The sequence below is a fragment of the Nostoc sp. genome (assembly GCF_036917555.1).
Lineage (GTDB): Bacteria > Cyanobacteriota > Cyanobacteriia > Cyanobacteriales > Nostocaceae > Nostoc.
Window position 1 is genome coordinate 288358 of the sequence record NZ_JBALDD010000023.1, and the last position, 57671, is coordinate 346028.

General features: G+C 39.7%; 55 protein-coding genes and 2 pseudogenes (1 of these 57 running past the window's edge). 25 read left to right on the forward strand and 32 right to left on the reverse strand.

Annotated features, from left to right (window positions below):
* On the forward strand, positions 1-1920 hold the 3' portion of the coding sequence (locus V7K60_RS09880) for an NAD(P)/FAD-dependent oxidoreductase (RefSeq protein ID WP_334925028.1). 192 nt of this gene lie to the left of the window's left edge; only the last 1920 of its 2112 coding nucleotides appear in the window; the start codon falls outside the window, past its left edge; its stop codon occupies positions 1918-1920.
* A 45-nt stretch (positions 1921-1965) separates the two neighbouring features.
* Here the strand turns inward: V7K60_RS09880 and V7K60_RS09885 are convergent, their stop codons facing one another.
* The gene (locus V7K60_RS09885; RefSeq protein ID WP_334925030.1) at positions 1966-3510 is read right to left on the reverse strand and encodes a hypothetical protein; all 1545 of its coding nucleotides are present in this window, start codon (positions 3508-3510) and stop codon (positions 1966-1968) included.
* A 1024-nt stretch (positions 3511-4534) separates the two neighbouring features.
* On the opposite strand from V7K60_RS09885, the gene V7K60_RS09890 reads away from it, so the two are divergent.
* From V7K60_RS09890 to V7K60_RS09900, 3 genes are all read left to right on the forward strand, one after another.
* Complete coding sequence (locus V7K60_RS09890) at positions 4535-5986, forward strand: aminotransferase class V-fold PLP-dependent enzyme (protein ID WP_334925032.1); 1452 nt, start codon at positions 4535-4537, stop codon at positions 5984-5986.
* Between the two features lie 303 nt (positions 5987-6289).
* Positions 6290-7576: a sulfite oxidase gene (locus V7K60_RS09895; RefSeq protein ID WP_334925034.1), complete on the forward strand. Its 1287-nt coding sequence runs from the start codon at positions 6290-6292 to the stop codon at positions 7574-7576.
* A gap of 103 nt (positions 7577-7679) precedes the next feature.
* Positions 7680-8459: a sulfite exporter TauE/SafE family protein gene (locus tag V7K60_RS09900; protein ID WP_334925035.1), complete on the forward strand. Its 780-nt coding sequence runs from the start codon at positions 7680-7682 to the stop codon at positions 8457-8459.
* A gap of 218 nt (positions 8460-8677) precedes the next feature.
* On the opposite strand, the gene V7K60_RS09905 is transcribed toward V7K60_RS09900, so the two are convergent.
* The 9 genes from V7K60_RS09905 to V7K60_RS09945 all read right to left on the reverse strand — a co-directional run bounded on the left by V7K60_RS09905 (position 8678) and on the right by V7K60_RS09945 (position 18366).
* Positions 8678-10192, reverse strand: coding sequence for a GTPase (locus tag V7K60_RS09905; protein ID WP_334925526.1), 1515 nt, complete (start codon positions 10190-10192; stop codon positions 8678-8680).
* 6 nt (positions 10193-10198) lie between these two features.
* The gene (locus tag V7K60_RS09910) at positions 10199-10351 is read right to left on the reverse strand and encodes a hypothetical protein (RefSeq protein WP_334925037.1); all 153 of its coding nucleotides are present in this window, start codon (positions 10349-10351) and stop codon (positions 10199-10201) included.
* Positions 10352-10589: 238 nt separating this feature from the next.
* On the reverse strand, positions 10590-11747 hold the full coding sequence (locus tag V7K60_RS09915; RefSeq protein ID WP_334925039.1) for a hypothetical protein: 1158 nt from the start codon (positions 11745-11747) through the stop codon (positions 10590-10592).
* A 396-nt stretch (positions 11748-12143) separates the two neighbouring features.
* Positions 12144-13640, reverse strand: coding sequence for an Ig-like domain-containing protein (locus tag V7K60_RS09920; RefSeq protein WP_334925041.1), 1497 nt, complete (start codon positions 13638-13640; stop codon positions 12144-12146).
* Between the two features lie 59 nt (positions 13641-13699).
* A complete protein-coding gene (locus V7K60_RS09925; RefSeq protein WP_334925043.1) occupies positions 13700-14473 on the reverse strand; it encodes a TIGR03943 family putative permease subunit in 774 nt (257 codons plus the stop codon).
* Positions 14474-14543: 70 nt separating this feature from the next.
* On the reverse strand, positions 14544-15596 hold the full coding sequence (locus V7K60_RS09930) for a permease (RefSeq protein WP_334925528.1): 1053 nt from the start codon (positions 15594-15596) through the stop codon (positions 14544-14546).
* Between the two features lie 789 nt (positions 15597-16385).
* Positions 16386-17453 carry a WD40 repeat domain-containing protein gene (locus V7K60_RS09935; protein WP_334925045.1) on the reverse strand — a complete coding sequence of 356 codons (1068 nt, stop codon included), beginning with the start codon at positions 17451-17453 and terminating at the stop codon, positions 16386-16388.
* A gap of 77 nt (positions 17454-17530) precedes the next feature.
* On the reverse strand, positions 17531-17824 hold the full coding sequence (locus tag V7K60_RS09940) for a hypothetical protein (protein WP_334925047.1): 294 nt from the start codon (positions 17822-17824) through the stop codon (positions 17531-17533).
* A gap of 371 nt (positions 17825-18195) precedes the next feature.
* Entirely contained in the window at positions 18196-18366 is a 171-nt protein-coding gene (locus V7K60_RS09945) for a hypothetical protein (protein ID WP_292776333.1), read from the reverse strand.
* 481 nt (positions 18367-18847) lie between these two features.
* Between V7K60_RS09945 and ald the strand changes: the two genes are divergently transcribed.
* Positions 18848-19942, forward strand: coding sequence for an alanine dehydrogenase (ald, locus tag V7K60_RS09950; protein WP_334925049.1), 1095 nt, complete (start codon positions 18848-18850; stop codon positions 19940-19942).
* Between the two features lie 49 nt (positions 19943-19991).
* Here ald and V7K60_RS09955 read toward each other — a convergent pair whose 3' ends face one another.
* From V7K60_RS09955 to V7K60_RS09990, 8 genes are all read right to left on the reverse strand, one after another.
* Positions 19992-20171 carry a hypothetical protein gene (locus V7K60_RS09955; RefSeq protein WP_334925051.1) on the reverse strand — a complete coding sequence of 60 codons (180 nt, stop codon included), beginning with the start codon at positions 20169-20171 and terminating at the stop codon, positions 19992-19994.
* A gap of 110 nt (positions 20172-20281) precedes the next feature.
* Positions 20282-21184 (reverse strand): tetratricopeptide repeat protein, encoded by a 903-nt coding sequence (locus V7K60_RS09960; protein WP_334925053.1) that lies wholly within the window; start codon positions 21182-21184, stop codon positions 20282-20284.
* Positions 21185-21717: 533 nt separating this feature from the next.
* On the reverse strand, positions 21718-22350 hold the full coding sequence (locus V7K60_RS09965; protein ID WP_334925055.1) for a restriction endonuclease: 633 nt from the start codon (positions 22348-22350) through the stop codon (positions 21718-21720).
* Positions 22351-22532: 182 nt separating this feature from the next.
* A complete protein-coding gene (gene dusB / locus V7K60_RS09970; RefSeq protein ID WP_334925057.1) occupies positions 22533-23585 on the reverse strand; it encodes a tRNA dihydrouridine synthase DusB in 1053 nt (350 codons plus the stop codon).
* A 201-nt stretch (positions 23586-23786) separates the two neighbouring features.
* A complete protein-coding gene (locus tag V7K60_RS09975) occupies positions 23787-24518 on the reverse strand; it encodes an Rpn family recombination-promoting nuclease/putative transposase (protein ID WP_334925059.1) in 732 nt (243 codons plus the stop codon).
* Positions 24479-24811: a hypothetical protein gene (locus V7K60_RS09980; RefSeq protein ID WP_334925061.1), complete on the reverse strand. Its 333-nt coding sequence runs from the start codon at positions 24809-24811 to the stop codon at positions 24479-24481. Before V7K60_RS09980 ends, V7K60_RS09975 begins: the two co-directional genes overlap by 40 nt.
* 169 nt (positions 24812-24980) lie before the next feature.
* Positions 24981-25106, reverse strand: a complete 126-nt coding sequence (locus V7K60_RS09985) for a hypothetical protein (protein WP_334925062.1) — start codon at positions 25104-25106, stop codon at positions 24981-24983.
* Positions 25107-25109: 3 nt separating this feature from the next.
* Entirely contained in the window at positions 25110-25265 is a 156-nt protein-coding gene (locus V7K60_RS09990; RefSeq protein ID WP_334925064.1) for a hypothetical protein, read from the reverse strand.
* A 17-nt stretch (positions 25266-25282) separates the two neighbouring features.
* Here V7K60_RS09990 and V7K60_RS09995 point away from each other — a divergent pair, with 17 nt between their 5' ends.
* The 4 genes from V7K60_RS09995 (at position 25283) to V7K60_RS10010 (ending at position 26714) form a co-directional block, all read left to right on the forward strand.
* Positions 25283-25468: a hypothetical protein gene (locus tag V7K60_RS09995; protein WP_334925065.1), complete on the forward strand. Its 186-nt coding sequence runs from the start codon at positions 25283-25285 to the stop codon at positions 25466-25468.
* A 267-nt stretch (positions 25469-25735) separates the two neighbouring features.
* Entirely contained in the window at positions 25736-26071 is a 336-nt protein-coding gene (locus V7K60_RS10000; RefSeq protein ID WP_334925067.1) for a hypothetical protein, read from the forward strand.
* Entirely contained in the window at positions 26064-26327 is a 264-nt protein-coding gene (locus V7K60_RS10005; protein WP_334925068.1) for a hypothetical protein, read from the forward strand. The genes V7K60_RS10000 and V7K60_RS10005 overlap by 8 nt, the downstream gene beginning before the upstream one ends.
* 192 nt (positions 26328-26519) lie before the next feature.
* Positions 26520-26714, forward strand: coding sequence for a hypothetical protein (locus tag V7K60_RS10010; protein ID WP_334925553.1), 195 nt, complete (start codon positions 26520-26522; stop codon positions 26712-26714).
* Here the strand turns inward: V7K60_RS10010 and V7K60_RS10015 are convergent.
* Both V7K60_RS10015 and V7K60_RS10020 read right to left on the reverse strand, forming a co-directional pair.
* Positions 26667-26819, reverse strand: a pseudogene (locus tag V7K60_RS10015) (DUF2887 domain-containing protein); the annotation flags it as partial. The gene V7K60_RS10010 and the pseudogene V7K60_RS10015 overlap by 48 nt on opposite strands.
* A 121-nt stretch (positions 26820-26940) precedes the next feature.
* Entirely contained in the window at positions 26941-27798 is an 858-nt protein-coding gene (locus V7K60_RS10020; protein WP_334925070.1) for an acyl-CoA desaturase, read from the reverse strand.
* A gap of 309 nt (positions 27799-28107) precedes the next feature.
* On the opposite strand from V7K60_RS10020, the gene V7K60_RS10025 reads away from it, so the two are divergent.
* Positions 28108-29337, forward strand: coding sequence for a TetR family transcriptional regulator (locus V7K60_RS10025; RefSeq protein WP_334925072.1), 1230 nt, complete (start codon positions 28108-28110; stop codon positions 29335-29337).
* Between the two features lie 103 nt (positions 29338-29440).
* On the opposite strand, the gene V7K60_RS10030 is transcribed toward V7K60_RS10025, so the two are convergent.
* On the reverse strand, positions 29441-29812 hold the full coding sequence (locus tag V7K60_RS10030; protein ID WP_334925074.1) for a hypothetical protein: 372 nt from the start codon (positions 29810-29812) through the stop codon (positions 29441-29443).
* A gap of 123 nt (positions 29813-29935) precedes the next feature.
* On the opposite strand from V7K60_RS10030, the gene V7K60_RS10035 reads away from it, so the two are divergent.
* The 8 genes from V7K60_RS10035 to V7K60_RS10070 all read left to right on the forward strand — a co-directional run bounded on the left by V7K60_RS10035 (position 29936) and on the right by V7K60_RS10070 (position 39091).
* The gene (locus V7K60_RS10035; RefSeq protein ID WP_334925076.1) at positions 29936-30319 is read left to right on the forward strand and encodes a hypothetical protein; all 384 of its coding nucleotides are present in this window, start codon (positions 29936-29938) and stop codon (positions 30317-30319) included.
* An 878-nt stretch (positions 30320-31197) separates the two neighbouring features.
* Entirely contained in the window at positions 31198-31770 is a 573-nt protein-coding gene (locus tag V7K60_RS10040) for a hypothetical protein (protein WP_334925078.1), read from the forward strand.
* A gap of 158 nt (positions 31771-31928) precedes the next feature.
* Positions 31929-33416 carry an SUMF1/EgtB/PvdO family nonheme iron enzyme gene (locus V7K60_RS10045; protein ID WP_334925080.1) on the forward strand — a complete coding sequence of 496 codons (1488 nt, stop codon included), beginning with the start codon at positions 31929-31931 and terminating at the stop codon, positions 33414-33416.
* A gap of 36 nt (positions 33417-33452) precedes the next feature.
* Entirely contained in the window at positions 33453-35651 is a 2199-nt protein-coding gene (locus tag V7K60_RS10050) for a GTPase domain-containing protein (protein WP_334925082.1), read from the forward strand.
* Between the two features lie 49 nt (positions 35652-35700).
* A complete protein-coding gene (locus tag V7K60_RS10055) occupies positions 35701-36711 on the forward strand; it encodes a hypothetical protein (RefSeq protein ID WP_334925084.1) in 1011 nt (336 codons plus the stop codon).
* A 16-nt stretch (positions 36712-36727) separates the two neighbouring features.
* Positions 36728-37546 (forward strand): hypothetical protein, encoded by an 819-nt coding sequence (locus tag V7K60_RS10060; protein WP_334925086.1) that lies wholly within the window; start codon positions 36728-36730, stop codon positions 37544-37546.
* Between the two features lie 224 nt (positions 37547-37770).
* Positions 37771-38916: a peptidoglycan-binding domain-containing protein gene (locus tag V7K60_RS10065; RefSeq protein ID WP_334925088.1), complete on the forward strand. Its 1146-nt coding sequence runs from the start codon at positions 37771-37773 to the stop codon at positions 38914-38916.
* Positions 38917-38947: 31 nt separating this feature from the next.
* Positions 38948-39091, forward strand: coding sequence for a hypothetical protein (locus tag V7K60_RS10070; RefSeq protein ID WP_334925089.1), 144 nt, complete (start codon positions 38948-38950; stop codon positions 39089-39091).
* A gap of 194 nt (positions 39092-39285) precedes the next feature.
* Here V7K60_RS10070 and V7K60_RS10075 read toward each other — a convergent pair whose 3' ends face one another.
* From V7K60_RS10075 to V7K60_RS10085, 3 genes are all read right to left on the reverse strand, one after another.
* On the reverse strand, positions 39286-39699 hold the full coding sequence (locus V7K60_RS10075) for a type II toxin-antitoxin system VapC family toxin (protein ID WP_334925091.1): 414 nt from the start codon (positions 39697-39699) through the stop codon (positions 39286-39288).
* Positions 39699-39935: a DUF2281 domain-containing protein gene (locus V7K60_RS10080; RefSeq protein WP_334925093.1), complete on the reverse strand. Its 237-nt coding sequence runs from the start codon at positions 39933-39935 to the stop codon at positions 39699-39701. The genes V7K60_RS10075 and V7K60_RS10080 overlap by 1 nt, the downstream gene beginning before the upstream one ends.
* 288 nt (positions 39936-40223) lie before the next feature.
* The gene (locus V7K60_RS10085; RefSeq protein ID WP_334925095.1) at positions 40224-42089 is read right to left on the reverse strand and encodes a DUF1565 domain-containing protein; all 1866 of its coding nucleotides are present in this window, start codon (positions 42087-42089) and stop codon (positions 40224-40226) included.
* A gap of 522 nt (positions 42090-42611) precedes the next feature.
* Between V7K60_RS10085 and V7K60_RS10090 the strand changes: the two genes are divergently transcribed.
* Both V7K60_RS10090 and thiS read left to right on the forward strand, forming a co-directional pair.
* Positions 42612-43727: a thiamine phosphate synthase gene (locus tag V7K60_RS10090; RefSeq protein WP_334925097.1), complete on the forward strand. Its 1116-nt coding sequence runs from the start codon at positions 42612-42614 to the stop codon at positions 43725-43727.
* A gap of 76 nt (positions 43728-43803) precedes the next feature.
* Positions 43804-44016 carry a sulfur carrier protein ThiS gene (thiS, locus tag V7K60_RS10095; RefSeq protein WP_109011225.1) on the forward strand — a complete coding sequence of 71 codons (213 nt, stop codon included), beginning with the start codon at positions 43804-43806 and terminating at the stop codon, positions 44014-44016.
* On the opposite strand, the gene blaOXA is transcribed toward thiS, so the two are convergent.
* On the reverse strand, positions 44013-44864 hold the full coding sequence (blaOXA, locus tag V7K60_RS10100; protein WP_334925100.1) for a class D beta-lactamase: 852 nt from the start codon (positions 44862-44864) through the stop codon (positions 44013-44015). The genes thiS and blaOXA overlap by 4 nt on opposite strands.
* 473 nt (positions 44865-45337) lie before the next feature.
* Positions 45338-46570 carry a glycosyltransferase family 4 protein gene (locus V7K60_RS10105; RefSeq protein ID WP_334925102.1) on the reverse strand — a complete coding sequence of 411 codons (1233 nt, stop codon included), beginning with the start codon at positions 46568-46570 and terminating at the stop codon, positions 45338-45340.
* Positions 46571-47773: 1203 nt separating this feature from the next.
* Here V7K60_RS10105 and V7K60_RS10110 point away from each other — a divergent pair.
* Together V7K60_RS10110 and V7K60_RS10115 are read left to right on the forward strand one after the other, a co-directional pair.
* Positions 47774-48760 carry a DUF1517 domain-containing protein gene (locus V7K60_RS10110; protein ID WP_334925104.1) on the forward strand — a complete coding sequence of 329 codons (987 nt, stop codon included), beginning with the start codon at positions 47774-47776 and terminating at the stop codon, positions 48758-48760.
* 373 nt (positions 48761-49133) lie between these two features.
* Positions 49134-49514: a calcium-binding protein gene (locus V7K60_RS10115; RefSeq protein ID WP_334925107.1), complete on the forward strand. Its 381-nt coding sequence runs from the start codon at positions 49134-49136 to the stop codon at positions 49512-49514.
* Between the two features lie 3 nt (positions 49515-49517).
* Here the strand turns inward: V7K60_RS10115 and V7K60_RS10120 are convergent.
* The 3 genes and pseudogenes from V7K60_RS10120 to folB all read right to left on the reverse strand — a co-directional run bounded on the left by V7K60_RS10120 (position 49518) and on the right by folB (position 52739).
* Positions 49518-50078, reverse strand: a pseudogene (locus tag V7K60_RS10120) (sugar O-acetyltransferase).
* Positions 50079-50147: 69 nt separating this feature from the next.
* Positions 50148-51431 carry a GGDEF domain-containing response regulator gene (locus V7K60_RS10125; RefSeq protein ID WP_334925109.1) on the reverse strand — a complete coding sequence of 428 codons (1284 nt, stop codon included), beginning with the start codon at positions 51429-51431 and terminating at the stop codon, positions 50148-50150.
* A 939-nt stretch (positions 51432-52370) separates the two neighbouring features.
* The gene (gene folB, locus V7K60_RS10130) at positions 52371-52739 is read right to left on the reverse strand and encodes a dihydroneopterin aldolase (protein WP_334925111.1); all 369 of its coding nucleotides are present in this window, start codon (positions 52737-52739) and stop codon (positions 52371-52373) included.
* Between the two features lie 162 nt (positions 52740-52901).
* Between folB and menD the strand changes: the two genes are divergently transcribed.
* On the forward strand, positions 52902-54692 hold the full coding sequence (gene menD, locus V7K60_RS10135) for a 2-succinyl-5-enolpyruvyl-6-hydroxy-3-cyclohexene-1-carboxylic-acid synthase (protein WP_334925113.1): 1791 nt from the start codon (positions 52902-52904) through the stop codon (positions 54690-54692).
* Here menD and V7K60_RS10140 read toward each other — a convergent pair.
* On the reverse strand, positions 54664-54939 hold the full coding sequence (locus V7K60_RS10140; RefSeq protein ID WP_334925115.1) for a TRADD-N-associated membrane domain-containing protein: 276 nt from the start codon (positions 54937-54939) through the stop codon (positions 54664-54666). The genes menD and V7K60_RS10140 overlap by 29 nt on opposite strands.
* A gap of 185 nt (positions 54940-55124) precedes the next feature.
* Here V7K60_RS10140 and V7K60_RS10145 point away from each other — a divergent pair, with 185 nt between their 5' ends.
* Entirely contained in the window at positions 55125-55445 is a 321-nt protein-coding gene (locus tag V7K60_RS10145; RefSeq protein WP_334925117.1) for a helix-turn-helix transcriptional regulator, read from the forward strand.
* A complete protein-coding gene (locus V7K60_RS10150; protein WP_334925119.1) occupies positions 55445-56578 on the forward strand; it encodes a PIN domain-containing protein in 1134 nt (377 codons plus the stop codon). Before V7K60_RS10145 ends, V7K60_RS10150 begins: the two co-directional genes overlap by 1 nt.
* Positions 56579-56970: 392 nt before the next feature.
* On the opposite strand, the gene V7K60_RS10155 is transcribed toward V7K60_RS10150, so the two are convergent.
* Complete coding sequence (locus tag V7K60_RS10155) at positions 56971-57219, reverse strand: CopG family antitoxin (RefSeq protein ID WP_334925121.1); 249 nt, start codon at positions 57217-57219, stop codon at positions 56971-56973.
* Positions 57200-57502, reverse strand: a complete 303-nt coding sequence (locus tag V7K60_RS10160) for a BrnT family toxin (protein ID WP_334925123.1) — start codon at positions 57500-57502, stop codon at positions 57200-57202. Before V7K60_RS10160 ends, V7K60_RS10155 begins: the two co-directional genes overlap by 20 nt.
* Positions 57503-57671: the final 169 nt, after the last annotated feature.

Consider the following 57671-nt stretch of genomic DNA (forward strand, 5'->3'; position numbering starts at 1 on the left):
TTTGTCTGGCCGGTGCAACGAACTACCTATCTGAAAGTGTTTCGCTGGGCAGAACAACCTTTTCCCAGTGAAGGACAAATTCTGCAACGGTTGACTAAGGAAATCAGAAGCCGTTTTCCGCATCATTACCCAGAACCACCAGCAATTGATTTATCCCAGCAATCAATATTTGCCGCACTAGGCTCTACTTACCCCCTTACCGTCAAGTATTTTCAGAAAATGCCCAACGGTGAATATGACCTAACTCGTGCCTATTGGTGGGAAAAACGATGGCGCGAAGGGGTGCGGAATCCGCAGCAGCCGCGTCAAGTGGTGTTTTCGCAGGGGAGCAAGGGGGAAACAACTAATACCCCCATACCCCATGCCCAGTACGACATCATCTATATTGGTGGTGCACTAGGCGCAATCCATGCAGCACTGATGGCAAAACTCGGATATAAAGTCTTGCTGGTGGAACGAATGCCCTTTGGGCGGATGAACCGAGAATGGAATATTTCGCGCGACGAGATTCAAAGCTTAGTTAACTTGGGTTTAGTCACCCCCGCTGAGTTAGAAACCATCATTGCCAGGGAATACAAAGACGGATTCAATAAGTTTTTTGATGCTAATAATCCAGCCAAACTGCGATCGCCCGTCCTCCACACACCTACAGTCCTAAATTTAGGCTTGGATTCCGAAAAATGGCTCCAAATGTGTGGGCAAAAACTGCAAGCGGCAGGCGGTGAAATTTGGGATGAAACAGAGTTTATCCGTGCAGATATTGATATATCACAGGTAGTTTTGCAAGTCAAGCACTTGCCCAGTCAGATTGAGAAGCAAGTAAGTGGACGACTGCTAATAGATGCAATGGGAACCGCGTCCCCCATCGCTTGGCAATTAAATGGTGGTCGTGCCTTTGATAGTGTTTGTCCGACAGTGGGAGCGGCAATTGAGAGCGGATTTGAGCCAGGGGTATGGGATTCCCAATATGGGGACGTTCTTTACAGTCATGGGGATATTTCGCGGGGAAGGCAGTTGATTTGGGAATTGTTTCCCGCAGCAGATGATGAACTGACGATTTATTTATTTCATTACCACGAAGTCAATGCTGAAAATCCCGGTTCCTTACTGGAGATGTACGAAGACTTTTTCGCAATTTTGCCAGAGTATCGCAGGTGCGATATGGACAAATTGGTGTGGAAGAAGCCGACATTTGGGTATATACCAGGGCATTTTAGTGTGGGAAGTCGCGATCGCACAGTTGCCTTTGATCGATTGATTGCGATCGGTGATGCTGCATCACTCCAATCTCCCCTCGTCTTCACCGGTTTTGGTTCCTTAGTTCGCAACTTAGAGCGCTTAACAACGCTGTTGGATACTGCCCTCAAACATGACTTATTGAGTTTCCGCCACTTAAACCAAATTCGCGCCTATCAAAGCAACGTTTCCGTAACTTGGCTATTTTCCAAAGGCATGATGGTGCCCACAGGTAAATTTTTACCACCCCAGCGGATTAACTCCATGCTCAACACCTTTTTTGGACTGTTAGCAGACGAACCACTAGAGGTGGCAGATAACTTCATCAAAGATCGGTGTGATTGGTTAACCTTTAACCGCCTAGCACTGAAAGCAGCTAGGAAAAATCCTGCCTTGCTTTTATGGATTTGGGAACTTGCTGGCCCTAGAGATTTAGGGCGATGGCTTGGTAGTTATTTCAACTTCGGTCGTCATGCCCTAATTAGTGCTTTACTAAGTCCGTGGTTCTCGCGCTTCTTAAACCGGGTAGGTTTTTGGCTAGAACCCCGAAATCCAGGCTTGTGGTTGTGGCTATTGGCGATTAATTATGCGATCGCCACAGGCAAACCGCGATCGCGCAGTCAGGTAGCAAAAACTAACCCAGAAGCCATAATTCCGAAGTCAGAAGCAAGGATTCTGAATTAGGCTTGGGCATTGGGCATGGGGCATTAATCACTTGACTCCCAACTCCTAACTCTTGGGGCGAAAATTCGGCAGTTCTACAGATGCCAATGACTTACGCCCCTTGGGTGGACGCTGAGGATAAACTACTGGTGAAGGTGAATTGTCATCATTGGTGTTACCACCTAATGACTCTGAGGACAAATTACTTGCTGACAATTCCAACTGTGTCAATTGTGAAACTTCTGACCAGTAGTCTTCAGTTTCTCCAACAGGTGTTTCAGTGTCAGGTGGAGTAGAGGAAAGCAGTAAGTTATTGGCTGGTGAAAGCACAGAATCCGTCGTCCAAGAAGTAGAGGTAGTTGCAGGAGGATTAATTTCTGCTTGCAAATATTCCTCTTGTGGATTTTCTAGTTCCTCATCGTCTTCTAAGATTGTTGCTAAAGTCTCCCAAATAGGAGCATCACTAACATCCGTTTTCGCAGCAGGTGGTGGTGGTGATGTAGATGCAGGCTGGGAGGTGAAAAACATTTGGATTAAACTATCTAATTGCTGATCTAAATTTGATGAACCCGAAGGTGAAACCGCTTCAGTTGTATCTGGAGAATCATCAACTTCTGGAGATGGCGCAGGTTGTGTTGGTGTTGGCGTGTCTTTCTTAACTGTCCAGTTCCAAGGAGATGATGGCGGTGTCGCAGGGGCTTCATTTCTTTGGAATGGGATTGGTGCTGAGGGTTCACCCCAAGAATTATCTAGATCGTTACTCAAGGATTCTTCTTCTGCTGACCAAGGTTGAATTGGCTGGGCGTTAGGAAACAAAGACCGAGCTTTTCTAGAAAATCTTCCTTGGCTACTAGTTATATCTTTAGGATGTTTTGCAGCATCTTCTAAGGAGTCATAGCTAGGAACCGATGTATCTAGACATTTTTCCAAAGCTGCTTTAAATTGCAGCGTCTGGCGTTGTTGTCGCATCAGTCTAGTACGTAATTCCCGACAAACATTTTCTGATTGCAATAACTGCTGAGATTGTTCGTTGTTATTAGTGTGTAGCAACGTACATTCTCGCTCTAACTGGGCAAGGCGTTGTTGGCTAATTTGTAGCTGTGCTTTATAAGTATCAGTGAAAATTTCCTGACGTTGAACAGTTTGTACAGCAGTTTCTAATTGTTGAAATAAAGATTTTATCTGTTCTTGAGCCGCAGCTAGTTCCTGAGTGTGTTGGTTGAGCATAGACTCACTAACACTAGAACGTGTTTTCTGCCACTGCAAAACCTTTTCTGACTCAGCTAGGTTGTCTTTTAGCTGCTCTACTTGTTCATACAACTTATTGTTAGCCGCACGTAATTCTTCGTTCAATGCCAGCAGGTTCTGAAATTCCGAGTCAATAAGTGCTTGTTTGCCGCTTTCAGGCTCTGCAACCCAGTCCTGCCGGACAGTATCTTGTAATAATTGTGTATCTTCAGCTGGCATGAGGAGTGGCAGTTTCCTAACTGTCATATTGTCATTAGGCACAACTGAGTAAAAGGGACAATTCGCCTCCTCTGATTGTGGCGAATTAACAGAATTTAGGGATTCCATCACAGCTCCCTTGTTTGAGGTGTCAGCTTCATTCATCACTCTTGACTCACCTGCTTAAAAATATTCAGCAGTGCTGGCATTAGCATTGCTTATCAACTGTGGTCTAATCAGGGTTTGCTCTAGAAGCTAAGTTTAACTCTATCCAAGCACCAGCAATTAATTATCAATTGGTGTTCCCCATTTTGTATCTAGACTGATGCCGTTATAACACTATGATGCTCTTTCCCGTCAAGAAGAGGCAAGCAGAAGGGGAACTCGATCCGCCTTTGAGGATAGGCAAGAGAGTGGAAAAACCCAATACGTTAAAAACTAAACTGTATTAGCTATTGGCTGATGAAGTTTTTCTAGATCAAAAAACTGCCTTACCATGTATTTTCTTTATTATAACCGCATCTGTCTTAAGACATAAATATAAAATGTCTCCTTCAATACATTTTTATACTGACTTATTTATTACTTAGGATAGATGCCCGTATAACTATCTACTATTGAATGATAATTCTGTGTTCCTGGGCAATCACTATTTAATGTCAGCAAACAACTAAGAGCTTCCGCCATCACTACAATGTTACTAAATCATGACAAATACGAGTAAATACTTATACATTTTCGTTAAAAAACTTATAACTTACGTAAGTAAAATAATAAAACTTTTTTAAAGAGTAATCTCAACTTAGTATGGGCTTTGTTCTCGCTAAATACATTGTTAGTAAGCAATTTCAGGTTTTGTTAGTTATAAGCTTTTCTATTAACTTGTCTTTAATACATCAAGTTTGTTTAATGACTAGAATAAAATTGTTTAAAGTATACTTAATTACTTAGTGCTTTTAATAACTTTGTAATTTAATTGACTATAAAAGCATTTAAATTAGATGTTAATACGGATATCATTTTTTATTATTTTATTAAAGAATAATTTTAGTAACCGAGTTTTCTACTAGAAATAAAGTAATTATAAAGACCATAATTACTGGCATTAATCTGATTGCAGCGCCAAACAAAGCGTTGTAGCAGTTAGGCTTTTTCAAAAAAATCAAAATTTAAAATAAGGGTGTTAAAGATGACCGACGTACTTGCAATGGGTTCTATCAAGCAAGAAGCCGCCAAATTACCGTTGTTTGTAGAAAATTGTGACAGCTTTTGGGACAAAGAAATCAGACCATTATTTACAGATGAGTCTCTATCTTTCAAGGTGAAAACTCTTAACGGAAACTATGTCAAGTACGTGAACTTGGATAATGGAGCTACAACCACACCCTTTGCAACCCTCAAGCAGTACGTGGACGAAATGCTTGACACCTATGGCAGTGTACATCGAGGTTCTGGGCAAAAATCTATCATCACTACACGAGAATATGACGCCAGTCGAAACATCATTCGCAACTTTGTGGGGTCATCTTCAGACAACTATGTAATCTTTGCGAAGAATACAACAGAAGCAATTAATGGAGCTGCCACACTTTGGGCAAAAAAACCTGGAAAAATTCTAGTTTCTGATATCGAGCATTCATCTAACCTGCTGCCTTGGGTTACTAGAGACGAAGTTGTACAGTATAGAACGCAGCCAGATGGAAGTGTAAGCGTTGCAGAAATTGAAGATATCTTCAAGGCACACCAAAATCTCCCTGAAGCCGAGCAAATTAAGTTAGTAACTATTACAGGTGCTTCCACAATTACAGGTTACAGACCCCCAATTTACGAAATTGCAGCTTTAGCACATCGTTATGGTGCGAAGATATTTGCCGACGTGTGTCAGTTAATTCAGCATGAACGAGTCGATATGCGTGCTGATGATGACCCATGTCATTTAGATTTTGTGGCTTTCTCTGGACACAAGATGTATGCCCCTTATGGAACCGGGGTTTTGCTGGGGCCAAAGGAATTTTTTGATAGTTCCTACCCTTATCAAATTGGGGGTGGAAACCTGCCTTATATCACCAGAAACCTAGAGATCAAGCGTTTTTATACAGAACGGGCCCATGACCCCGGAACACCAAACGCAATGGGTGCGATCGCCATTGCCAAGGCGATTGAAATTATCGAAGCAGTAGGGCGCGATCGCATTGCTCAGTACGAACACTCTCTAGTTGAATTTACATATACACGGCTTGGGCTGATTCCTGGTGTCAAAATACATATTCCTGGAGATAATTTAGCCCATGTTATTCCCTTTGATATTGATGGATTTGACGGACGCTTAATAGCAGAAATTTTGGCACAAGAATATGGCATTGGCGTTCGGGCTGGGGCTTTCTGCACTTATGAATATATTCGCAAACTCAAGAATGTTTCAGACGAGCAAGACTGTGAGATTGCTCAGGAAGTAGACAGAGGAATTACACGTAACATTCCTAGTATTATCCGAGCTAGCTTTGCTGTGTATAATACATTAGAAGATTGCGATCGCTTTATAGATGCGATCGCTCAAATAGCTAAAAACGGATTGTTTCACTATTTGCCCAACTACACACAAGATCAAATAACCGGTGTTTGGACAGCTATAAACAGCTAGTCTCGCTCTTTGTCTCGCCAAAAAATATATGGCAATAGGGGCACGGCAATGCCCATTGGTGTCAACTTAACGTTAAACCCGCTTGGTGAGAACGTTTTGCCCTCACCCCCAGCCCTTCTCCCATCTGTGAGAGGGGAGCTTGAGATTTAATTCCCTTTCTCCCTTGGGAGAAGGGGTTAGGGGATGAGGGCGTGAGGTGATGTGTAAAACACCTACCCAATATAGTTTTCAGCTTAAGTTGACACGTATGGGCAATGCCGTGCCCCTACTGAAAATTACAAATAATTACAAGGGGGTAATAGCTTGAGCGATGAAAACCTCTTTGACCAGGAGGATTATTTACAGGCACGGGTTGAACAGTGCATCTGGCAAAAAAGTACAGATGCAGGTATTTCGCGCCAGCGCTTTCTGAAAATACTAGCTACTATGGTTAGCGCCACAGCCATCGGGGGATTAGCTAAACCTGCGCCTGCTCACAGTCAGACAGCCGTTAAAACTAAAGGCAGCAAAATACTTAAGCCATTGCCACCAGGGTATATCTCTCATAGCAAAGGCACATTAGAGATGAACTGGGAAGCAATGTATGGGCGTGGCTATTTAGTACCAAATGATTGGTTTTATGTTCACAACCGCAGTACACCTCCGACCTTTGACCCGTCTACATGGCGTTTGCAAATTCATGGAACTGGCGTTTCTGCACCTTGCGAATTTACCTACGATGAAATCATCGCTATGCCATCCATCTCAGTCACTTGTGCCATTGAGTGTGCTGCTAACGGTCGGCGCTTCTTTGAAGAGGCTTACAACACACCACTCCCTGGAACACGGTGGAGACTTGGGGCTATTGGTGTGGCTGAGTGGACTGGTGTACCACTTTGTATGTTATTAGAGCGAGCTGGACTGAAATCCACAGCGAAAGACGTACTCGTTGAGGGTGCAGATTTTGATTCGCTGGACTCAAAAGGGACGAATAAATCCAAATTCAACAATGTAGTTCCCATTAGCAAAGCATTAGCAGATAACTCGCTCGTCGTTTATGCAATGAACGGAGAACCATTACCTCCAGATCATGGCCAGCCGTGCCGTGCCCTATTCCCTGGTTGGGGAGGAAACGCCAACGTTAAATGGATTGAGCGAATTGAGGTTTCTGAAACACTGATATATACCCAGTGGGTAACGGAGCAGATGGTGCTAGTTGGTGCAGATTACCCAGCGATCGCTCCGTATAAAGGTAAGCTGATTACCTATCAAAATGTTAAGAGCGCTTTCGAGTTAGCTTGGCCTGCTACGCTTTCGGCTCGAACCCACTTACTGCGTGGACGTTCTTGGTCTGGGAAAGGAAAAATTGTCCGTGTGGAAGTCAGCCTAGATGGTGGCAAAACTTGGCAATTTGCACGACTGAGAGAACCAAACTTTCCATTTGCATGGGTACGCTGGGACATTGAATGGAACCCACTTCCTGGGGAATATTTTCTCCAAGCTCGTGCTACTGACAATTTAGGTAATACACAACCGAGTACAGTTCCGTGGAATGACTCTGGATTGCTCTATGGAGGTGTTGTTAGCCATCCGGTGACAGTACAGGCATGAGGAAAATAAGGGAGATGAGGGGTACAAGAAGAATAATCTATGCCCAATGTCCAATGCCCAATGCCCACTCAGCACTATCAGTTCTATAGAAAAATAATTATTTATGATTGATATTAGTTGGTTGATTTTAGTGAGTGGGGGTTTAATATCTGGAGTCATAGCTGGACTTTTAGGAATAGGTGGTGGTATTATCACAATTCCTCTTCTAGTCACACTAGGTTATACTCCCGTTCAAGCGATCGCTACTAGTAGCCTTGCTATTGTGATTACTTCAATTTCTGGAAGTTTGCAAAATTGGTGGATGGGTTACTTTGACTTTAAACGAGTAATTTATTTAGGAATTCCAGCCTTCTTAACTACTGGAATAGGTGTATATTTCGCCAATAAAATTCCATCTTATATAATACTCTTTACATTTGGGATTATACTACTTGCTAATATTTATCTTATTGAGCTTCGCAAGCAATTATCCTTCAAAGAAATAGAGAATACAGCCCCAGTATTTAACCCATTAATTTCTAAAATTGGCACTGGGGGAGCAGCAGGAATTTTAGCAGGTTTATTCGGCTTAGGTGGCGGTACGATTATGGTGCCACTGCAAATGCTGCTACTGGGAGAAGAAATTAAAGTAGCAATTCAGACTAGTTTGGGCGTGATTGTCATCACTGGTTTAGCTGCCTGCACAGGACACACGTTAGAGGGAAATATTCTGTTTGTTCAAGGTATAGTTTTAGGATGTGGCGGTCTTTTAGGCGTTCAGATGAGTACTCGCACATTGCCAAAACTACCAGATTATACTGTGAGCTTAGTGCTTCGTATCTTCTTAGGAATACTATCAATTTATATTTTTTGGGAAGCTTGGATAAATTATCAATTGATGTAAAAAGACGTGAATTATATGGGGATAAAAATCTCCTGTAGACAGAGCATTTTTGAGCTAAGGCTACAAAATGCACTCCCCGAAGTAAGGGTGATTTCCGGTCAGCCACCGAGCAACAAAGGTCTCAAACCTACCCTATGCCAATCGCTTGGGACTTTGACATACTGGCGATTTTCCGTTTACTTTCCGTGAAGACTTTGTGGAGTGCATCTCAAAGTGTATTAATTAATATTATCTATTGTAACTATTTCCTTCTTAATTTTTTGAATAATATTTTTAATTTGATTAACAATCTCAATTTTTGAGCTTTCATTATTTCGTAATTCATTTTGCTGGCGTTCAATATCTTGAATTTCTGATTTATAAAAACTAGAAATGATTTCTATTTGAATATTTTTTTCATAATCAGTTCTAATTTCTGAGGCTACTTGCCTAAAATTCTGGCGTAATTCTGCTCTTGCTTCACAAAGTTTTTGCTCATATTCTGCTTCATCATTTTCTTGTTTAGCAGCAAGAAAAATTTCTAAGATAGCACCTACACCTCCAATAATAGGCCCTAAACCTCTGATAAACTTAGCAGCATTCACCGCTCCCCAAGGACGAAATTTAACACCAAAAAATTTACCAACATTATAAACTAGGTCTCTAGAAACTGCTGATGCAAAACCTCCTATAGCCCGCACAGCTTCAGGACTTTTCCTTAAAAAAGATGGTATTTCTTGAGTTTCTCCAACTTCTTCATAGTTAACTTGTTTTCTATTTGTTGATGAAACTTGTACTTCTTCAGCTAAAGAACGACCCAGCCTTGATTGTAATAATTGTTCGAGTTGAATTTGCAGTTTACTTAATTCCTCTTCCAAGCCCAGCTGTATTTTGTCTATTATTTGCTTTGTAGCTAACTCTATTTCTTTCTCACCTTTTTTAATTGTCCAGTTAATATCTTCTTCACTATGCCGCCCATCAACTTTGCTAGCAACACATTCGCCAATCATTAATACTTCATGCTCAAGATTGTTAAATTCAGCTATATAAAAATTACTGAATCTTGTTTGAGATGTCTTGATAAGCAAGATCTTGCGATGCAGTATTTCTAAGAAATCTCTAGTGGATTTATTATCTGTACTCCAAATATTATACAATTGCTCTAATATATCTAAGGCACGGTTGAGAGGCGTTAATAGTCTTGCATATAATTTATTTTTATCGATTAATTTATGTAGTGAGGACAAGAAAGTATTAAAACTAGATTCTTCAAGTAAAAATTCTTTTTCATCTTCATTTTTTTCAGATTGAGCCTTTAAATAAGAATCAGCATCAATAAAACAAGTATAAAAATCATTAGGGTGATGAGGCTCGATAACTTCCAGAATGGTTTTGAGTAAGTCTTTTGGTTTGCCGCGTTCACGACTCATCTTATTAATCACTAAGAGCATTTGACCAACTCGCTGCATTTCATTAGCAGCTCTTTTAAAAAAAACTCCACCTTGAGGGTTAAATAATTCATTGGGAATAACAAATATGAGTAAATCACTTTTTGAAATTTGTTCTAGAGTGATTTTATCGTGATCTGTTCTCCCTGCATAAATACCTGGAGTATCAACTAAGAGAACTTCTCTCCAGCAATATTCATTAATCCTATCTGTACAAATTTCAGCACTAATTTGGACAGATGGATCGCCTGTAATAGCTTTAATCAAAGTAGACTTTCCAGCATTATATTGACCGATAAAAGCAATAGTTAATTATGTTTTGTGTTGATATTCATGAATAAAAACTTCAAAGTCTCTAGCAAATACATCCATCTCATGATCGGTAGATGAAGATAGTATCTTGAAAGTTTCAGAACATAAATCATCTACTTTTTTAGCAATTTGCTTAAATTTAAATTCAGACATTTGTTACTACCTCTATCGCTTTATAATTGTATTTTTAGTGTAAGTCCTGAAAATGACATAGACATTTAGGTGTAATTTTAAATACCCTTTATTGCTCATATAGAGACAAAGAAAAGACTAATAACTACAGCAATTCATCAGGTAAAACTGAGGAATGACCCTTAAAATTGCTTGGATTTAGCAACCTATGCCTTATTGCTGTAAAGTCTGACTCTCGCTTCATCTGTCTTTTTATTTTTTAAAGTTGTGAAATCGCTTCTTTCAGGTCAGCTACAATTACCAAAAGTCCTTTGATGTAAACATCTACCTGTCCCAGCACTTCAGTCTTAGCTCTAACAGCAATATTTGTATCTAGTAATTTTTGGTAAGTTTTGCAAGTTTCCTGCTCGGACTGCTCCAAGCTCTTCCAAAGAGTTTCTTTAGCTTCCTGTTTCGCTTTCTGCCATGCTTTTTTTTCTTGCTCGCAAAAGAACCAACTGAAACATCCAACGACGATAGATGTAACACTAGCTACCCATCCTACAGGATTCCAAAAATTAGCTGCTGCAAAAGCACCAATACTAAAAGCAACAACAGAGGCTGCACCTAAACCAACACCTACCCACTTCAGAGTTTTTTCAAGTTGCCATTTTTGATAGTTTCCGAAATCAGTAGATTCTAACTTAATAGTTCTCATATCATATTGATATTGCCTTTCAAACTCATTTGAAGAAGCTACTAATTCCTGGATTATCTCTTCAAATAAGTTCTCCATAGCAGTTTCAATTTTTTGTTTCTCTTTATTCATGCGCTTTTGATACTCAGACTGAGCAATGTCTTGCCCTAGATATTCCTCAATAAAGCCAGGAATCCATTGTTTAATTTTGCTAAATGAATCTTTACATGACCTTTGAATTTTAATTTTTCCATTTTTAACACTTTCTTGAAAAATATTTTCAATTTCTGCTCGTTTATCTTGCATAAAATCTACCTGAGACAGCAGAGATTTTTGATGTCCTTCTAACATCCTTGTAATTAAATCGAGAAAATATATGATTGCATCAAAAAATGTATTCCAGCGTCTTTTTCTTCCTCTTGTGTATATTTCTGACGCAACTAAACTATAAATTTCTTCTATTCTGCTTAATTCCCAAAGTTTATTGGTAACGCCACTATATTGAGGCTGATTGCTCAGAAATGCTGCACACGCATGAATACAAATAATTGGTACTTCTTCTATGGCTAGGCTGTGACGAATATAACTACGAATATGACGTTTATGTTCATCTAACTTTTGTGAATCAAAAATTTTTTCTAGATTTTTAATAAATCTCTCAAAGCGTTTTGGATTATCAATATCATACTTAATGTGAAGAACCACAAAAAAGTATTTTTTGATTTCTTGCAGCCAAGCCATAGCATCAAATTCACCCGGCTGAACAGAGTCATCGCTAGTGAGAAATATAACTATGTCAGTAACGTGTCCTTAGAAGTAGCGGTGACATCTATACCTTGGATCTGAAAAGATTGATTAAGTTCTGAGACGACTTCTTCAACAGTTAGTGGAATCATACTTAGCCATGAGAATATATTAAACATGCTTATGGCTAAGTATTCCCGTTTCTTGCTAGTTACTCACATTTAATGACTAACAACACAACCAGATTTTTATTGAGATACTCTCAGATGTCAAAGCGACTTTTGCAATGGGGCACTGGTACTGTGGAAAGGGTGGGAAACTTTTTGATAATCTTCCCACACCCCCCTACACTCCCTTATCTCCCTCGTCTTCCCTACTCCCCCTGACTTTCTATCAAGGCAACCATCGGGGATGAAATCCGGCTAAGGGAAGTTGTTCTGGTCTAATTTCGACAGTCGCAGCATCAGCGATGGGCAACAGAGGCATTAACCACAGGCTACTGGTAGCAATAACATCCCCATCATCAGTTTTCAAAGTATTTGTGGGTAATGATGCTGTCGTGTTTGTCTGCGGTACTACTTGGTCAAATAACAACCCCAAACCGTCGGTAGATAAACTCATTTGCACATTCCGTTGAGCGGGAGGCAGTACTAACAGTGGTTTCTGTTGCCCAGTTTTCAGATCAATTGCCACCACATAGGGCTGTTCTATATATTGTTCCTTGGATACTAGCTGTGTCAGCAAGCAGTAGAGGGTGGGTGAGGCGATGTCAAATTGGCAACTAAGAATTGAACCTGTTGTTTTTAATAGTTGTTTCTGCACACCTTGATTTGTCACCAAAAATAAATCCCGCGTGTAATCTGTATTAAACTTTACCATCGCTGCTTGAGAGCCATCTTTGGAAAAAGCTTGTACCAAACCAAACTGCGGCAGAAAATCCAAAGGTTTACTGGCATCACCTTGGAGTGGTAAAATCGCTGCTCCCTGTCCTTGAGCAACCGCTACGGCTTTACTATCTGGTGTCACCATAAAGTCTCCCCCCGGTTGACTTTTTAGGCGTTTTGGGGTGGGTTTTTCTGCTGAACCATCACTGGTTGCTGGCATAAACCATAGTCCAAAGTCGCCAGGATTAGTTTTATTTCCCCGCTGGATAACAATAGTTTGCCCATCAGGTGATAAGTCAAATTTCAGGTTTTGATAATCTTTACTATCTAAAGTCAGGTCAACTTTGCCTTCTGGTTCTGCTTTTTGTCCAGATTTAGCAGAAACGCCTGTTGTCACTGTATACAGTTGGGCTGAAAGTAAGTCTTGATTGTTTGCGGCGCGAGCAGAAAATAAAATTTTCTCTCCATCAGGAAATGACTCAAAGTCGATTACTATCAGGTCTTTGGGGGTAAGTACCCTTTTTTGCTCTTGGGTTAAGTTGTAAAGAACTAACCGTCCCTGTTCTTCTTTGTCGGTTCCGATATAAAGGATGACGCGATCGCGTGTACGAAAGCTACCTGTAAAGGGCTGTATCAGCCGATTTTTGCCCTCTTGCTGGGCAAATTTATCTTTAGCTCCCTGTAACTGCACTTTATAATTTGTGCCATAAGGTGCTGGTGTCACCAGTGTATAAACCATCCGCCGCCCTGCCCAACTGAATTTACCTGCTAGGGGTGGCTCGATTTTCAAGTTATCCTCGACGCTTTTTACTTCCATTGGGCGGCTGAAGGTGAGGGTGAAGGAATTATCTTCTGCCCCAATTTGTTGATTTTGCCAGGTAAATTCCCGGACACGAGCAGTTACCACATCACCTTGCAAGATAATTAACCCAATCAGCACACTCAGCAGTAGCATTAGTGCGATCGCTATGCGATCCAGTGGTTGGAATGCTTTAGATTTAGTCATTGGTTATGGAGCATTGGGCATGGGGCATTGGGCATCTACAAATGACAAAGGACAAATGACTAATAACTATAAGGATTCTGGGGTTGAGGAATCTTTTTGAGAGAGGTAGCGGCAATGGTAAGTTGGCGTTTACCTGCCAAATTTTCTGTCACCATTTGTCCTTCTACTTCTAGCCATGTATCAGCAGAGTAAAGCTCTTGATTATTTTGTAGTTTGACGGGCAATCCCACAGGGTAAGCATCTGCTGCACAGCAACTTAAGACAAATCGTGCTAAAAACAAATATTCTTTTCCTATATCGGGCGGGTGAATCACAAATCCCTGCACCTTGACTTTTTGTCCTGTATATGTATCTGGTTCAGGATAGACATTGACGGTGCGTACCCAGTCTACAAGCGATCGCTCCTCTGGACGAACAGTAGCGCGAAAGGCTTGGGGTTTGACACGTGTGCTTCCCAATAAATCAGTCGTCACCCCCCTTTGGAGTGCTTTGTCACTAGCAAAAACTTGCGGTGTAATCATAAAACCTAGAATCGCTGTAGTCAACAATAAAGCACTGCCCCAACCAGGGGGAAATAAACTAATATGCTGAGTGTTTGGCGTAACATCATGGCGACGCCGTTGCCAAAGTTCCTGCATCTTGAATAAACCAATAATGATAAAGCTGATACCAGTCACAATCACTAACCAAAAGTAATTTGGGTGAATCAACAGGTTCAACTTATTAGTTAGCCAATATCTCAACATCAAAATGCCCCAAGCGGTAATTGCTAGAGCATCCAGCCAAGGAAGTAACAGATTTGGGATTTTAGATTTGGGATTTTTGTTAGCCATTAATCATTAGTAATTAGTCATTGGTCATTAATCATTAAAAAATGACAGATGACTAATGACAAATAGTTTTTTAAAAGACGTGCAAGTTCAGGAAAAGAGTGAATACAAATGTCAATTGTGCTGCTAAAGCAAACAAGTAAAAGATAGTTTTGGGTTTAAAAATCGATAACATCAAACCAACACTTTTGATGTCAATCATTGGCCCAAACACCAGAAATGCCAACAATGAACCGCTGCTAAAGGTTGAGGCAAAAGATAGGGCGAAGAAAGAATCGACTGTAGAACAAATTGATACTATTACTGCTAATATCAGCATGACCACAATTGAGGTAATAGGCCCAGCACCCAAACTGAGAATTAATTCACGGGGAGCTAGGACTTGAATAGCAGCAGCGATCGCACTTCCTAAAATCATCACTCCGCCCAATTCCCGCAATTCTTGGATGCTATTATCCACAACTAGGCGCAGTTTAGCTGCTAGTGGTTTATCAGCAGTAGAGATTGAAGTAGGTGGTACTAAATTAGGAACTATCCGTAGAGGGATACCTGCTTTTCCTCCTAAGATATAAGTCCCCGATTGCAACAGATTCGGTACTGTTTCTTCCTGTTGTTCTTGGTAACGCTTACCACGGCGTTTGGTTTCAGCCTGCGCGGGTGGATTAAACTTCATATAACGAGCGATCGCAGGTTGGACTATGGGATTTAAGTCCTTTTGAAAACTGAAAACAAACCCGATAATTGTGGCAATTGTTAGGGAAAATACGACTCGTAAGACTACTATTTCTGGCTGATCTCGAAATGCTGTCCAAGTGGCCCAAATTACAACTGGGTTAATTGTTGGTGCTGCTAGCAAAAAACCAATTGCCACTGGTGTGGGTACTCCTTGAATCAGGAATCGCCGCGCTACCGGTACATTCCCGCACTCACACACCGGAAACAAAAAGCCGATCATGCTGCCAACTAAAGCACCCAACAGCGGATTTTTGGGCATTTTTTCTACTAGTTTGCGCTCATCAACAAAAAACAGCAGCAAACTGGAGAATAAAACCCCAAGAAGCAAAAAAGGCATCGCCTCGACTAGCAGACTTAAAAATAGCGTAAAACCATTGTTCAGTTGATTCATGAGCGTCGCAGTCAAAAGCGGTTTTTAGTTTTAGGGTTCTGCCTAGTCATTCTATCGAAATGGGGATCAAAAGCAGTTCGGGAAAATTAAACATCATTTAAGTAGCAAGTTATCCTACTTCAAAATAGCTGTTAAGTGCTACAAACCTTGGCCTCCAACGAGTTCATGATTTTTAACTGAGTGCATTTACTGACGATGACCATTTCTAAGATTGTCTAAGTTCAGAAATTGTTCCAACCTAGAGGGCAAGTAACTGCACAGATGATTTGAAATTACCTATGTTTATACTTACAGTAATTTGCTGGATAAGATATTAGTTCGGCTGTATTTTCATCAAGTATTCACAGTTCTTCAACATTTGGGGATCGCTATTATAACTCTTGCAAAAGTCCCTAACACCCCACCTCCAACCCCTCCCCGATGCCAAGGTGAGGGGAGCGTTTGCTTTACTCAAATGCGGGGTGGGGTTCTTTATTTTTGATTTATGCAAGAGGTCTATTGGTTGCTACCATCATTGATTTTGACTAGTTATAGCAAAATTTGATCTGAGCTTTGGTTGATTTTCTACTACAAAAACTCTAAAAAGGCAAGACCAAAGTTTAGCAGATAGAGGAAATGATCGGGGGAATCTTTCGGCGTTAGCGATAGCCTAACTTTCTATATGATGTGAAAAGTTGAGCTATGGCGAGTCACAAAGCCTTGAAAGGAGTGTCAACATGATATCCCCGATTTATTTTCAGAAGTCGGGGATATAGTCTACTTTTTGACGATTATTTTGTGAGATCACTGTTAATTACGTTTTGTTGGAATCCCCCAAATCTTGATTTTTTGATCGAATCCACCACTGGCAAGAATTTTACCATTTGGACTAAAAGCGATCGCACTTACCCAGTCTGTATGTCCACTCAGTGTATTTATTAACTCGCCTGTAGTTAAATCCCACAATTTAATTCCATCTCTGCCGGCACTAGCAAGGGTTTGTCCATCGGGATTAAGGGCGATCGCATTTACCCAGTTATTATGTCCTGTAAGGGTGCGGACTAATTCTCCAGTATTAATATTCCACAGTTTTATGGTGCGATCGTGGCTAGCACTAACTAATGTTTGTCCATCTGGTGTAAAGATCACAGCGCTAACAGCACTAGAATGAGCTACAAATTCACTGATTAATTTACCAGTACTCAAATTCCACAGCTTGATTACACCCTTATTATCACCACTAGCCAAGGTCTGTCCATCAGGACTAATAGCTAGAGTATAAATCGAATTATCAAAGCGTACTATAGTCCCTAGAGGACGCTGCTGTAGCAAATCCCAGAGACGAATCCCATCCAAAGCTCCACTGACAAGAACTTTACTATCAGGAGACACCGCTAAAGATAATACGTTACTGGTATGTCCGACAAAAGAGCGGCTAAATTTTAAATTTTTCAGACTCCAGAGGTTAATCGTATCGTCATCGCTACAGCTAGCGAGGGTTTGCCCATCTGGGGAAATCACTAAAGATTCTACGGCTGCTTTGTGTGCTTTATTAATAGTCGCCAACTTTTTGCCGTTTGCTAAATTCCACAGGCGAATGACACCCTCGTTTTCTGCACCTCCACTCACAAGAATTCTGTTATCTGGAGTGAAAGCGAGGGATTTAATGGTTCCGTTATGTCCTATGAGTGTGTAAAGTAGTTGAGCATTAGCAAAGCTACTGGTAGCTTGGGAGTTTGGCGTTACTTCAATGGCAGCATGAGCTTGATGAATATAAAACCCTTCCCAGGTAATCACTGGAAGGGCAACAGCTGCCATAAATGCCAGGATAATATACGGCCGCAAAAAATTACCGCCACCTCTTCCCTCACTACTCACTCTTTTTCCTCACTTTTATAGATACAATTAAACCCAATAAATTTTGCAGAGTTATTTCAGTAATAACTCTGCACATTTTAAAGAGGTGGTTTTTTCTTAGAAACGCTTAACATTGGTAAAGGCGCACTAGAAGAACGAGAGGGCAAATAATGTTGCACTACAGGCTCCTCTGGTAAAGAACGACGCTGCTGGAGACGCCACAACTTAAAGCCTAGCGCTATCCCTGCCGTTCCGAAACCAAAAGCAAACAACGACCAGCTATCATTCAATCCGCCAATCAGGGCATCCATAACACCCATTGTCATCAATACACTGATTAGTGGCTCTTTTCGGTAGGTTGACTTCAAAAAACGAGGTAATACAGCATTCATCACAGCTTGGTTGGTTCCAGTTCACCTTTTGTGTATATTTACCAAGAATACCTCACCCATAATTTGCCTTTCTCATTCAAGGCAGACACTAATTTATGATTTTTTTAGTAGGGGGAGGAAATTTACTCATTAATCGCCTTGCATATACTAGTTGCAAGTCTATGATATTTCAATCACTAATAGGTATTTGTATTTCGATTCTTCTCTTGCTTACATTCTAGGGCAGTTATTTATGAATAAGTATAATTAATATATCTAGGGCGAAGTACTCCGCTATTAATTATTGAAGTCAAAACCAACTGGTTGTTCCAGCTGGTTGAAACTCTTTTAATTACTAGCTTACAACTTCAAGATTGTGCTTGTTGATGGCACTACTTCAGACCCAGCCATGATAGCACCCCTTGATTGGTGACATATTCAATCACCAGCAGTAAACCAAAGCCAATCATTGCAGCTCGACCATTCAAGCGTTCGGCGTATTCGTTAAAGCCAAATTTAGGCTCTGCTAGTTTAGGTGTAATTGTTGGTTGTGTTTGTGTCATCTTTTAAGAAACCTTATTTTTGGCAGATGGGACTTGATATCAGACTTCTGGTAAAAGTCGCAGAAAGTGGGGATAATCGCTACTTGCTTTTCATGGTATCTGGAAAACCTTTCTCTAAATCTCTCTCTTAGAAGGAAAAAGACTTTGAATTTTTCAGATGACGTTGAAAAGTCAGGTTAACTTAAAAGCTGATTGCAATGCTGGAATGCCAAGATGACTTGATAAATTCTGCAATAGCTTCTTAGTAGGGAGCTATACAATCGCTTTTTTAATAAATTGTTACTATTTTTTATATATTGTATAAATACTGGGGCAATAGTCAAGGGTAAGAGTTTGGGCTACTCAGATTGAATTAAGAAAGTTAGAACAGAAATTAGGTATCTCTAATCCAGCTATCTCTAATACGGAACTAGAAAGATAGAAGTAGCAAGCTTGAGATTGCCAGGCTACAGTTAAACAAAAAAATTATCAGAGGCGATATATGGAAATCGGCGTTCCCAAGGAAAATAAGGATCAAGAGTTTCGGGTAGGGTTGAGTCCTTCTAGCGTGCGGGTGCTGCGAGAAAATGGTCATAGTATCTTCGTCGAGACGCAAGCAGGTAATGGTGCTGGATTCTCCGATGATGACTACAGAAGTGCTGGAGCCGAAATTGTCCCTACATCAGAAACGGCTTGGAATCGGGAATTGGTTGTTAAAGTCAAAGAGCCGCTGACATCTGAGTATAAATTTTTGCAAAAAGGGCAGATATTATTTACTTATTTACATTTAGCAGCCGATCGCAAATTGACAGAGCATTTAATTGATTGTGGCACAACTGCGATCGCTTACGAAACTGTAGAACAACCTGGTGCTAACAGACTACCCTTGCTCACCCCCATGAGCGTAATTGCTGGTCGGCTAGCAGTACAATTTGGGGCCAGATTCTTAGAACGTCAGCAAGGTGGTAGAGGTGTACTTTTAGGTGGTGTACCTGGAGTTCAACCAGGTAAAGTAGTAATTTTAGGTGGCGGCGTTGTCGGCACAGAAGCAGCTAAAATTGCCGTAGGCATGGGTGCGATCGTGCAGATTTTAGATGTGAGTGTTGAGCGCTTATCTTACTTAGAAATACTCTTTGGCTCTAGAGTCGAATTGCTTTACAGCAACTCTGCTCATATTGAAGCCGCCGTTAAAGAAGCGGATTTGCTCATCGGTGCAGTTTTAGTGTTAGGACGTAGAGCACCAATACTAGTATCCCGCGAATTGGTCAAAAAAATGCGTCCTGGTTCAGTAATAGTTGATGTAGCCGTTGACCAAGGCGGTTGTATAGAAACCTTACACCCGACATCTCACACAAATCCGGTATACGTTGAAGAAGGTGTAGTGCATTATGGCGTTCCCAATATGCCAGGAGCAGTACCTTGGACAGCAACTCAGGCACTTAATAATAGTACATTACCTTATGTTGTCCAGTTGGCGAATTTTGGAATTATGGCTCTGGAGGTTAACCCAGCATTAGCTAAGGGTGTAAACGTGCAGAACCATCGCTTAGTGCATCCTGCTGTGCAAGAGGTGTTCCCCGATTTGGTGGTATATTAAGGTGTGCAAGGATTAGGCGATCGCTTATTTTAATGGTGGTAGCGATCGCCTACCACAGCCGCACCATACGTCCACACCTACCACAGACCACACACAGTCGCTCTTGCCATCGTTCACGTAATTGTTCTGGCGAGGGGAAGTTAGACAAATACCTACTAGTCTGGATTTGTCGCGTATCCTCTCCCCGTTCAGCGAACAAATGCCCATTACTGGAGAAGACAAAAGGCATATTAAACCGCTTCTGATAATTTCATGCTTGTTGGATACCAAAATCCGGTAACTTATTTTCTGCTTTAGCCTCAATTACAGCAACAGGCATCGGTGCTTTACCTGGAATTCCTATAATCGATTTAACAGATTCATCACTACTTCATAAGAAGGAATATTGCCTTGAGTCATAAATAATATTGCAGCTTGTTGTAAGTTTTTTATTCCTTTTTGTTTGTCTTTTAGCTGACAATATAAAACACCAATATTGTAGTAAGCTTGAGCTAAATCAGGATTAATTTGGATAGCCTTGTCGAAATCATTCAGTGCTAATTCTGATTTTTGCTGGTTATAGTAAGCTAGACCTCTATTGAGATAAGCTACACTATCATTAGGATTAAATTGGATAGCCTTATTGAAGTCTGCTAGAGCTAATTCCCATTTCTGCTGGTTACAGTATATTAGACCTCTATTGGCATAAGTTTGAGTTAAATCAGGATTAAGTTGAATAGCCTTGTTGTAATCACCCAGTGCTAATTCCCATTTCTGTTGGTGGTTATAGTAAAAAAGACCTCTATTGTAGTAAGCTATAGCTAAATCAGGATTAAGTTGAATAGCCTTGTTATAATCATCCAGTGCTAATTCCCATTTTTTCATATCATCATAAAGATTACCGCGTTCTACGTAACTATCAGCATTATCAGGATTAAGTTGGATAACCTTGTTGTAATCACCCAGTGCTAATTCCCATTTCTGCTGGTTTTTGTAAATATCACAGCGAATAGTGTAAGCAAGATGACAATCAGGATTAAGTTGGATTGCCTTGTTAAAATTTGCCAGTGCTAACTCCCATTGTTTCAGGTCATAGTAAAGAACACCGCGAACGCGGTAAGCAAGAAAACAATCAGGATTAACTTGGATTGCTTTGTTGTAATTAGCCAGTGCTAATTCCCATTGTTTCAGGTCATAGTAAAGAACACCGCGATTGCAGTAAACATTGGCTTCCTGTTCTCGCAGTTGTTGTGGACTATTCATAATTAGTTAATGGTAGGTTTTTTTGAAGTAAGAAGGGTTGTTCACCATAATAGCCTGGTATTATGTTGTTGTCACTTCATATCTTTCCATTTCATATCTTTCCATGATGAAACTGGGAATACTAAATTTATCTTTTTGAAACTAGAGTTAAAACTCTAGTCACTGTATAATTATCAACATCTAAAAATATTTTTAGTTAAAAATAATGAATTTTAATAGTCTAGAATACATCAAAAATTTTAATGATGATGAAAAGCGGGTGTATGATAAGTATCCAATTGGAGCTTATTTTATCTTGTGAGAGATTAATACTGTGCATAACAGTATTTTAAGCGATGATAAATTTATGTAAACGCTTATAATATGTCAAAATAAACTATGAGATTTTTGTAAGTGTTTAGATTTATCAATATAAGTGATGATATTTTTTAACTGTAAGCGCTTATAGTAACCAACAGCCAGACACAACAGTCATCGCCTAGAATCTGATCTTTACCATCAGGTTGGTATAGCCCACACCAGCCATCTAGCTTTTACCCTTCTGCCATCATTTTTTTAGCCTCTTCTAGTATTTCTTCATAAGAAAAGTCAGTTCTGTTTATCCCCTGACTCAGGCTTTTCTGTATCAACTTATGTCGTGCTTCTTCTAATGGATAACGTTGTATACGAATTGGTATTTGAGATATAGCACAACCAGAACCAACTACTTCAATTTTGTCAGTAAATACAGCTACTGACTGATGATGTTCGGGAAAACGAATGAAAAAGTTTTCATCTGTTGAGTTTTGATGAACTTCTATTAACCGTATATTTTCAGCATCTGCTACTTTCTTAGCTCCAGATTGCAGTCCAGATGTGGTTACAATAATTCCATATTTGGCTCTTACATCTTTAATAATATAAGCAAATGCTGCTATAATGTTTTGCTCTACTCTCGCCTCATTTTTGTAATGTTTGCATTCAATCAATATAAGATCATTTTCATCATAGCCATAAGCATCTATCTGCCACTCTGTTCCAGATTTTCCCGAAAAATACTCTTTTGATTGAATTTTGAGATCGGGTAAATTAAAGTGTTCTTCTAAATATTTTTTAACTCTTTCATCATTAAGAATGGCTCTTGTATATTCTTCATATTTTCTCCAGTCTGTTTGGTTTTCAAGCATAAAAATTACTGATAATATACACTATAAAGATTTATTAAAGGAGCCAAAAGTTTAAATTTACAAAGCACTAAGGAAACTTTGCGTATAGTCAGTGCTTATGGAATTAAATTAATTTTAATCATTTTTATTTAATATTAATTTTTCACTTCTAACAGTCATCACCATATAGTCAAATCAATTTTTTAAAGCATTACCAAACTACTTTGTGTTTCTTCTAATTCATAACCATTAGCTAATTTTTCAATTGCTTGGTCAATCATTGCCAAACCTTGATCTACTCTTTCAACTAAACTTAGCTGTCCTCGAAGTTCGGCAGCACCGACGAAACCTTTAGCATACCAAGTCATGTGCTTACGGGCTTGACGTACACCGCGATCGCCTTTATATTCCCACAAAGCTTGTAAATGATCTCTTGCACATTCCAAGCGCTGAATTGGGGTAGGTGGTGGTAATATCTCACCAGTTTTTAGGAAGCGATCGATTTCTCCCACCAAAAACGGATAACCCAAGGTCCCACGGGAACACATGACGCCATCAGCGCCAGTTTGTTCTAAACATTTCACCGCTGCTTCAACGGAAAAAATATCTCCATTCCCAATCACTGGGATAGAAAGCACTTCTTTTACACGGGTAATCCATTCCCAACGGGCATTACCGTTGTACCCTTGAGCGCGGGTGCGTCCATGTACCGTAATCATTTTCGCCCCGGCATCTTCCATTCGCTTGGCAAAGTCGAGAATAGTAATTTCGTTATCATTCCAGCCAATACGGGTTTTTACTGTCACAGGTACATCAACAGCTTTTACCACTTCCCGCACAATTGCTTCTGCTACTTCTGGTTGCCGCAACAACGAAGAACCACCACCATTTTTAGTGATTTTATTAACCGGACAACCCATATTAATATCAACAGTATCAGCACCTTCGGCAACTGCCTTTATTGCTGCTTCTGCCAGGAAATCTGGGCGGCAATCAAATAGTTGAACGCTAATCGGGCGTTCGTTGGGATCTACCTCCATGATTTTGGGCAACTGCTTGACATAATGCAACCCTGTAGCATTCACCATTTCGGTATACATCATTGAATCTGGTGCATAGCGACGCACGAGACGGCGAAACACCATATCTGTCACTCCAGATAGAGGCGACTGGAGAACCCGACTTTTGACCTCGAAGGAGCCAATCTTTAAGGGTTGGGAGAGTCTAGCTTGAAGAATAGGAGAGAGCGAAATCATAGAAAAAATTAAAAATTGTGCAAATGGAAAATAGCAAGAATATGTAGGTAAATTCGTGATAAAGGATACAGCGAATTTCAAGTTAGTGAGGTACACAAGCTAAGTCTCAAAGCCAGGTATAAAACCTGTTTTACTTTTGTTAGCTACGCCCTGCGTAGCCCATTCTGAATTCTGAATTCTGAATTCTGCTGTAATTGTAGGTTACGTATGCTGACTTGGAGGCTGTTTGTGCATTTCTTGTTGAATCTCTTCTAGACTCAAACCTAACTCTTTCGCAGTTTCTTCAAAACTCAATCCCAATCTCAACAACAAAGGTATCATTCTAAACTTTTCTTCACACACTCCTTCTTGCTTGCCTTCCTGCTTACCTTCTTGATAAACTCGTGTTTGTTTCAAATCACTTAACCCAAACATACCTTCAATCTCCTCTCGACTCATCGTCAGAAACTTGTAAACTAATATTGTCTCTATCAATTCTAGTAACTGCCGCCGTTGTAGTTCGATGTTGATTTCTTGCTGGGTTCTCTCTATTAACTGCCTAGCAGCTATAATTGCTGTCTCCTCTTCATCAACGACTAATTTCATCGTAGCAATTCCAACTGGCAATGATGCAGTTTCACCTAATTCATTAAGATAAATGCAACTGACGCGTTTGCTAGTGAAAAATTTACTGTAATTCTTGATATCTGCTGTATCTAAACTGCGATTGGGATAGATAACTACTCCTCGCCAAGAATTTTTCAGTTTATTTTGGCGTAAGTATAAAGAAATTTCTGAAAATAAGCGTGAATAAATTTCTGTGTCAGTTTGAAACTGGACTTCAACAAAGTAAATCGGATTTTCTTCTCCTTGTGTTGGGAGAAAAACGCCATCTATACGGAATCCCCAGTGAGTTACTCGCTGTGAATAGTACCTTGATTTCGGATTAACCACGCCTTAATCTCACCGACTTGTTCAAGAAGGTGGTCTAGTTTGCGTTCAATCTCATCAAATCCAGTAGCAATACCTTGTGAAATTTGCACTTGGTTGCTGCGGAGGTGATTAAAATCGCGCTGCTCGTTCACCGCTTTTACAGCAGCAGCTTCAGCTTGATGAATAGCTTGCTGCCTCTCAAAAATAGCCTGTTGCTTTTCAAATTTCAGCTTATCCCGCCATCGTGCGACCCAGCCAGATATTGCAACTACTAAAGATAATAGTAAGCTGAGTAGAGTAACATCAAATTTCATTATATTCGTAGCGCTGTTTTAATCGCTGTTACATCATCCTCTAACGTCGTCGTATCCATTCCTTCATATTGATAGATAGCAATATTGGCATTAATAAACCATTTGGGAACTTGAAGTGATCCGAAATAATTAATATTTAAATCATCGAAAACTATTAAATTAAACTTACCTAACAATAGTCTTCTTGCAAAATAATTTGCGGAAAATAGCAAGAACATTCGGGTAGGTATTCCAGAATTACGTAATACGCTTCGTTGTAATCTTCTGGGTTAGGGAAATTTAAGTTATTTGTCATTTGTCATTTGCCTAGTGCCTGTGGGGACACACCATTAAACTGGAACAACTCACCTGCACCACTGCTTTTATGCCCTGGCGCGGAAACACCCTCTCCATCACCAGAGAACTGAGCGCGGTAACGAGTTTGCCGCACGGTGATATTTTGATGTCTGCACACAAACCTACGGAAACCAGATGACAACCACAGTTCTAGAACTGATTGAAAACCTGAAACACTACCCAGGTGCGACGGTGGTAACTATCAAAGATGTTGATGATCTTGAATTTGTGATCGTTGATTTCAAATCTGAAAGCGACGGCGTGACTATCGTTATCGGCGAGAAGGAGTACGACGAGGATGATTATTCGAGAACTGATTGAAAAACTGCAAAGCTACCCTACTGGGACGGAGGTATTTATAACAAACGTTGTCAATGGCGATCGGCATTATCCCATCGTTGACATCTAGACTCAAGGCTGTACCCTGAATATCGTAATGAGCAACCAGTCTGAGGAATCAAACGAGGAGGAATAAGTAATTGAAAAGGCGATCAGCCTACCGTCCCTATTGATCGGAAAGCGATGCCTACGGCGAGCTGCGCTAACGCCAGCCAAACAATGCAGTATTTAACTAAGGAAATTCTACCAATGTCAAAGCCAATAGGGTTTTTCACCAGCTACATCACAAACGACGGTTCCTTACTGGAATCGCTCCAAGAGGAGTACAGTAGTACCTTTGAACTGATGACCAGATACGAAAAACTGTATTTAATTTCTGCTCTTGCGATTCAGTTATGCGACGAGTCCCCTGGCAGATGCCGCGATGAAATCTACGTGGTTGGGCATCAAGTTAATAGCTCCTTACCTGTGGCTGACAGAGAGGGATTAATCGAAGCGCTGATTAATCAAGTCCGTCACAGGCATTACTTTTCAGAGCATTTCCACTGCGGGATTTTTGCCTCCTCTGTGGGCATGGTTGGCTAATAGGCTTGAAATTTCCCCCGCCAGGAAAACCAGAATTGAAAATCGCTATAAAATATCCATTGCCAAAAACTACGGCATTGAAATTGACCCAATCTTGGAACTACACGCCGAATGGATGTGTGATATCTCACTCTATGAGCAGCGCTTGGAAGCAAAAATCAGTGAAATGTTGTCTGAGTCAGCATTTAAGCCTTACATGAGCGTCTTTGATAAGTTCGGCTTTAGGTTGCAAGTGCGTAGGCGAAGCCCGTCGTAGACATCGCGTTTACTCACCAGGATTTATCCCTTTGAGTCGTTCCTGGGTGTCAACGGCAGGCCAGTCATTGAATACGAAGTCAGGGAAGTGAAGCGAACCGAGCGCGATCGCAAAAATGGAGAAACCACAGTCTGACGTTTAGCCGGCGATACCAAACGAATTAAACGCAACCGCAGCCGCGACACTTTCAAAATGCGTTTGGGGATGGGTACTGTTCTGGAACAGTCAGGAGATGGACTCGTAAAAAAGCCTAGCAGTTCGTCATTGTGTCGAATCAGCCTGTGGCAGTACGTCCTAACTGGTGTAGAAACTGGAAGGCTACCAGAGAATGAACTGACCAAGGAATTGATTAACTACCGTGAATGCAATTTGCTTGATTTCAATTGAGGAGAATTTATAAGTCTTTGCCGTTTGAGGTGAATTACCAATTAATTCAAAAAAGATCCCAGGAAGTTCTTGAAAAAGACGATAAAAAATGCTGTCAGTTTTCACACTTGATGTATTGCGGTGATTTAATCCGTTAGATTTTACCGTGAAACACTACTGAGAAAAATTAGTAAGCCGACTGCAAGAAGCAATCGGCATAACAAATTCATGATAATTTAGTTGCAATTTAGCCGTGAGTTGCACCTTGAGGAGGATGCGAGATAACTTTTTTAGCTAAACCCAAAGTCTGCAACACTAGGATACTCCACCAAGTAACATCAATTTCCCACCAAGACAACCCAGATTTCGCCATGTGGGGATAAGTATGATGGTTGTTATGCCATCCTTCTCCATAAGTGACGAGGGATACCCACCAAAGATTACGAGCGCCATCATTAGCATCAAAGGTACGATAACCCCATAGGTGTGATGCTGAGTTCACAAACCAGGTTGAATGCCAAAGCAAGACACATCTGAGAAAGACTCCGTAGAATACGAAAGGCCATCCTCCTAAGGCATAAAGCAGCAGTCCGAAGGGTATTTGCAACAGCAAGAAGTAACGATCTAGCCAGCAATAAAAGGGTTGTCTGGCTAAATCAGGGGCATATTTTTTATAGGTTTCATAGTCAAAAAATTCTGGACGTGGGTAAAAAATCCACAATATATGGCTCCACCAAAATCCTCTTTGAGCAGAATAGGGATCTAAATTGATATCTTCTGTGTGGGCGTGATGCTGGCGGTGTCCACCTACCCAAAAAATTGGCCCACCTTGTAAAGCCAGCGCTCCGATCAGGGCGATCGCATACTCTAACCACTTAGGAACCTGGAAACTTTTATGGCTCAGTAGTCGGTGATATCCCAGGCAAATACCAATACTCCCGAATAACCAGTGGAGAAACACTAGCAAACCTAATGCTGGCCAGGAGAAAAACCAAGGAGCCAGAAGTGCTAAAGCATGAAATGTAGCAAAAAATACTACATTTGTCCAACTGAGTTGAGGTGAGTTGCCTTTCTCACGGGCGATCGCCCCAAAATTTGCGGTCATAAAAATTCCTGTTGATGGATGATGAAGTGATTTACTTTTTATTGGGCATAATCCCACTAAGGATTTATCCACCCTCTCACCAGTTAGTTACAGTGAGCCAACGCGGTCTTCTGCCTTGGCGTTAGCCTCTCCTTTTGGGAGAAGGGGAGACGCCAAAGGCGATGGGGGTTTCCCCCATTAGCGACTGGCGTTAGCGCAGCGCTAACGACGCAGGAGCGTCACCCGTAGGGTAGAGTAAAGCAAGTATCACTTACATTTGTTATGCTAGCAGAACTCTGATAACCCTGCAAGTGCCACTTGCATTTCTCTATGTCATCTCAACTCATTTCCACTCGTCAACGCCTAATTCAAGCTGCACTTGAGTTGTTTTCTGCTCAGGGAGTAAGCGCTACCACAACCCGCCAAATTGCTGAAAAAGCCGAAGTCAATGAAGTGACTCTATTTCGGAATTTTGGCAATAAGCATGGACTGCTTTTAGCTGTGCTGGAAGAGTCCGCAGCCTTCAAGGATTTAGGTGAGTCGCTGGTGCGGCGGGCAACACCTCCTGGCAATGTTTACCAAGCTCTTAAAGATTATGCAAGTGATAGCTTACATGCATTAGAACGAGTACCAGAGTTCGTCCGATCTGTAGTAGGTGAAGCTGACCAATTTCCGGCAGAAAATCGCCGCGCACTAGGCAGGGGAGTAACTGAGGCAAACCGTTATGTAGCTCAGTATTTAGCTACTGTAATCCAGCAAGGACACCTAAATACCTATTTACCTGCAGAAAAATTAGCAAGTTTGCTGAATGGGATGATTTTGGGATATGCAGTAATTGAGTTCACCAGCGAATTTCACGAACTTTGGGAGGATCGGGATGATTTTCTCGAAAATTTGGTGGAGTTGTTTTTACATGGAGCGATGTCATCCTCAGCAGAATCAGCAATAAACTCCTTACAAGGAGGATTCACCACCACAGAAATAGCTGATTTGCCAGCTAGTTTAGTTCACGAAATTCTGCAACAGTCTAGGAAATTTGGAGTACGAGATTATGCCTTGGCTTACGTATTATTTGGGGCTGGGTTATCCGCCACAGAAATAACTAGCTTGGAGCGATCGCACCAAATCTACGATACTCAAGGGCACTTCCTGCAAATCACAATCCCCGGATTTGTGCGTCAAGTCCCTGTAAATCAGTGGATTTTGGGCAAACGCTACGGTTCTTTTACTAATAATCCCTTAATCAAATGGCTGAAAAGTCGTAAAGATGCTCAAACAGCCATGTTTCTGAATGAAACAGGCACACGCATCTCAGAATCAGAACTTGAGACACGTTGGCAAATATGGAGTGAAGGATTATTAACTCCCCAAGGACAAACACCAGCGATCGCCCAAGCACAACAAACCTGGCGCGTAGAAATGTTAATGCGAGGGATCGCTTTAGAAAACCTGAGTATTTTTACAGCTTGCGATCGCGCGCAATTACAACCTTATGTCCGTCGAGCCAAAGAAAAAGCCGCCCTAGAGCAAGCGACTCGTTTGGATCATAAGCCAGGATAAAAGTGGGGAGATTAGCTGTACTCTCATACCATTTCACTAAATTATTGATACAAATTACTTCCCCTGCCTCCCCTGCCTCCTTTGCCTGCCATCTGTATCAGTCTTAAAGTAAAACGGTATCAGATGGGGATTGGGTGTTGCTCGAACGGCGTGATAATTTCTTGCGTGACTTGCCTCCTGCCTGGACATATTGCAAACTGTCTTTGCCATAATGCGTTGCCACACTCATTAACATCTTTTCAGAGTAGCCGCGCAATTCTTCTTCAATTAGAGAGAGGCGACCTGCCATTTCATCTATGCTAGAGAGTAAAGTGTTGTAGGTAGATAGCTGGGTTTGCAAGGTTTGGATGCGGCTGTCGTAGTCTGTCAAATTTAATCCGTTGCCAAATTCTAGCGTCGGGCTAATTGATCGCATTCCTGCAATTCGACGGAGAGCCTTTTCTAGAGTCAGTGAACTGCGTTTTAGTCGTGCCATAAAATGCGCTCCTGAAGGAAGTTATAGGATTACTGCATGTACTCTAGCCAATGCAACCATAAACTTCTCTGAGAGATAATTCGGAAAAATTAAAGCAAATTAAGATCGACCTAATTATTTTTAGTGGATTGTACTGAGGTATTTATTAAACTTGTCAAAAAAGTAACATTAAATAAGCAACAGATACTCCAAAGTCGTTTTGAGGTACTCCAAAGTCGTTTTGAGGTACTCCAAAGTCGTTTTGAGGTACTCCAAAGTCGTGTTGAGGTACTTCAAAGTCGTGTTGAGGTACTCCAAAGTCGTGTTGAGGTACTCCAAAGTCGTGTTGAGGTACTTCAAAGTCGTGTTGAGGTACTTCAAAGTCGTTTTGAGGTACTTCAAAGTCGTGTTGAGGTATTAGATGATGAGTTTTCTTGCCTTAACCCGATTTACGGCGAAGGCGATCGCGCTCAAAAGTATCATAAATATCAATACCTTAGCCAATTTACGAGGGTTCCAAGCCTATAGAAACGGGATGGATACGTCCTCAAGAAGTAAGCTTGGCAAAAATTTGGGCTACTAAAATAGGCTCAGGCATTTAAGGAAGCATTTTTAACCCTTCGGCTTCGCTCAGGGTTAAAGCCGAGCGGAGTCGAGGCTTTAACATTTCACAAACATATCGAAAGCCACGATAGTCGGCAGAGATTACCCGCAGGCGTACTATCACTACGAGTTTTGGAGCGAGGGCGATCGCACAATGAACTCAACGAAAGTTATGGTTAGGCTACACAATTCGTTGAGTTGAGCTTAAATACTAGACGTTCTTCAGATGTTTTAAGCAAGGGTGAATGCTTAAGATAAAGTTATTAGCTTGAGCATATAAGAAGATATATGCTATTTTAGTATTATGGGCGTTCATTTACCCATCACGATAAATCCAGAGCAAACGCACCTAATCTCTGAAGTTTTTGCTGGACAAGAATATCGATGAAAAAATTTACTCAATTACAAAACGCCAAAACCTTTGCTATTAAAGGGTTATTACACTTTATATATATTTCCCCTGATTTTAGCTCCTATCGTAAATTTACTGAATATTGCTAATATCAATCTGGAATCAGGTTCTATACATTTGTAGCTTTGTATATACATTACTAAAACTAACTACTATGTACATCTGTATTACAGACAATTTCAAAAAGCAGTTTCATGCAGCTTGCGCTTTATGTGGGTTGAAGATAAGCCAAGTTGTAGTGGAGTTAATCAAGCAATAGTTGGCTAGTGAGGCGCAATTGGTAGGTCATTTAAAGAGTGAAAATTGCTTTTAATTAGAGTTTGCTGATAGTAAGGCTGATGTGAGAATTATTGCGGTAAATTCATTAGTAAAATTTGATAAGTAACATTTTATGGATGAAGTTTATTCCAAGCTTACAGCAATTTTTCAGAATGTGAATGACTGGCTGAAGTTTGCAGAGGCTAAAAATGGTGTTCTCCTAGCTTTTTCAGGTACTGGTATTACTGCAACTATCACTCTTTTAACTACAGCACCAAAAATTCCAAATTCCTTAAATTTTGGTTTGTTGTTGACTACTTCTCTCCTGTGTATTTGCTCTTTAATTTGCTCCTTTTCATTTCTGCCTAAAACAAATTTGGAGCGTTTTGTATGGTTGCGAACTAGACCACCTAAAAATGTAACTTTTATCAGGAAGGATGCAGATAATTTTTGGTTTTTTGGACACTTGCAGAAATATAATGCAACTGAATTGCTGGATGCACTAAATAAACACTACTTTGATAGTGAACTATCTTCACCTTATAAAAAAGAATATAAAGATATTGCTGAACAAATTAGCATAAATGCTCAAATTACTTATTTAAAGTATCAATTTTTCACCTATGCAATATACGTCTTAATTGTATCTATTTTAGTGATTCCCCTTTCACTCATCATAAATTTTGTTATTTATAGGCATTTTTAAATTAGGATTTTTATAAACATATTTACATTATTTCCAATAATAGGCATGGCAAAAAATTAGCCAGATATAATTTTTTTAACAACTATTACTCTCTCTTTCTCTATTTCTTAAAGAAGAGGTAATGTTTCTAATTTTAGACTCACAGAGTAAAGATTTTTATGATAAATCAGCTAGAAGCAGAAAAATTAACGTTAACTATAGTTCAAATGGATCTAGTCAAGTCTTCAAGAACTACTAGTGATCTTTTTGAAATAATGGGAGAACAAGGAGTATTACAATTTACTAAAGAACTTGAAAAAGATGTCACAGATGCTTTTAATCCAATAAAAGAATCTTTGGGTTCTGAATATGATCAATTGCACCCTTTAGGTGGGGATGGCTATCGCATTTCATTTGAAAAAGTAGAGAATGCCTACAAATTTGTTAAAACTTTTTGCAAAAAGCTTAACACAGATAACAAAACGAGGAAAGAATACCAGAGAATATTTCGCATTGGTATAGCAACCGGAAACGTTATGTATAACAAATCTAAACAATGTCTTGACAAAATAATAGGACACAGTGTTTTGTTTACAGTTGCACGGCTGAGTACAGGAAAGCCTGGTTGGCTTTATATTGATGAAGAAACGTTTAATAAGCTTCAGTATTACGAAGACTTAATAAGAGATTTCGTTGAAACAACAGTTAAAGGTAAAGAGCATGAAGATGATATTACCGCTTACTGTTGTGAAATTATAAGAAATTCTCCCTTAAAATCATTTAATTTTCAGCGTATCACTTATAATAATCCACGAGATAGAAAACCAAGGGTTACAAGTGACAGTGCTGAATACTTTACTGAGACTTTAGTAGATAGTGTAAAGCTAGATATGGTATTTATCAAAAATGGAAAATTCGAGATGGGAACAACAGATGGTCAAATAAGCGCACTTTGCCAGTGGTATTCGATAGAACAAGATATTATAGAGAACTTCAAACACGAGCAACCCCAACATACAGTAAATATACAACCATTTTTTATGAGTAAGTATCCTATCACACAGGCACAATGGGATGCAGTAGTGTCTCTCCCAATAGTAAGAGACCGTCTTGAGCCACAACCATCCCATTTTAAAGAAGAAAAAAATCTACCAGTAGAGTCCATTACCTGGCATCAAGCGGTGGAGTTTTGCTCACGTATCTCAAACTATACTGGAAGAAAATATCGTTTGCCTAGTGAAGCAGAATGGGAATATGCTTGTCGTGGGGGAACAACCACATTATTTCATTGTGGCGACGAAATTAAAACGCTTGTATCTAACTTTAATGGTGATAATAATGACATACCTTTGAGAAACACTTATCGACAAAAAACAACCCCTGTAAACAAATTGGAAGGAGCCAATGAATTTGGATTATACGATATGCACGGCAACGTCTTTGAGTGGTGTGCAGACCATTGGCATGAGAATTACGAAAATGCGCCAACAGATGGAAGTATATGGCTGAATAATAATAACAATGATAATTATGTGATACGTGGTGGCTCTTGGGACCACCTTCCTGTATATTGCCGTTCAGCGTATCGTACATGTTTGGCATCAAACTCGCCTAATCGATCTGTCGGTTTTCGGGTGGTATATACTCCTGCATACATTTCAATATAGATTCGAGAAATTTATTTATCATTTTTAATAATCTTTATGAACAGAACTGAGAAAATTAACAGCATTATTTCCAAGCGCAAGCCTTTGAATGAAAAACTTAAAAAAGTACAGAAGAATCTTGTATTGCTAAACTCAGAAATTCACAAGCTAGAAAAACTGCAACAAACTACAGCAGAAAAACTAAGCACCATTCCGGGCGATCCCCAATTTCTTCAAGCCTTACAGGAAATTGATTTTTCTAAAATCAAAACAGAAATTACCATTGAACTAAAAGACTTAGAAAAGCTGAGTTCTCGTTTTGCCCGTAACACTTTGAACTTAGGGGTAGTTGGAATAGCCAGACAAGGAAAAAGTCGCCTACTTCAAAGCTTAACTGGCCTTTCTACTACTGAGATACCCGATAGTGATAAAGGATTTTGTACAGGTGCTCGTTGCACTATCCACCATCGCCCAGAAGTTGCTACGTATGGCATAGTATATTTTCATTCTGAACAAACATTCCTGAATGAGATCATCAGACCCTATTTTGAGAAACTTCGCTTAGGAGCAGCACCGGATACCCTAGCAGAGTTTGCTTTACCTCTTCCTCCTTTACCTGATGAACTAGACGATGCGGTTTCTAAAGCACAGTACAGGTATCTGGAAAAGTATCACACCAATTTGGATAAATACCAATCCTTGCTGCTTGAGGCACAAAATAAACAAATTCAAAAGCACGAAATTAGAGAATATGTTGCACAAAATGACTCTGAGGGAAATCATATTTACTTTAAATACATGGCAGTCCAAAAAGTTGAACTGTTTTGTGAATTTCCCAATACTGATATAGGTAATATTGCATTAGTAGATATGCCTGGTTTGGGAGAAACAGGTATTGGGGCAGAAGAGCAGTTAATAAAAATTCTTGGCGAAGAAGTGGATGCTGCAATTTTTGTCCGTTTCCCCAAATCAACAGGTGACGACTGGGATGTAAAAGATGTGGAGTTATATAGCACCGCAAATAAGGCTTTACGTCTACCCATAAAAGAATGGTCTTTCATGGTTCTCAATAAACATAAGAACGGTGAGAATTTGGAACTATGTGAATACTTTGCGAAAAGTTTAGATAAGCAAGTAATAGAGGTTGTTAAACCCATCATTATTGCTAATTGTGCCGACCCCACAGAAGCAAAAACAAAGATTCTTGACCAGATTCTCGATTACCTCATCAAAAATCTCGAGCGTTTGGATCTGGATTATTCTAATTTCTGCTACCAGGAATTATTGCGGATTCATAATGCTGTAAGCACAGAATTAGAGAAAGCTCGCAGAGCTTTAGGTGAACTATCAAGAATGGGTAATGACGCTATTGAAGTACCTGACTTTAGACCCTTATTCTCGTCTGTTTGGGGACAACTTACAAACAAATTAGAGGAACTACTTAAAGAAATTCGAGAAGATGCTTATAAGGGAGAAATATCTACTATCTTCCAAAATCAGCTAGAACAAATAGAAGAAGCTTGCGACCAGAGTAGGGAATATGTAATACCAGAAAAGGTACAAATAGAAATGCTGCGAAATCAACTAAAAAGTTACGATAGTGCTTATAGTGAATATTTACATAAATGCCGCACTCATCTGTCGCGAGAATTTCTAAAAATAGATGCTGGTCTTGAGGAATTAATCAACGATGTTAAATCTAAGGTAACAAATGTATTAGTAGATGCAGACGGAGGAATGTTGGGTAGTTTGACAGACCAAAGAGAAGCAGAATTTCTAGAATATATGGCAGACAACTTGCCAGAACATCCTTCACTACAAAGAATCAAAGAAGGTTTTGAAATTCTATCAAACTTTAAAATATCCTATCGTAATTTATTTCAACACCGAATTCGCCAACATCTCAATTGCCTTACACCTGATTTGACAGCTCGTCTTAAGAATAATCCTGATGCTGAGGACGTTTTGATGAAAATTGACCGTTTTTACGATCAAGGTTTGTCTTTATGTCTTCAAGAATTAGAAAAATTTTCCACAGAGCCAGCTGATGCTGCCTTTGGCATTGTAGAAGAATTTGTCGATCAGGTACTACGTTCTGATGGTGCAGAACAAGGATGGGAAAGATTTTACTACCAGGAAAGAGCGCAAGTATGGGATAATAAATTTGCTCAGGAAAGAAAGCTAAATGGTATCCGTCAGGATTGGCTAAACGCAATTGAACGAGTTGCACAATACAACAAAAGAGAATTTTTATAATTTTTGGACTAGGAAAATTAGACAAACTTTAATGTAAAGGAGTTAATAAATGCCAGAATCAACACCGTTTAAAGTTACCATGCTAGGCCCTTCAGGTGTAGGAAAAACAACGATATTGACAGTAATGCATTCCCGTGTGGAAGAAGCTCTAGCCAATACTGTCATGAGACTTAATCCTGGCAAGCCTGATGATGAAATCTCAAAAGCACAAGCTACAGGAATGCTACTGAATTATAGAAAAAAATTGTTAAAACTGCTTGATGAGAAAAATTTTATCTCTGAAAATGGCTTGGATGGAACAAACAACTATGCAAAATATTATTTTTATCTTTCTAATAGCCAGAAACCTAGAAGCAAAAAATTACTATTTGAATTCGTAGATTACCCCGGTGGATGGATGACATCTAACTCACTAAATCGTAATGAAGTTATTTCTTTTTTACGGGAATCTCCTGTTACTATTATTGCAATAGATACTCCTGCTTTAATGGAGCAGGATGCCAAGTATCACGAAACAATCAATATGGGTGACATAGTTAAGCAATTATTAAGAGAAGCCTATGAGAAAGTTGATAAATCCGAATCAAAACTAGTGATGTTTGTCCCTGTGAAATGTGAAAAATACATTCAAAATGGTGAATCCGAAAAAATTAAGTTGAAAATCCATGAAAAATACCATGTACTTCTTAAAGATTTAGGTCACAGAAGCTCTTCTACGGCTGTAGTTATTGCACCAATTCAAACAATAGGAGGTGTGGCTTTTAGTTATGTAGGACGACCAAAACAATCTGGAGAAACACCAAATTTTTATTTTCAGCATACAAAGCAAGCCCAGTGGTCTCCTGTTAATGCCGAACAGCCTCTAAGATATATTTTGTCCTTTGCTTTAAAAAATTATCTTACAGAAAAACAAAATAATACAAATAGATATTTGCAGTTATTAATTGATTGGTTGGGTTTTGATAATGAGTTAAAAAATACTATCTCGCAATTTGCAAACCAATGCAAAGACGGAACTGATGGTTTTGAGGTAGTGCAAGGTAAACATTTATTGACATAATAGTTGAGATTGGATTATGAAAACCTACATTCAAAGCAGGGGATACTCTCCAAATCATGATTATATTTGGGTAGTAGAACAAGAACCTCAGCAAGTAGAAGAAGTTATAAACACTAAACTTATTTCTCATCAAGATATACCAATTCTCAATGAAGCTGTTAAGTTAATTAACACGAAAGATTTTGCTGTTGTTTTATTTCGAGAGCAAGGTCAATTGCTATTAATTGTTACTGGATTACGAACACGTCGTAAGGATAGTCAAAACCGCTACATTTACAACTCTATAGCATGGACAGGTACAGATAAAGATGAGCCTATATTGCGTAAAATTACAGCTTTGACCTTAGAGAATAAATTTCAAATTCCAGAATCAGCGGTTTTTAATTTATCTGATTCCTCATTTGGGTTTGAGGTTAATTGGGACGAAATCAAAGCATTGATGCCGAAAACTGGAGCAGAAAATGCTCCTCTCTATGAAAACCAAAAAAGTGAAAAAATAGCTTTTTTCTCAGAAGATAGGAATAAAGACTTGGCTAATGAACTTATGACATATTCTCTTCCTTTAAGAGATGGAGCATTAGTTGTAGTGACAGAATTTGAGCAGAGTAAACAAATCTTTAAAGAAGCGAAAGTCTGGCGAGGTATATCGAAGGATCAGAATATTATTTATCGAGATGCTTGGGAAAAACTTTTATCTAAACCAGGAAAAGATATAGCTGCGAAAAAAGATGAAATTAAAGAAAATATTAATATAATTGATGAGGAAGTAAAATTGCTTACTGAAGACGTTCAGACAATGTTAAGCAAGCTGCTTCTTCTGTTGAAGATTTTCTAAAAATAATTTTAAATAATTTTTTTTCAAGTTTATTCATACTTTTTTTATTATATTCTGGCTTGTTAGAAAATTGAGGAAAGTAGGCATGTGAAAATGTTTTTACTCTTACGAGTATAATTGTTATAATCAAAACCCTACAAGCTTTGATTTCCTTAAAAAAGCAAGTTTAGATTTATTACAATTTAAATAGTGAAAAATCGAAACAGTTATTGAGGAAGTCAACTATGGAAATATACGTAGAAAGTCGCACAGAAAAAAGAGACTACTATTGGATAGCAAAAAGAGAAGGTCTGTCAACAGTAGAAGAAGTTCCTGATCTTCCTATCTTTAAAACATATTCTCGTTCCAGTTTAATTGACACAAAAGAGTTCTCTGTTGTTTTATTTCGAGAACAAGGTCAGTTGCTATTACTTATTACTGGGTTACTAACAAAGCGTAAGGATAGTCAAAACCGCCACATTAGCAATTCTATAGCATGGATAGGGACAGATGTAGATGAAGCTATCTTACGTGAAATTGCAGCCTTAGCCTTAAATAACAATCTTCAAATTTCTCAAAACGTAGTTGTTGAGTTGTCTAATAGCGATTTTGAGGTTAATTGGAAAGTTATTGAGCAATTGATTCTATCAAGTAGAGCCACAAGTACTTCTCCAGAAGTGTATAGCAAGATAGCACGTATTTCAGATCAGCGAAAACAAGAATTAGCTACTGAACTCATGAAATACAGTCTTCCCTCTGGAGATAGTGCGCTAGTTGCTGTCACAGAGGGATATATTACACACAAATATTATGAAACGGTTCGTATCTGGCGTGGTTTATCTGATGACCCTGAAGCTTCAAATGAGTGGGTTGTGCTAACACCTTCCAGCTCCGTTAATTCCCCTGGTTCAAACCGTAAAACCTTACCAATAGTCATCGTAGTAGGGATTTTGATAATTTTAGCTTTTTTCGTATACTTATTTGCAAACTTAATCGATATAAGCGTTATTGGACGTTTTGGATTGAATCCTACTCCTACTGCTACAAATCTATTGGCTCTTTGTCCAGGTAAAAAATTGCCACAATTATATAGCGAGAAGACAAAACAATCAGTCAGAGAATTACAAACGATTTTGAATAAATTACCTCCTAAATTCCAGCAAGAAAAGCAGAATAATTTATCTTCTGATAAGTTTGACGAAAATACCAAAAAAGCGGTTGAATACTTTCAAACAGCGTACAACAAAAAACTAGATAAAAAGCAACAAAAAGATATCTTTGGTGGTACAGTAGCTACTCCTACCTGGGAAGCTTTATGGGAAATAACGAATAATAATGAAGAACTCAAGGCAGTTTGGAATGATATTTGCACAAATGCAAAAGCAAAATGATGCTCGGCTTTGAAAACCCAAAGATTTACCTGTGTTGGCTACAGCGATTGATGGCAAAGCGGGGATTATCGTATCTGGGGATGATGATGACTTGAGAGGGGTAATGGCAAGCTATAGCATTCAGTTACTGGGTGTTTATTCTTTCCTGAAATATCTAGATGAAGGTGATGGATAAAGGATGCTTTCCCCGATCGCTAATTCAACTTATGCCTAAGAGCGATCGCCTTTTGATCGACTTCCCAAAATACGCTCGCCCCTTTGACTAAAAGAGCGATGCCTCCCCACAGTAAGAAAGCGATCGCTCTCTCAAGTCGATTGATTTCATTTTGAGGTGCATTGCTTTTTCACCAATTTTCTCAAACTCCTGACTCAGGAATGAGCAGAGGAATTGGGCGATTGCGATTCTTGCGATAAAGAAAGAAAATCACTATCGAGAGTGAAAACAAAACTGTTGGGATAAAGCTCTGCCATTCTTACTAGTTCCGCATCTGCCAAAGAGACTGGCACAGATTGATAGCAAGTCAGCAGTGCCAATATTGTTGTCAACTCCACATCCAAATTAAATTGAATCACGACTTGCCATTGAGCCAAAAGTTGAAGCAGCGTTTCCCGAACATTATTCACCCGTTGCAACAAAAACCAGGCCTCTGAAATCACAGCCTCACAAGTTAGCAAAGGTGGCGCAATCTGGGTCAACTGCTCTGTTACCCAGATGTGATAGCGATCGCGTCGATCAATTAAAGCCACCAAAACACCTGTGTCAACAATCACTTGATGGAGCATTACTGACCGTAGCCGTGCATATAGTCTGGATTTGTTGAAAGATCACCGGGGCCTTCCCCTGCCCCAATTGCGGCCTGGGCAACTTCAAAAAACGATTGGGAAGCCATTTCAGATTCCATAGTCCTTGGCTTGTGACGTTTTGCCCGTAGAAACTCTACAAAGTCCAAAACCTGTTGCTGCTCTTCTGCCGATAATGCTTCTACTGTCTGTAAAATTTGCTCACACAAATGAGACATTGCCATCAGATATGAAATGGGCGATGATTTTATTATGATAAATATATAGCAATCCGATAGCGTTCGCGCAGCGTCTTGTAGAGAAGCGGTAGCGAGTCAGACGCTCCTCCGTCGCTAACGCTTTGCTATCGAGCGTCTTTGATTCGGTGAATCACTCCTAGAGATAGGGAATAAGGGACAGAGAATAGGGAACAGAAAAGAAAAAATTAGCTCTGTTCGCGGTAGCGTCTTGCAGAAAAGCAAGGTTTTAAGCCGTATTTCGTTCCATGTCCTATGCCCAATGCCCAATTAATTCAACGGCTCCATAATGACTCTTAAACCTTTACTAGAGAGTGTTTTGAGCATTTCTTTAGCGTTATATTCACTACTAAATACTCCTGCTTGCATAACTCTTTGACCTTGCCAAACTGTGGGAAACGCACCAGGAGCAAGGAGTCTTACTAAATCTCGATCCTTATCAGTTGCAAGCGGCACTACTACGCGATAACGCACACCAAATTGTCTTGCAGAGTTACCACTATCGGGAATACTTGCAGAACTTGTTTGCAGATTGCGAGTATTAACAATGGGGATATTGCGATTGGGAAGTGGTAAAAGTTCTGAAGCACTTGGGGCAGCAGTTTCTAGTATTGGTAATGGCTGCTGTGTCTGCTCCCTCATACTTGGAACTGGTGGCTGTGCAACTGAATTGGATGGGGACTCAGGGGCAGTAAACTCAATGGTATTAGGATCGATCCGCACATAATTTAACTGTGGTGTCTCACGCGGCTGTGCGTTAGTTGGTATTTGTCTACCTGACAAGCTGCTAGGAGTAGGAAATCCGGCGACTTTAGAAGTGGGTGGTTGTTTGGATATAGACGGGGAAGGCGGTACATTATTGGCTGGCATTAATGGCAGCAGTTGACTGTTTAATTGCCCAGAAACAGGATTATTTGCTGAAATGCTGTTGCTGGTTTGCCCATAGGTAGTTTCAGAGATTTCAGGAGCCGAGAAGGTGATTTCCCCAGTTGGTAGTATTTGTCGTAATACGTTGTTGGGAGCTGGTTGAGAATTTTGGGTTGCTAGTGCTGTTGTACCGTTAATATCTACCTTGCCAGTGATGCGATCGCTCACAAGATTGTTACCAGCAGCAGAAATTACCTGTTTAGCAGCGCTGGCGTTAATGTCGTAGCGGGCATTATTTTGAAATATATTACCCCCAGGTTCGGATGCACTACCCAAATCTGGCATTGCTTGAGCGATCGCAACTAGACCATCTTCTTTATTATCTTGAATAATATTATTCCGCAAAATTGGGCGGGCATTTGCTTGTACAACAATTCCCGATCTATTGTTCTGAATTTGATTACCTATAAGTATAGGAGCGGCATTTTGGGCAATATTAATGCCAAAACCTGTTTGGTGAAAGACATTTTCCTTCACTTGAGGACTAGACTTACCAGCAATTGTGATGCCATTGGCTCCATTGCGATCAAAGTAATTCTTGCTAATGGTGGGTGCAGCATTACCACTGATGGAAATCCCATCTTGAGTACTATCGGTAAATGTATTTTCTGAGACTACCGGATTGCTAGATTCAATCCATAAACCGTAACCACGGCGATTAGAGTTCGTCACCGTTACCCCAGTGAGCGAGGTTTGGTTGGCTCCAACAATTGTGACATTTTGACCGCCAAAGCTCCGACTCAGGTAATCACCGCCTCCTTGAATGATAATGTCTTTACCTTGATTACTGGGGTTGCCTTGAATTGAAATACCCGGTTTCAGCATTAAAGGAAATTCCTCTCCTGTCTCGGCGCTATAAGTGCCTGTGGAGAGCATAATTACAGTATTGGCCTTAGCTAATCGCAACGCTTGGGTAATCGTTTTTACAGGAGTGGATTCGCTGCCATTGCCTGCCTTGTCATCTCCAACACCAGGATTGACAAATAGCACATTAGCCTGAGAAGGCGCTGAATTTGGTGTCGATGGAATTTGAGCCATCGCACTATCCAGGCTTATACCCAGGAACGCTATACTTGTCGCCCCCATGTTTACAGTAAAAGATAATACTGAAAAACTAAAAAATAAAAGCCTTGCTGATTTCAGAAACTTCAGCTTTGCAAACAGAACATCTACTCTACGGTACTCAGTAAACACACGAAGGAGAATCATATTTAACACTACTCCTTATAAGTAATCATAAATTCTTATACTCTTTAGAGAATATTATGTCGATAATATTACTCATATATTGACCGATTGGCGATATTTAATACATAGTAATAAATGATATTAGACATCTCCAGAAATTAATTGTGCGTTGCCCAAAATCATTTGTAGGCACAATTCATGAATTGCGCCTACGTCATTTTCGCTCTTATATCTAAATAGATATAAGAGCGAAATTAAATATGCGTTATCCAAAACCCTTGTAGAGACGTAATACTGCTAGTCTCTACATTATTTTCACTAATATATCTATTGTGGATTTTCTGGTGTATTCCCTTTTGGCAGTCCTTTGCAAACTTGTTGTTTACCGTAAAATACTTGACTAAGCTCAGTGCTAAACTGTAGCCTCAAACTACCCTTATCACTGTTTATAGGAACATGGGATAATTTACCGTAACCCTCACTACTGCGTTGTTTTGCGTAGATTCCGCAAAAATTAGTAAAAAAAAGCAAATTAATTAACTTATGGTTACTAGGACTTATGATAATTCACACTTCGATGAAAGCACTAATGGGGTTGTTGTAATGGTCGAGCCATACAGCCAAAAAGCGCAAATACAGCAAGTTGTTTACCGCATTTTAGATGCCAATTTAGACCGCGCTCGTGAGGGCTTGCGAATTATTGAGGAATGGTGTCGGTTTGGGTTGAATAATGCTCAGTTAACTCTTGAATGCAAGCAGCTGCGACAAGAGGTAGCCAAGTGGCATACCCCAGAATTACGGGCGGCGCGAGATACACCAGGCGATCCGGGGACTGAGTTAACCCATCCTCAAGAAGAACAACGAGCTAGTATAAAATCGGTGTTGCAGGCTAACTTTTGCCGAATAGAAGAAGCATTACGGGTGTTGGAAGAATACAGCAAGCTAACCCTGCCAAATATGGCTAAAGCTTGTAAGCAGATGCGCTATCAGGTTTATACCCTAGAAAGTAGTTTAATGGGTCATCAGCGCCATCAATTGTTGTGGCGATCGCATTTGTATCTTGTGACTTCTCCTAGTGAAAATTTGTTAAACAATGTCGAGGCTGCACTCAAAGGAGGATTAACGCTTTTACAATACCGCGACAAAACCGCCGATGATTCTTTGCGTCTGGAACAAGCGAGAAAATTACGGCAGTTATGCCACATCTACGGTGCTTTGTTTATTGTTAATGATCGCGTGGATGTAGCTTTAGCTGTCGATGCCGATGGGGTGCATCTGGGACAACAAGATATGCCTATTACTGTTGCTCGGCAATTACTGGGTTCGCAACGTTTGATAGGGCTTTCTACCACAAATAAAGAAGAAATGCAAGCAGCAATTGCTGAAAATGTAGATTATATTGGCGTGGGGCCAGTTTATGAAACTCCCACGAAAGTAGGTAAGGTAGCAACAGGTTTAGAATATGTCAGCTATGCAGCCAAAAATTGCTCAATTCCCTGGTTTGCGATTGGGGGAATAGATGCCAATAATATCAATGATGTGATCGATGCCGGAGCCGAACGTGTAGCGGTGGTGCGATCGCTCATGCAAGCCGAACAGCCTACTCTAGTAACGCAATATTTGCTCTCTCAACTGAATCGCATTAAACCAGAACTTTAAAGAGTCATTTGTCATTTGTCGAAAGTAAGTAACCAATACCTAATACCCCATTCCCTAGTCCCAATTCCCCACATTTATGTCTAACGAGATTACGATTCAGGTAAATGGGGAAACCCATAACTGTTCGTTTCAAACTTCTTTACCCGACTTACTCCAACAGTTGGGTTTTAACCCCCGCTTGGTGGCTGTAGAGTATAATGGCGAAATTTTACACCGCCAGTTTTGGCCGCAAACAAAAGTGCAACCAGGCGATCGCTTAGAAGTGGTAACTATTGTCGGTGGTGGTTAGTTGATTTGAGCCAGCAAGCCCAAATCCTTGAGGCTACGTCGTGTAATCTCAATGCGGGCGGGTGCATCTTCCGATTTTTGCATATCGAGGGTTGTCGCAAAAAAGTAGACGTTTTTGTTTTGCTCTAAATAACCCATAAACCAACCAACGTTTGGTTTGGTACTCGTTAACCATCCCGTCTTTCCTCGCAGTGTGTAGTCTGGAGTTTGTTCGCGTACCATAATGTCTTTGACAAGATTTATTGTCCGTTGCGAGAAAGGCAAATCACCTTGATATAACCGTTGCAAAAACTTAATTTGCTCTTTGGGTGTAATTTGCAAAGGCTCTCGTAGCCAAAAACGATCGATGTCTGCGACAGTGCCTATCTGACGGTTCCCGTAGCCTACTTTATTAATAAATTGCTGCATTCGTTCATATCCAGCCCTACGTGCCAATACTTGATAAAACCAAACAGTTGAATCCTTAAAGGCTTGACGCAAATTTGTATCATGATTCCAGGCATCAATCTCTCGGTGAATTCCATCCCAAGTGAGAACCGCGACATCATCAGGAACTACACCTGTTTCTAATGCCACCAGCGCGTTAAAAATTTTGAATGTTGAAGCTGGAGCGATCGCAGTTGCATTACGTTGAGGATTGTGTTCATAGATGCGGTTGTTTTTTGAGTCGTAAATCAAGATAGAGCCTTCACGCCCAAATTCTTGAAAGTGTCGCCCGAAATTTGGCGCTTTAATAGCGGGATGTTCAGATGAAGTTGAAGCAGGTTGAGCCACAACATACATTGCCCCAAAGGTAATCACACTAACTACAGCAAGACATCCAATGACTGTAAACACAAAAGATTGCATTCGGCGCTTTGCGTAATGCCAAAAGAATTGCTTTATATTAAACACGATATTTTTCATTGCACATTTAATCACATCACAAGCGAGATTTTACACTGCAATCTTGCTTGTTTGCGAAGCAATTTGTTAGAGGTTATTTATAAATAGGATTTATAGAAAATTTTTTTGAATCTTATGATTCAATACGGTTCAGTTAAGAAAAATTGTAGGTTGGGTTAAGCAAAGTGCAACCCAACAAAGCCCCAGAAGTATTAGTTTACTCTTCTCTTTTGGAGACGCTACGTTCCTCAAACGCCACTTGCTTTCATAGCGGGAATGCTAAAAGCGAACAAGGCAGTAAACCTCAAGGGCACAGGGCTGCCCCAACCTACACAGTTTAAGGTTTTTGGCGCTAACCCAAGCGTATTGTCTTATGATTTAGGATTGCTGTAGATTACTGGAATTAGATTTTGGTGATTTCTCAATCTGCATTCATTTCACAAGATTGCATTTTTCCCCTCTGATTTATAAAGCGATCGATGAAGAATTCTACGCTTGGCTAATTCTTTGCCTTTACGACCGAGTTGCTCGCGTAGTTGCTGGTCTTTGCACAACCGATTGAAAGCTTGAAACACTTCATAACCAGAATTGGGATTAACCAGTATCCCATTTTCTTCATGCTGAACTGTGTCTAGAACACCGCCTAAACGAGCCGCAATTACAGGCTTACCGAAGTAACTTGCTTCTAAATAAACCATACCAAAACCTTCCATATTATTAGGTTTAGTATCCGATAAAGTCAGCATGGCAAATATGTCGCAAGCTGCATAATAACCTGCTAATTCTCGCTCTGGCACATATCCAGCAAAGTGTACGCGCTTATCTACTCGCAAACGATGCGCCAGAGATTTCAGTTCCGACTCACTTGGCCCTTGACCGCAGAGTATATAGTGGACATCAACCCCAAAAGTTAGCAGTATTGGGATATTATCAATTACTCGGTCGAAACCTTTATGTTTTACTAGCCTGCCGATGGAGAGAATAACTATTGCTGATTCGGGAATGTTGTACGTCTGACGCACGCGAACGCGTAAATCATCAAGGCTACTGGGACTGGCTACATTATTACCAAATTTTTCTGGTCTGATTACTGGGTTAATGACGTGGGTTGGAGTATCTAATCGGAAAGCAGTTCTAAGGTAGTCTCTTGTATAAGAACTGTTACAAACAATCCCTTCGGCGCGTTTGAGTGTTAATTTAAATAGCGATCGCAGCACGGGATTGTGTAAAGTACTAAGAAGATCGTTGCCGTGCAGATAGATAAAAAAGCGAATAGGTAACAAATAGCTCAATAGCAACAGTGAAGGAAAATCATAGCCGTGGCCCCACTCTATGTAACGATAGTGGTAGCGAAAATAGAGTTTAATTGCTAGGACAAATGAGCAGACGATATTGACCAAAGGCTTCAGGATATTTCCCACATAGCCACTACGCCAATATTTAGGATAATACCAGCGATACACAGGAAACTGTTGACCTTCATCAAATACTCGATCTCCTGAGCAACTAGCTGCCAGCACAATTATTCGTTCTGGATCTTGCAGACAACGATTGTACATATATTCCCCAATTACAGCTTCTTTCGGCAGAAAGATCCGGGATATGACTAGGATATCTGGGTATGCAGCTTTGTCTCTGATTTCGGCTGTTAGTTGAGAAATATGTTCCATAATAAAGTTGATGACTATATTTCAAATAGTTTTTAATATTTACAATTAGGATTACTTTCAAAGCCATCACTATTATTTTATTTCTTTTAAAACGAATTTGGTAGACAAATTTGAAGCCTATTTTAGAAGATTAGCCGGGAAGATTGTTTTTTAATTGTGTTGATTTTATTTTTGTTGCAAATTTCTCATTACTTGAGAATTTATGTGCATGATGAACAATAAATCAAAGCTAGCACTTGTAGCGAAATTGCTCAGTGAACAACTGTTGCGAAAATTCCCAAATTTAGCTACGTTCAATAAAATATCCTAAATACCTGAACTATTGTGCCAAAATGCTAAAAATTTTTATAACTTTTTAGCAGCAAGATAGTGTCTGTCTGGGATGAATGACAAGCCTCACAGACACTTTTTATCATTCTATGTACACGTAATTTAAAAGTTTGTGAATGTACTAAATAATGCTATTAATGAAGGCAGATGGTTGAGCCAGTGCTAAATCATGAGAATCAGTTAAAAAGGAGTACTTATAATAAATATTCCTGACTTTTGACGTGATGTCAAAAAGCCCAGAAAAAACCTAACCTTCTTGCTGTGTGGGGAAGAGAGAAAATTTAAAGTCTCTGTGCTAGAAGGGAGAGATATGAAAAAGAGAGATTTCCTAAATTCTGTGAAAAGTCAGATTTACTTGCTACTCGGATGTTTGCGTAAGTCCTATTTTTTACTCAACATTGTTTCAGTGAATAATTAAAAAAATTAGTCAAAATAATCACTAAAAATTAAAATCATCTGTATAATTCAAAACTGTAGTCTGAAATTGCTAGTCCAAGGCATAGCAAACAATTGCCCGTAGGTGTAGCCCGCACTTCTCTACGAGACGCTGCGCGTAGCTTGCTTCCCCGCAGGGGTACGACAAAGCTACTTCGGCTGCGCTCAGTACAAGTCAGTGACCATCGTAGACATCACAAATTTCTGTAAGGATAAACATGTCTTCAGGTACGGTTCCCCAGTCGAGAAATCCCCCCTGCGATCGCTACTTACCCAAGATAAGACGCGGTAAATTAAATATGTAGCCTCTAAAAGTGAATGCTACGTGAATGCTACAAATTTGCTTGTTACGGGCTAGCGTTAGCGACATCCTGCAACACTGCTCCCAACATGGGGAGAAATCATAAATAATAATTCCGTTTTTCAAGCGATAGTCTTATGCGTAAAAAACTACAACAAACCATCAAACCGCTGTTAAAAACTTTCTTAGCCCTAAGCTTAGTGTTAGCTTTGGCTCTTGGTCACGCTGATGGCGCATTAGCAGCCCGCAGTGGGGGTCGTATCGGTGGTGGCTCCTTTAGAATGCCTTCCAGCAGCCGCACCTATACACCACGCACTTATGCACCTCCTGGTGGGGGTGGATACTATCCTGGTGGTGGTTTTGGTGGTGGCTTTGGCTTTCCCTTCCTACTTCCCTTCTGGGGTATTGGAGGAGGATTTGGTGGTATATTTACCATCTTAATTTTCTTGGCGATCGCTAATTTCTTATTGCAAACTTTCCGCCGCGTCTCTAGCGGTGAAACTGGAGAAGTAGATTACAGCAGTAACTCTCCTGTTTCTGTAACTCGTTTGCAAGTAGGTTTGTTAGCTCAAGCCCGTGAATTGCAAAATGAACTCAACCACATTGCTGAAACTGCTGATACTAACACCCCAGAAGGCAGAGCAGAAATTCTACAAGAAGCCAGCCTAGCTTTACTCCGCCATCCTGAATACTTTGTATATGCAGGTGGTGGCACTCAACAAGCCAGTTTGAATTCAGCTGAAGGTCAGTTTAATCGGCTGTCATTGGCAGAACGCAGCAAGTTTAGCGAAGAAACTCTTTCTAACGTCAACAACCAGCTAAGAGCAGCCCTTGCCAAAGATGCTTTACCTCCGGCTGGTGAACTCGACAACCCCACCCGCCTATTTACCGAAGGCGCTGGTGAATACATTATCGTCACCTTGCTGGCGGCGACACTAGGTAAGTTTGACATCCCTACAGCGATTAATAGTGCTGATGATTTGCGTCAAGCTTTGCGGCAAATTGGTAGTATCCCTAGCGACAAGCTTCTAGCAATTGAAGTTCTTTGGACTCCGCAAGCTGAAAATGATACCCTCACATCTGATGATGTGTTGGCAAATTATCCTGATTTGAGACTTGTTTAATCTCTGAAAAACTTTGCATCTTAGTGCAACTAATAAGTTCCCCTTAACAACAATAACTAGAAAACCGCTTGTCAATGACAAGCGGTTTTTTGTAGAGTTTATATCATTTCCAGATAATTAGTTATGATTCCCACAGTCATTGCACCCCACCCTGCCCTAAGAGTTTGCAAAGAGGGGATTAAGGGGAGCCAGTGCGGTCTTCTCCCAAGGGGAGACGCCAAGGGCGATGGGGTCTCCCCAAGTGGAGCATCTGGTGTGTGTGGTTCTTGGAGATGAATAAGTAATTAAGCGGACATAATAGATATATTTAACTATAATTTTAGAAACATTTTGGTAATATTATCAAAATGAATTATACACAAAGTGTTATCTTATGCCTAGTATTGAAGCCGACGAAAACCGAGAGCATCGCATTAAAACAGAGATTATTGTAGATGCTGAAGACAAAGAAGACCGGGCTATGGGTTGGTACTACTACCTCGAAGAGACTCTAAATTATCCCTTTTTGGCTAAATGGACTAAGAAGGGACGCAAATCAGGTTCTGTCGAGGAGAAACAAGTGGAAGTATTGGGAATGGCCCCAGACGATGAGTGCTTAAAAGATATGTTTGTCGAAGTGGCTTATATTAATGGTAAGGATGATGATGTATATTCTGCCAAATTATCTGAAATAGCAGCCATTGATGCTGACAGTGAAACTGAAGAAGCGATCGCAGACTGGCTCTATTGGATTGCTAGAGATTATAAATTTTAAACTTTAGGATAAATACCGAATGACGCGGCAGGGATTACCAGCAGCGACAACATTCTCAGGTATATCTTTGACAACTACACTATCAGCACCAATGGTTGTGTTATCACCAATAGTTACACCTGGACAAATAATTGCATTGCCACCAATCCAGACATTATTACCAATGTTAACTGGGGCAGCTAATTCTCTACCATAAAGACGAATTTCTGGCTCTGTTGGGTGATAAGCAGTATAAATTTGTACATAGGGAGCGCACAAAACATTTTCACCAATGTGAACTGTATTACAGTCTAAAATTACACAGCCACAGTTCATATACAATTTGTCACCAGCAAAAATATTACTGCCATAGTCACAGTAAAAGGGTGGCACAATTGCTACTTTTTGACCAATTTTTCCAAATAATTCTTGTAAAATTTGCTGCCGTTGCTCTTGCTGTTCTTCGGTTGTAGAATTGTACTTTCGCAACAGACGACTAGCTCACTTATTTTCGGCAGTCAATTCTGGATCTTCGGCCAGATATAATTCGCCTGCGAGCATTTTCTGTTTTTCGGTTTTTTCCATGACAGATTTATACGGCTTCTCGGTTGTGTATGATAACCTTAGTAGCGGCTAGAGTAGCATATTCCATTCTTAACTAAATATGGCATAAGTAGCTTTTCCCTGGCGTTTAGCTTGGTACATCGCAATATCAGCATCCCGCAGCAAAGTTGCAGGCTCCTCATAATTACTAAAATTCCAAGTAATACCAATGCTAGCTGTAGTAGATAATTGATATCCATTCAGGTTAACTGGCAATCTTAAGGAGTCTTGAATACGTTTGGCAACGTTGGTAGCGTCGGTAATGTCTTTAATATCCTCTAAAAGAACAGTAAACTCATCACCACCAAATCGTGCTACAGTATCGCCACCACGTAAGCACGACTCTAAACGTCTAGCGATCGCTACTAAAAAATCATCCCCTATTGCATGCCCAAAGCGATCGTTAATCTCTTTGAAGCCATCTAAATCCAAAAATAAAACTGCAAAATAATAATCGCTTCTGCGTTTGCTACGTTCAATGGTTTGTCTGAGCCGATCTAAAAATAAAATACGATTCGGTAATTCTGTTAGCCCATCATAAAATGCATTGCGGATCAGTTGCGCCTCTGTCTGCTTACGTTTGGTGATGTCTTGAAAAACTAAAACCGCGCCAGTAATATTGCCATCTCGATCGCGGATGGGTGCAACATTATCCCCAATCGCTATTTCTTGGCCATCTTTGGTAATTAGCGTACAGTTTTCTGGTAAATTAAAAACTTTACCTGCTTCGATTACATAAGTGCCAAAATTTTCAATTTTTTCTCCTACATCTTTGTTAACTAAGTTAACAACTTCTATTAAATCTTTCCCAAATGCTTCACTTTGCTTCCAACCAGTAATTAGTTCTGCTATAGGATTCATCATTTCAATACAACCATTTGCATAGGTCACAATCACTGCACTTCCCATGCTATTAATAATTGCCGTCAACCTCTGTTTTTCTTCGTATAATATTTTTTTGATCTGATGTTTGTACAGGGTCATTTCAATTACAAAATGTAAATCACTTTCAAGAAATGGTTTGGCTATATAACTAAAAGGCTGAGTTAGCTGATTTTTCTGTAATGTTTTATATTCCGAATACTCTGTTAGATATACTACAGGTACATGAAAGTGATTTTGGATAATATCCGCTACGTCTAGACCGTCTATTTCCCCAGCTAGGCAGATATCAATTAATACTAAATGTGGATGAGTTTCTGCTATCTTTTTTATTGCCTCTTCACCAGACTCAGTTATTTCTGATACTAAATAACCTAATTTTTCTAAACTTTTTCTAATATTTGAGGCTAGAATTTTTTCATCCTCAACAACTAGGATTTTGCGGTTTAACATATTACAATAACCTGTTTGCTAAGGTTCAGATTTTTGTTGTCAGTGTCAACTCAAGCGAAAAGTAATTATTTTATCATAAACAATCTCTAACTACCATGTTTTCTTGCTTGATATTAATACTTACTAATGAGTAGATAGGATCGTGTTATTAACCTCCAACAATGTTCTATATTTGTCAAAGCTAGTTTTTATGAATCATGCAGTTAATATCACGCTATTAACATCAGTTCCAAATTATCAGCACTAAAAAACTGATTTTAAAATGTATACAATATTTTTTTAGAAAAGTATAAACACTGAGTATAGTATCTATATAAAAATTAATCAAGAATAAAATTTAATAAAATCATAGGATCGTACTTTAATATAAGTTAAAAAAAGCTAGAGTGTATTGTATCTAATATAACAATATACATTCACAAAATTATTACTGAAAATTAATCTTTATCTATAATTAAAGAGTTTAATACTGCTTTACTTACAAATAGTTTTTGTCTCAGTCAGGATCTAAATTACCGTCTGAAACTGTCTGAAATCTTGAATGATAAGTGAAATCGTATTACTTAGAACCATTCATATAGGAGTTGTAAATTGTTTTTGAAAAAATCTTAGTAGTCTTATAAGGTGTCTTAGCGGAGTATAATGCACTATTCCAAGGTTGTAGTACGTTACGCTATCGCTAACACACCCTACGCATATTTAAAAAATCAAATAATAGTCCTATAGCTTCTGCTTAATACTTAATCACAATTCCTGTTCTCTAAAAATATGCAAGTTAAATGCTCATCAGCAAATTGCGGTATTTTTTAGCTTTTTGATCATCAGCAAATGCTGGGGGCAATGGCAGGAAAGATTCTCATTGTGAGACACTCCCAAGCTCCACGTAAACCCCCTGTTCTTTGCTAGCTGATAGATATTGAAAAAAACACATTTTGTGAATTAAATATTGGGCTTGATTTTAGTCAGTTCAATGCTAATTTTGCCACCAAAGTCTGGAATAGGTGCGGCAGGTTTGCTGAGAGTGACTTGGACTTTTGTTACACGATCGCACTCTTGGAGGATAGAATCTGCGATCATTGTTACCAATTTCTCCACCAAAACAAATTTAGACGTTTTGATCAGATGTTGTATCAAGCTAATGACGCTGCGATAATCTAAAGTGTCTTCGATCGCGTCAGTCTTGGCCGCTGTGGAGATATCTAACCATAACCTCACATCCACCTCAAACCATTGTCCTAGCACCTGTTCTTCTGGTAGATACCCAGTGTAGCCATAGCCGCGAATTCCCGTTAAATGAATGCAGTCCATAAAAGTTTGAGAGCAAATTGTGCATTTTGTAGAAAGTGGAGCAAGTTTGCTTGGAGATTTTCTTTCCCAGAAACTCGCGTGGCGGTGTTGGGTTCCATCACCGCATTGATGGATTTTGAATTTCTCTAGACAAAATCTAAAATTTAAGATTGTTTTATCGCTATGTTTGATTTAATGCCGATCGCTTATAGGAATGTTAATCAACTTTGGGCTTACATTTTAACAGAGACGCTAAAGCGGTTGGGATTGACTTGTGCCATCATTTGTCCTGGATCGCGCTCTACACCCCTAGCGATCGCCTTTACTCAACAAGCACCTGAGATTGAAGCGATTTCCATTCTCGATGAACGTTCCGCCGCCTTTTTTGCCTTGGGACAAGCTAAAGCAACCGGACGTCCGGTGGTACTAGTTTGCACCTCTGGTACAGCAGGGGCTAATTTTTATTCAGCAGTCATAGAAGCCTCGTATAGTCATGTACCACTGTTGATATTAACCACTGATAGACCGCCAGAATTGCGAGATTGTCACTCTGGGCAAACTGTAGATCAATTGAGATTATATGGAAACTACCCAAATTGGCAAACAGAGTTAGCCTTACCCTCCGCCGATCTGGGAATGCTAGCTTATCTGCGACAAACGGTAATTCATAGCTGGGAAAGGGCGCAAACTCCTACAAAGGGGCCAGTACATTTGAATATTCCCTTTCGCGATCCCTTAGCACCTGTACCTGATGGAACTGATTTGAGTTATTTGCAATCACAGTTTCAACCAGAAAACTTTTTCGCAGGAATAGCAAGTACTACCCAATTCCCCATTCCCCATACTTCGACTACGCTCAGTACAAGTTCCCTATTCCCCATTCCCCAAGAGTGGAAAGAATGCGATCGCGGCATTATTATCGCAGGTGTTGCCCAACCGTCGCAACCAGAAGAGTATTGTAAGGCGATCGCGCAACTTTCCCAAACTCTCAAATGGCCTGTGCTAGCTGAGGGACTCTCCCCAGTGAGAAATTATGCCGAACTCAACCCCTATTTAATTTCTACCTATGACCTGATTTTGCGAAATCAGCAACTAGCAAAGCAGTTAGCGCCGGAAATGGTGATTCAAGTGGGAGAAATGCCTACAAGTAAAGAACTGCGTACCTGGATAGATGCAACGCAACCCCGACGCTGGGTAATTGATCCCAGTGACCAAAACCTCGACCCTTTGCACGGGAGAACGACGCATTTACGGATATCTGTAGAAGACATAAAGGCAGAGGAGAGAAATTTATCTTTCTCATCAGACTATTTGCAGCAATGGTGTGATGTGGAAGCTAAAGTCAGGTTAGTTGTTGACCAAACGATGGGGAAAATAGATGAAATAATTGAGAGTAAAGCAGCTTGGTTAATTTCTCAGATTTTACCGCCAGGAACGCCTCTGTTTATTGCCAATAGTATGCCTGTGCGGGATGTAGAATATTTCTGGAAACCGAATAATTTAGGAGTGCGATCGCACTTTAACCGGGGTGCAAATGGTATTGATGGCACATTATCCACAGCTTTAGGAATTGCCCATCGCCAGCAAAGTAGTGTGATGTTAACGGGAGATTTGGCTCTGTTGCATGACACCAATGGTTTTTTAATCCGCAATAAGTTTGTTGGGCATCTGACGATTGTGTTAATCAATAACAATGGCGGTGGTATTTTTGAAATGTTACCCATTGCCAAATTTGACCCACCATTTGAAGAGTTTTTTGGCACTCCCCAAGATATTGATTTTGCCCAGTTGTGTGCTACTTATAATGTGCAGCATGAATTGATTACTTCTTGGCAACAGTTGCAGCAAAGATTAAACCCACTCCCAGCTACAGGAATTCGGGTTTTAGAGTTGCAGACAAATCGCAAAGCAGATGCAAAGTGGCGACAGGAGAATTTGCGTAAATTTAGCGAAGTGACCTGTAATCCTTCGTAAGTTTTGTCAAGCGCTCGATCTTTCTATTTGCATCCCTGGATAGAGGAATATATAGTCCAGTAGAAAACAATCCAGTTACTGCCGTAACATTAGCTTGAGTAGCGTTTCCTGACAGTATGAGAAAACCAGCTAATAAACTCATGCTAATGGAAGCAGCAATCGCTACACAACATAAAATGTAGCTCAATCGAGCCTGATAGTGATGTTCTTGATAGGTTGACCATTGCATCTTGTCGTAGCTAGACATAGTATTACTCCTAATTTTGTTAATAATTGGCTAAACCATTAAGCCTAATATAATTTAGGCTTAAAGCTTTAGGGATAATCATAATTTAACCTAAAATTGAGAGGTTAACAAGTATTGCCTAAGCTTTTTTAGGGAAAAATGCTAAAATAGGAGTTGTAAGCACGATAGGTAAGTGTATGGAACACATGAAGGCAGTCTCACGACTGGCTATACTCCGTGAAAAGGAAAACTTAACCCAGCGCCAGCTAGCTGACCTCTTAGAAATTACTGAGAATACGGTCGCCAATTGGGAAACAGGCAGGAGTAGCGTGGAATGGATTGATAGAGTAGTCAAACTGTGCAAAATTTTTGCTTGCACACCAGAGGAACTGATTGAGTATGCCGCAGATCCTAAACCAGCAAAAACAGATTCTTTGGCAGAAATACGTGCCCGCTTAAATCCTCCTAAATCAGTCTTAGTAAACCAACAAAATCGTGACGAATCTTCGGAATTGAGGGCGCACTAATGATGAAAGTGATACTTGATGCTGACTTGCTAATAGATTATTTGCTACTACAGCGAGAAGAAGTAGAAAAGTTAGAAAATATTATCGAAAATCAACAATGTAAACTTTTTATTACACAATTGGGGTTTGATAAAATTATTTCATTAACAGAGAATATATATTCCCCAGAGATAGCTAAAAAATCGATATCTGCCATACAAAAAAACATCACAGTCTGCTCTATAAACTATGAATTAAGTGAGCAAGCCAATTCACTCAATTTGATAGACTTTGAATCGGCGTTAGAGATTGCATGTGCAATATCTATGAGGTTTAGTGCAGTTCTCACATGCAACCCTAAAAATTTTGATGGGATAGACTTTCCTATCTGGTTATTAGAGAATTTTTCAACACGCTTACAGTTGGATAAATGTCTACATTTTCCATTAAGACTTAATTTTTTAGAAAGTCAATATTTATCGAATTTAGATACACCTTCTTTTCATCCTTTGGAGGTTGTAGGTATTATGGAATATAGAATTAGAAACTCAATAGCTACAGTAATGGATTTTTTTGTGCTTTTAAAACAAGAAGGTTCTCAAGATATAACATATAAAGAATTAGGGGAAAAATATAAATATTCTGAGAGCAAAGTTATTAATATACTGTCAAATTTACAAACTTTTAAAATGGTGACAGTTGAACATGGCAAAGTCAGCGTATTACAAAATTTAACAGACTCAGACAATATTGTTATAGCTAATTATTTAGCTAAATTTCTCAATGAACATATTGTAGTACAAAAAATTTATAAACAACTTAAACCAAATGAGGTTTTTAGTAGAAAATATTTGAAGACTTTAATAAAGCAAGTATATCCTGAAGATAAGTATAAAAGTAAGCCGATTAAAAATTTTTTACCACTACTGTTTGAGATATATCCTGATTCAATTGCTACGAAGTCAGCAGGAGATTATGTCAGTAGAATGCTAGGATGGTTATTATTTACGGGAATACTAGAAAAAAACAATAAAGAAACAGTCACAATACCAATAAAGGCAAATGAAGGAAAGCATAAAGGAAAGTTATTAGAAGAAAATACAATTCAACAGCTAGAGCTAGATATGTCTATCCAGCAGCTAAATCTGTTTTAGAATTAGATTCAAAGTTCGACTACTAAACTAAATTTGATACTTTCCTGTGTTAAGTAGGTCATAGCCCTTGCCCCTTTGCGCGAGACACTAAATCTTAGCAATAACTTGCCTCTGAGAAGTATATCTCCACACCTTTATGTGAGCTTTTCTATACATACTCTTACCTTAGCGCGATCACTCTTAACTTTCTAATCGACCTTGCAACCACCCTTCTAAGTCCGTGATCACAGCTAGCATAGTGGGCATTGCAAAAAAAATGTAGAATAGGTGCAAAAGTATTCAAAACTGTGCCCACCCTACAAAATCTAATTCTGATTGCTAGCTAGTATTGTGCGATCACGGGCAAAAACTTAGGAACAGTACAGATACTTCAGCAACATATTTTTAAGTATTTATTCACCCAAAGACCTTTCTATTGCCCTTCGGATATACTTTTGGTAGGAAATACCTTCTTTTTTAGATACAGTTTTAACCGTTTCTAGCATTTCCTCTGATACTCTTAGATTTACAGTTTTGTCTTTAGGCTGAAATTCAAAAGTAACGGGCTTAAAGTTGTCAGTATGAAGATAATCTGACAAATCTTCATCTAGTAAACTTTCTAATTCTTCATCAGTTTTGATTTTAGGAAATACTTTCTTCATATTTTTTCGCCTCTTTCTCTCTCATGTAACGAGTGCTGATCGGTCTAATTAACCTTTTTCCTTGCTTTTCCCGGAATGTAAATCCTACGAAAATATATTTACCTTTGATTGATACACCTGTTGCAATAAATCTATCCTCACTTTCAGAATGCTTTATATCAGGTGAAATCCTAAGACTTTTATCAAGAAACAAAGCCTCAATTTCCTCTAATGAAACTCCGTGCTTTTGACATTTTTCAATATTTCCATCATCCCAGTCAAAGCCTGATACAGCCTCTGTCATATATTATAGTAACCTTTGTATATACAAATGTCAATACTTAGGTCAGCGATCGCGATCTCAATTCCAACAACGCCAAAGCCAATGCTTCCAACGTTCCTCAGTAATTTCACCAAATAGTCGTTTTAACAGCCGCAGGACGAGCGATCGCGCTTCTTTTTCCACCGCTTCT

What these genes read in the sequence shown, in the direction of transcription:
- V7K60_RS09985 (WP_334925062.1), bottom strand. Translation starts at nt 25,106, where the DNA reads ATGACAAATAACTTAAATTTCCCTAACCCAGAAGATTACAACGAAGCG.
- V7K60_RS10155 (WP_334925121.1), bottom strand. Translation starts at nt 57,219, where the DNA reads ATGAAGAAAGTATTTCCTAAAATCAAAACTGATGAAGAATTAGAAAGT.
- V7K60_RS10065 (WP_334925088.1), top strand. Translation starts at nt 37,771, where the DNA reads ATGGAAATATACGTAGAAAGTCGCACAGAAAAAAGAGACTACTATTGG.
- V7K60_RS10040 (WP_334925078.1), top strand. Translation starts at nt 31,198, where the DNA reads ATGGATGAAGTTTATTCCAAGCTTACAGCAATTTTTCAGAATGTGAAT.
- V7K60_RS09910 (WP_334925037.1), bottom strand. Translation starts at nt 10,351, where the DNA reads ATGTCTGAATTTAAATTTAAGCAAATTGCTAAAAAAGTAGATGATTTA.
- V7K60_RS10055 (WP_334925084.1), top strand. Translation starts at nt 35,701, where the DNA reads ATGCCAGAATCAACACCGTTTAAAGTTACCATGCTAGGCCCTTCAGGT.
- V7K60_RS10060 (WP_334925086.1), top strand. Translation starts at nt 36,728, where the DNA reads ATGAAAACCTACATTCAAAGCAGGGGATACTCTCCAAATCATGATTAT.
- V7K60_RS10105 (WP_334925102.1), bottom strand. Translation starts at nt 46,570, where the DNA reads ATGGAACATATTTCTCAACTAACAGCCGAAATCAGAGACAAAGCTGCA.
- thiS (WP_109011225.1), top strand. Translation starts at nt 43,804, where the DNA reads ATGTCTAACGAGATTACGATTCAGGTAAATGGGGAAACCCATAACTGT.
- V7K60_RS09890 (WP_334925032.1), top strand. Translation starts at nt 4,535, where the DNA reads ATGACCGACGTACTTGCAATGGGTTCTATCAAGCAAGAAGCCGCCAAA.
- V7K60_RS09915 (WP_334925039.1), bottom strand. Translation starts at nt 11,747, where the DNA reads ATGGCTTGGCTGCAAGAAATCAAAAAATACTTTTTTGTGGTTCTTCAC.
- V7K60_RS10020 (WP_334925070.1), bottom strand. Translation starts at nt 27,798, where the DNA reads ATGACCGCAAATTTTGGGGCGATCGCCCGTGAGAAAGGCAACTCACCT.
- V7K60_RS09965 (WP_334925055.1), bottom strand. Translation starts at nt 22,350, where the DNA reads ATGCTTGAAAACCAAACAGACTGGAGAAAATATGAAGAATATACAAGA.
- V7K60_RS10080 (WP_334925093.1), bottom strand. Translation starts at nt 39,935, where the DNA reads ATGTCTCATTTGTGTGAGCAAATTTTACAGACAGTAGAAGCATTATCG.
- V7K60_RS09930 (WP_334925528.1), bottom strand. Translation starts at nt 15,596, where the DNA reads ATGAATCAACTGAACAATGGTTTTACGCTATTTTTAAGTCTGCTAGTC.
- V7K60_RS10090 (WP_334925097.1), top strand. Translation starts at nt 42,612, where the DNA reads ATGGTTACTAGGACTTATGATAATTCACACTTCGATGAAAGCACTAAT.
- V7K60_RS09940 (WP_334925047.1), bottom strand. Translation starts at nt 17,824, where the DNA reads ATGAATGCTGTATTACCTCGTTTTTTGAAGTCAACCTACCGAAAAGAG.
- V7K60_RS10140 (WP_334925115.1), bottom strand. Translation starts at nt 54,939, where the DNA reads ATGTCTAGCTACGACAAGATGCAATGGTCAACCTATCAAGAACATCAC.
- V7K60_RS09945 (WP_292776333.1), bottom strand. Translation starts at nt 18,366, where the DNA reads ATGACACAAACACAACCAACAATTACACCTAAACTAGCAGAGCCTAAA.
- ald (WP_334925049.1), top strand. Translation starts at nt 18,848, where the DNA reads ATGGAAATCGGCGTTCCCAAGGAAAATAAGGATCAAGAGTTTCGGGTA.
- V7K60_RS09885 (WP_334925030.1), bottom strand. Translation starts at nt 3,510, where the DNA reads ATGAATGAAGCTGACACCTCAAACAAGGGAGCTGTGATGGAATCCCTA.
- folB (WP_334925111.1), bottom strand. Translation starts at nt 52,739, where the DNA reads ATGGACTGCATTCATTTAACGGGAATTCGCGGCTATGGCTACACTGGG.
- V7K60_RS10125 (WP_334925109.1), bottom strand. Translation starts at nt 51,431, where the DNA reads ATGTTAAACCGCAAAATCCTAGTTGTTGAGGATGAAAAAATTCTAGCC.
- V7K60_RS10045 (WP_334925080.1), top strand. Translation starts at nt 31,929, where the DNA reads ATGATAAATCAGCTAGAAGCAGAAAAATTAACGTTAACTATAGTTCAA.
- blaOXA (WP_334925100.1), bottom strand. Translation starts at nt 44,864, where the DNA reads ATGCAATCTTTTGTGTTTACAGTCATTGGATGTCTTGCTGTAGTTAGT.
- V7K60_RS09920 (WP_334925041.1), bottom strand. Translation starts at nt 13,640, where the DNA reads ATGACTAAATCTAAAGCATTCCAACCACTGGATCGCATAGCGATCGCA.
- V7K60_RS10160 (WP_334925123.1), bottom strand. Translation starts at nt 57,502, where the DNA reads ATGACAGAGGCTGTATCAGGCTTTGACTGGGATGATGGAAATATTGAA.
- V7K60_RS10050 (WP_334925082.1), top strand. Translation starts at nt 33,453, where the DNA reads ATGAACAGAACTGAGAAAATTAACAGCATTATTTCCAAGCGCAAGCCT.
- menD (WP_334925113.1), top strand. Translation starts at nt 52,902, where the DNA reads ATGTTTGATTTAATGCCGATCGCTTATAGGAATGTTAATCAACTTTGG.
- V7K60_RS10025 (WP_334925072.1), top strand. Translation starts at nt 28,108, where the DNA reads ATGTCATCTCAACTCATTTCCACTCGTCAACGCCTAATTCAAGCTGCA.
- V7K60_RS10075 (WP_334925091.1), bottom strand. Translation starts at nt 39,699, where the DNA reads ATGCTCCATCAAGTGATTGTTGACACAGGTGTTTTGGTGGCTTTAATT.
- V7K60_RS10000 (WP_334925067.1), top strand. Translation starts at nt 25,736, where the DNA reads ATGTCAAAGCCAATAGGGTTTTTCACCAGCTACATCACAAACGACGGT.
- V7K60_RS09980 (WP_334925061.1), bottom strand. Translation starts at nt 24,811, where the DNA reads ATGAAATTTGATGTTACTCTACTCAGCTTACTATTATCTTTAGTAGTT.
- V7K60_RS09995 (WP_334925065.1), top strand. Translation starts at nt 25,283, where the DNA reads ATGACAACCACAGTTCTAGAACTGATTGAAAACCTGAAACACTACCCA.
- V7K60_RS10085 (WP_334925095.1), bottom strand. Translation starts at nt 42,089, where the DNA reads ATGATTCTCCTTCGTGTGTTTACTGAGTACCGTAGAGTAGATGTTCTG.
- V7K60_RS10115 (WP_334925107.1), top strand. Translation starts at nt 49,134, where the DNA reads ATGCCTAGTATTGAAGCCGACGAAAACCGAGAGCATCGCATTAAAACA.
- V7K60_RS10145 (WP_334925117.1), top strand. Translation starts at nt 55,125, where the DNA reads ATGAAGGCAGTCTCACGACTGGCTATACTCCGTGAAAAGGAAAACTTA.
- V7K60_RS10110 (WP_334925104.1), top strand. Translation starts at nt 47,774, where the DNA reads ATGCGTAAAAAACTACAACAAACCATCAAACCGCTGTTAAAAACTTTC.
- V7K60_RS10010 (WP_334925553.1), top strand. Translation starts at nt 26,520, where the DNA reads ATGCGTTTGGGGATGGGTACTGTTCTGGAACAGTCAGGAGATGGACTC.
- V7K60_RS10150 (WP_334925119.1), top strand. Translation starts at nt 55,445, where the DNA reads ATGATGAAAGTGATACTTGATGCTGACTTGCTAATAGATTATTTGCTA.
- V7K60_RS09925 (WP_334925043.1), bottom strand. Translation starts at nt 14,473, where the DNA reads ATGGCTAACAAAAATCCCAAATCTAAAATCCCAAATCTGTTACTTCCT.
- V7K60_RS10030 (WP_334925074.1), bottom strand. Translation starts at nt 29,812, where the DNA reads ATGGCACGACTAAAACGCAGTTCACTGACTCTAGAAAAGGCTCTCCGT.
- V7K60_RS09960 (WP_334925053.1), bottom strand. Translation starts at nt 21,184, where the DNA reads ATGAATAGTCCACAACAACTGCGAGAACAGGAAGCCAATGTTTACTGC.
- V7K60_RS09900 (WP_334925035.1), top strand. Translation starts at nt 7,680, where the DNA reads ATGATTGATATTAGTTGGTTGATTTTAGTGAGTGGGGGTTTAATATCT.
- V7K60_RS09955 (WP_334925051.1), bottom strand. Translation starts at nt 20,171, where the DNA reads ATGCCTTTTGTCTTCTCCAGTAATGGGCATTTGTTCGCTGAACGGGGA.
- dusB (WP_334925057.1), bottom strand. Translation starts at nt 23,585, where the DNA reads ATGATTTCGCTCTCTCCTATTCTTCAAGCTAGACTCTCCCAACCCTTA.